The 57,671-nt window shown below is 66.3% G+C and carries 39 protein-coding genes and 1 pseudogene (1 of these 40 running past the window's edge); 10 read left to right on the top strand and 30 right to left on the bottom strand.

What is annotated here, in order from left to right:
* Positions 1 to 394, top strand: the 3' portion of a protein-coding gene (locus ACWAT3_RS06480; RefSeq protein ID WP_460796856.1) for an ABC transporter ATP-binding protein. 1,403 nt of this gene lie to the left of the window's left edge; 394 of the gene's 1,797 nt are visible here — the last part of the coding sequence; its start codon lies off the left edge, out of view; it ends in the stop codon at positions 392 to 394.
* Positions 391 to 717 carry a DUF3500 domain-containing protein gene (locus ACWAT3_RS06475; RefSeq protein ID WP_460797719.1) on the top strand — a complete coding sequence of 109 codons (327 nt, stop codon included), beginning with the start codon at positions 391 to 393 and terminating at the stop codon, positions 715 to 717. Before ACWAT3_RS06480 ends, ACWAT3_RS06475 begins: the two co-directional genes overlap by 4 nt.
* A 92-nt stretch (positions 718 to 809) precedes the next feature.
* On the opposite strand, the gene ACWAT3_RS06470 is transcribed toward ACWAT3_RS06475, so the two are convergent.
* Positions 810 to 1,640 carry a LuxR C-terminal-related transcriptional regulator gene (locus ACWAT3_RS06470; RefSeq protein ID WP_460796854.1) on the bottom strand — a complete coding sequence of 277 codons (831 nt, stop codon included), beginning with the start codon at positions 1,638 to 1,640 and terminating at the stop codon, positions 810 to 812.
* Between the two features lie 93 nt (positions 1,641 to 1,733).
* Here ACWAT3_RS06470 and hxlB point away from each other — a divergent pair, with 93 nt between their 5' ends.
* Both hxlB and hxlA read left to right on the top strand, forming a co-directional pair.
* Positions 1,734 to 2,312 (top strand): 6-phospho-3-hexuloisomerase, encoded by a 579-nt coding sequence (gene hxlB, locus ACWAT3_RS06465; protein ID WP_460796852.1) that lies wholly within the window; start codon positions 1,734 to 1,736, stop codon positions 2,310 to 2,312.
* A 43-nt stretch (positions 2,313 to 2,355) separates the two neighbouring features.
* Positions 2,356 to 2,979: a 3-hexulose-6-phosphate synthase gene (gene hxlA / locus ACWAT3_RS06460; protein ID WP_460796851.1), complete on the top strand. Its 624-nt coding sequence runs from the start codon at positions 2,356 to 2,358 to the stop codon at positions 2,977 to 2,979.
* A gap of 73 nt (positions 2,980 to 3,052) precedes the next feature.
* Here hxlA and ACWAT3_RS06455 read toward each other — a convergent pair whose 3' ends face one another.
* Together ACWAT3_RS06455 and ACWAT3_RS06450 are read right to left on the bottom strand one after the other, a co-directional pair.
* Complete coding sequence (locus ACWAT3_RS06455) at positions 3,053 to 3,244, bottom strand: twin-arginine translocase TatA/TatE family subunit (RefSeq protein WP_460796850.1); 192 nt, start codon at positions 3,242 to 3,244, stop codon at positions 3,053 to 3,055.
* A gap of 8 nt (positions 3,245 to 3,252) precedes the next feature.
* Positions 3,253 to 5,994, bottom strand: a complete 2,742-nt coding sequence (locus ACWAT3_RS06450) for an exo-rhamnogalacturonan lyase family protein (RefSeq protein WP_460796848.1) — start codon at positions 5,992 to 5,994, stop codon at positions 3,253 to 3,255.
* A gap of 220 nt (positions 5,995 to 6,214) precedes the next feature.
* Here ACWAT3_RS06450 and ACWAT3_RS06445 point away from each other — a divergent pair, with 220 nt between their 5' ends.
* Positions 6,215 to 7,270 (top strand): rhamnogalacturonan acetylesterase, encoded by a 1,056-nt coding sequence (locus tag ACWAT3_RS06445; protein ID WP_460796846.1) that lies wholly within the window; start codon positions 6,215 to 6,217, stop codon positions 7,268 to 7,270.
* A 42-nt stretch (positions 7,271 to 7,312) separates the two neighbouring features.
* On the opposite strand, the gene ACWAT3_RS06440 is transcribed toward ACWAT3_RS06445, so the two are convergent.
* The 6 genes from ACWAT3_RS06440 to ACWAT3_RS06415 all read right to left on the bottom strand — a co-directional run bounded on the left by ACWAT3_RS06440 (position 7,313) and on the right by ACWAT3_RS06415 (position 14,310).
* Positions 7,313 to 9,172 (bottom strand): rhamnogalacturonan lyase family protein, encoded by a 1,860-nt coding sequence (locus tag ACWAT3_RS06440; protein WP_460796845.1) that lies wholly within the window; start codon positions 9,170 to 9,172, stop codon positions 7,313 to 7,315.
* Between the two features lie 142 nt (positions 9,173 to 9,314).
* On the bottom strand, positions 9,315 to 9,923 hold the full coding sequence (locus ACWAT3_RS06435) for a hypothetical protein (protein ID WP_460796843.1): 609 nt from the start codon (positions 9,921 to 9,923) through the stop codon (positions 9,315 to 9,317).
* 2 nt (positions 9,924 to 9,925) lie between these two features.
* Positions 9,926 to 10,846, bottom strand: a complete 921-nt coding sequence (locus ACWAT3_RS06430) for a carbohydrate ABC transporter permease (protein ID WP_460796842.1) — start codon at positions 10,844 to 10,846, stop codon at positions 9,926 to 9,928.
* Positions 10,843 to 11,811: a carbohydrate ABC transporter permease gene (locus ACWAT3_RS06425; protein ID WP_460796841.1), complete on the bottom strand. Its 969-nt coding sequence runs from the start codon at positions 11,809 to 11,811 to the stop codon at positions 10,843 to 10,845. The genes ACWAT3_RS06430 and ACWAT3_RS06425 overlap by 4 nt, the downstream gene beginning before the upstream one ends.
* A gap of 26 nt (positions 11,812 to 11,837) precedes the next feature.
* Positions 11,838 to 13,127, bottom strand: a complete 1,290-nt coding sequence (locus ACWAT3_RS06420; RefSeq protein WP_460796839.1) for an ABC transporter substrate-binding protein — start codon at positions 13,125 to 13,127, stop codon at positions 11,838 to 11,840.
* Between the two features lie 94 nt (positions 13,128 to 13,221).
* Complete coding sequence (locus ACWAT3_RS06415; protein ID WP_460796838.1) at positions 13,222 to 14,310, bottom strand: LacI family DNA-binding transcriptional regulator; 1,089 nt, start codon at positions 14,308 to 14,310, stop codon at positions 13,222 to 13,224.
* An 85-nt stretch (positions 14,311 to 14,395) separates the two neighbouring features.
* Here ACWAT3_RS06415 and ACWAT3_RS06410 point away from each other — a divergent pair, with 85 nt between their 5' ends.
* Together ACWAT3_RS06410 and ACWAT3_RS06405 are read left to right on the top strand one after the other, a co-directional pair.
* The gene (locus ACWAT3_RS06410; protein WP_460796837.1) at positions 14,396 to 16,384 is read left to right on the top strand and encodes a DUF2264 domain-containing protein; all 1,989 of its coding nucleotides are present in this window, start codon (positions 14,396 to 14,398) and stop codon (positions 16,382 to 16,384) included.
* Positions 16,381 to 17,382, top strand: a complete 1,002-nt coding sequence (locus tag ACWAT3_RS06405; protein WP_460796835.1) for a hydroxyacid dehydrogenase — start codon at positions 16,381 to 16,383, stop codon at positions 17,380 to 17,382. Before ACWAT3_RS06410 ends, ACWAT3_RS06405 begins: the two co-directional genes overlap by 4 nt.
* A gap of 137 nt (positions 17,383 to 17,519) precedes the next feature.
* On the opposite strand, the gene ACWAT3_RS06400 is transcribed toward ACWAT3_RS06405, so the two are convergent.
* The 8 genes from ACWAT3_RS06400 to ACWAT3_RS06365 all read right to left on the bottom strand — a co-directional run bounded on the left by ACWAT3_RS06400 (position 17,520) and on the right by ACWAT3_RS06365 (position 31,659).
* Complete coding sequence (locus ACWAT3_RS06400) at positions 17,520 to 18,584, bottom strand: rhamnogalacturonan acetylesterase (protein ID WP_460796834.1); 1,065 nt, start codon at positions 18,582 to 18,584, stop codon at positions 17,520 to 17,522.
* 110 nt (positions 18,585 to 18,694) lie between these two features.
* Positions 18,695 to 21,757 carry a family 43 glycosylhydrolase gene (locus tag ACWAT3_RS06395; RefSeq protein WP_460796832.1) on the bottom strand — a complete coding sequence of 1,021 codons (3,063 nt, stop codon included), beginning with the start codon at positions 21,755 to 21,757 and terminating at the stop codon, positions 18,695 to 18,697.
* 277 nt (positions 21,758 to 22,034) lie between these two features.
* The gene (locus ACWAT3_RS06390; protein ID WP_460796831.1) at positions 22,035 to 24,977 is read right to left on the bottom strand and encodes a DUF5107 domain-containing protein; all 2,943 of its coding nucleotides are present in this window, start codon (positions 24,975 to 24,977) and stop codon (positions 22,035 to 22,037) included.
* Between the two features lie 190 nt (positions 24,978 to 25,167).
* Entirely contained in the window at positions 25,168 to 26,115 is a 948-nt protein-coding gene (locus tag ACWAT3_RS06385) for an aldose 1-epimerase family protein (RefSeq protein WP_460796829.1), read from the bottom strand.
* Positions 26,116 to 26,118: 3 nt separating this feature from the next.
* A complete protein-coding gene (locus ACWAT3_RS06380; RefSeq protein ID WP_460796827.1) occupies positions 26,119 to 28,392 on the bottom strand; it encodes a beta-galactosidase in 2,274 nt (757 codons plus the stop codon).
* A 38-nt stretch (positions 28,393 to 28,430) separates the two neighbouring features.
* Positions 28,431 to 29,369, bottom strand: coding sequence for a carbohydrate ABC transporter permease (locus ACWAT3_RS06375; protein WP_460796825.1), 939 nt, complete (start codon positions 29,367 to 29,369; stop codon positions 28,431 to 28,433).
* Positions 29,370 to 29,374: 5 nt separating this feature from the next.
* Positions 29,375 to 30,349, bottom strand: a complete 975-nt coding sequence (locus tag ACWAT3_RS06370; protein WP_460796824.1) for a carbohydrate ABC transporter permease — start codon at positions 30,347 to 30,349, stop codon at positions 29,375 to 29,377.
* Positions 30,346 to 31,659 carry an extracellular solute-binding protein gene (locus ACWAT3_RS06365; protein ID WP_460796822.1) on the bottom strand — a complete coding sequence of 438 codons (1,314 nt, stop codon included), beginning with the start codon at positions 31,657 to 31,659 and terminating at the stop codon, positions 30,346 to 30,348. Before ACWAT3_RS06365 ends, ACWAT3_RS06370 begins: the two co-directional genes overlap by 4 nt.
* Positions 31,660 to 31,904: 245 nt before the next feature.
* On the opposite strand from ACWAT3_RS06365, the gene ACWAT3_RS06360 reads away from it, so the two are divergent.
* Entirely contained in the window at positions 31,905 to 32,795 is an 891-nt protein-coding gene (locus ACWAT3_RS06360; protein WP_460796820.1) for a helix-turn-helix domain-containing protein, read from the top strand.
* Positions 32,796 to 32,813: 18 nt separating this feature from the next.
* On the opposite strand, the gene ACWAT3_RS06355 is transcribed toward ACWAT3_RS06360, so the two are convergent.
* The 3 genes from ACWAT3_RS06355 to ACWAT3_RS06345 all read right to left on the bottom strand — a co-directional run bounded on the left by ACWAT3_RS06355 (position 32,814) and on the right by ACWAT3_RS06345 (position 38,441).
* Positions 32,814 to 34,121 (bottom strand): cellulase-like family protein, encoded by a 1,308-nt coding sequence (locus tag ACWAT3_RS06355; protein WP_460796818.1) that lies wholly within the window; start codon positions 34,119 to 34,121, stop codon positions 32,814 to 32,816.
* A gap of 155 nt (positions 34,122 to 34,276) precedes the next feature.
* Complete coding sequence (locus tag ACWAT3_RS06350) at positions 34,277 to 34,945, bottom strand: hypothetical protein (RefSeq protein WP_460796817.1); 669 nt, start codon at positions 34,943 to 34,945, stop codon at positions 34,277 to 34,279.
* Positions 34,946 to 35,030: 85 nt separating this feature from the next.
* Positions 35,031 to 38,441, bottom strand: a complete 3,411-nt coding sequence (locus ACWAT3_RS06345; RefSeq protein WP_460796815.1) for a rhamnogalacturonan lyase family protein — start codon at positions 38,439 to 38,441, stop codon at positions 35,031 to 35,033.
* Positions 38,442 to 38,738: 297 nt separating this feature from the next.
* On the opposite strand from ACWAT3_RS06345, the gene ACWAT3_RS06340 reads away from it, so the two are divergent.
* Complete coding sequence (locus tag ACWAT3_RS06340) at positions 38,739 to 40,754, top strand: beta-galactosidase (RefSeq protein WP_460796813.1); 2,016 nt, start codon at positions 38,739 to 38,741, stop codon at positions 40,752 to 40,754.
* On the opposite strand, the gene ACWAT3_RS06335 is transcribed toward ACWAT3_RS06340, so the two are convergent.
* From ACWAT3_RS06335 to ACWAT3_RS06305, 7 genes are all read right to left on the bottom strand, one after another.
* Entirely contained in the window at positions 40,751 to 41,269 is a 519-nt protein-coding gene (locus ACWAT3_RS06335) for a substrate-binding domain-containing protein (protein ID WP_460796812.1), read from the bottom strand. The genes ACWAT3_RS06340 and ACWAT3_RS06335 overlap by 4 nt on opposite strands.
* A gap of 116 nt (positions 41,270 to 41,385) precedes the next feature.
* Entirely contained in the window at positions 41,386 to 43,932 is a 2,547-nt protein-coding gene (locus tag ACWAT3_RS06330) for a rhamnogalacturonan lyase (protein WP_460796810.1), read from the bottom strand.
* 45 nt (positions 43,933 to 43,977) lie between these two features.
* The gene (locus ACWAT3_RS06325) at positions 43,978 to 44,886 is read right to left on the bottom strand and encodes a family 43 glycosylhydrolase (RefSeq protein WP_460796809.1); all 909 of its coding nucleotides are present in this window, start codon (positions 44,884 to 44,886) and stop codon (positions 43,978 to 43,980) included.
* A gap of 3 nt (positions 44,887 to 44,889) precedes the next feature.
* Complete coding sequence (locus ACWAT3_RS06320) at positions 44,890 to 45,825, bottom strand: carbohydrate ABC transporter permease (RefSeq protein ID WP_460796807.1); 936 nt, start codon at positions 45,823 to 45,825, stop codon at positions 44,890 to 44,892.
* Complete coding sequence (locus tag ACWAT3_RS06315) at positions 45,822 to 46,811, bottom strand: carbohydrate ABC transporter permease (RefSeq protein WP_460796805.1); 990 nt, start codon at positions 46,809 to 46,811, stop codon at positions 45,822 to 45,824. The genes ACWAT3_RS06320 and ACWAT3_RS06315 overlap by 4 nt, the downstream gene beginning before the upstream one ends.
* Positions 46,812 to 46,881: 70 nt before the next feature.
* Positions 46,882 to 48,174, bottom strand: a complete 1,293-nt coding sequence (locus ACWAT3_RS06310) for an ABC transporter substrate-binding protein (RefSeq protein ID WP_460796803.1) — start codon at positions 48,172 to 48,174, stop codon at positions 46,882 to 46,884.
* A 267-nt stretch (positions 48,175 to 48,441) separates the two neighbouring features.
* Positions 48,442 to 50,322 carry a substrate-binding domain-containing protein gene (locus tag ACWAT3_RS06305; protein ID WP_460796801.1) on the bottom strand — a complete coding sequence of 627 codons (1,881 nt, stop codon included), beginning with the start codon at positions 50,320 to 50,322 and terminating at the stop codon, positions 48,442 to 48,444.
* A 90-nt stretch (positions 50,323 to 50,412) separates the two neighbouring features.
* Between ACWAT3_RS06305 and ACWAT3_RS06300 the strand changes: the two genes are divergently transcribed.
* Positions 50,413 to 51,411, top strand: coding sequence for a LacI family DNA-binding transcriptional regulator (locus ACWAT3_RS06300; RefSeq protein ID WP_460797717.1), 999 nt, complete (start codon positions 50,413 to 50,415; stop codon positions 51,409 to 51,411).
* 32 nt (positions 51,412 to 51,443) lie between these two features.
* On the opposite strand, the gene ACWAT3_RS06295 is transcribed toward ACWAT3_RS06300, so the two are convergent.
* From ACWAT3_RS06295 to ACWAT3_RS06285, 3 genes and pseudogenes are all read right to left on the bottom strand, one after another.
* Complete coding sequence (locus tag ACWAT3_RS06295) at positions 51,444 to 54,680, bottom strand: polysaccharide lyase family protein (protein ID WP_460796799.1); 3,237 nt, start codon at positions 54,678 to 54,680, stop codon at positions 51,444 to 51,446.
* 302 nt (positions 54,681 to 54,982) lie between these two features.
* Positions 54,983 to 57,112 carry a glycosyl hydrolase gene (locus ACWAT3_RS06290; protein WP_460797715.1) on the bottom strand — a complete coding sequence of 710 codons (2,130 nt, stop codon included), beginning with the start codon at positions 57,110 to 57,112 and terminating at the stop codon, positions 54,983 to 54,985.
* Positions 57,113 to 57,235: 123 nt separating this feature from the next.
* Positions 57,236 to 57,598 (bottom strand): annotated as a pseudogene (locus ACWAT3_RS06285) (glycosyl hydrolase); the annotation flags it as partial.
* Between the last annotated feature and the right edge of the window lie 73 nt (positions 57,599 to 57,671).

Raw genomic sequence — 57,671 nt, 5'->3', positions numbered from 1 at the left:
CTCGAACGCCGCCGAGTTCGTCGACCGGCTCCCCGACGGCTGGGACACGATCGTCGGCGAGCGAGGATCGCGGCTCTCGGGTGGGCAGCGTCAGCGGCTCGCGATCGCGCGGGCCCTCGTCCGCGACCCCCGCATCCTGCTGCTGGATGAGGCGACCTCCGCGCTCGATCCCGAGTCGGAGGGGCTCGTGAAGGAGGCGCTGTCGCGACTGATGAGGGGACGCACCACACTCGTCGTCGCGCACCGGCTGTCGACGATCCGGGAGGCGGATCGGATCGTCGTGCTCGAGCACGGCCGCGTCGTGGAGCAGGGCGATCATGCGACGCTGCTCGAGCAGCGCGGGCGGTACGCACAGCTGCATGCGACGCAGAACGGCGCTGATCGACCTTCATAGGATTCGCACTGAGCTCGCATTGCGAATCCCGCGCGTGGTCGGGTGAGACGACGTACGACATGACCAGCGGCGACGGGATCTCGTTCTCGATCTCCGGACCGAACGTCTACATCGCGCTCCAGGCGCAGCAGGGCTCCGCCGGCGCGGATGTCGACGGCGTCACGACCTTCGGTTGGGGTCACGTGCACAGCATCTACCGCGACCCGACCAACGACTACGCGAACTCCGTCGAGCAGCAGGCATCGACGGGAATGAGCGGAGGTCCCGGCGGGGGCGGAGCGCCGGGTGACGGTGGAGCGCCGGGTGAGGCACCTGCGAACTGACTTGCGGAACGGAACGCCGAGACCCCGCCCCTCCGGCCGGGTGGGCGTCCCCCGTTCTTTCGAACGGCATCCCCTCCCCGCGCCGTGCGCACTCAGGCGCGCGCGATGGCCGCCAGTTCGGCACGGGATGTCGCCCCGGACTTGCGCAGCAGATTCGACACGTGGAACTTCACGGTGTTCTCGCTCACCCCGAGCTCGTCGGCGATGCCGCGATTGCGGCGTCCGGCCGCGATCAGTCGCAGGACATCGCGCTCGCGAGGGCTCGCGTCGATCGCGTTCGGCAGGCCGTCCGGCTCGGCCGGTGGATCCAGCGGCAGGCGGATGCTGATCTCCGACCCCCATCCTGGGGTCGACGACACGGACAGGTCGCCGGTCAGAGCCGACACCTGCTCGGCGATCGGCCGCAGTGCGTCGTCGTGGGTGGAGAGATCGCCGCGCCCGTCGTCCCGGATCGCGATGAGCAGATTGAGCCCGTCGCAGTCCCACTGGATGCGCACCCGCCGCGTCTCACCCCGATCCACGATGGCCAGCACGGTGCTGCGCACGATCGCCCGTGCGGAATGCGCGATCTCACCAGGCAGCGCGCGCCCGTTGGCCGGCGGCTCGACGAACTGCACGTCGAGTTCGCTGAACCGCACGAGCGGACGGAGATCCGTCTGCAAACGTTCGAACGCTCCGGTCACCGGCTCGAGGCCCGGTCCCTGCTCATCGTTCAGCGTCCGCAGGCCGACAAGCGCCCCCGCGGCGACGTCGACCGCGATCGTGCGCGCCGCACGATCGTCGAGGCGAGCGGAGCGCAGCGTCGCCAGCAGCGACTCGAGGGTGAGCGCGTAGCGGTCGCGCTGCTCGGCGAGCGCACGAGCGTGGTCCGCGGCCTGCCGCCTGGGGGTGACGGGGGCGGCGTGGGGATCGTTCGGGCTCATAGCGCCCTACTCTAAGCCGCCCATCCTTTCGGGTGGGCGGAACGCTCCGGTTGCAGGAGCCCCTGATCAGGTCGACGGGGTGAGAGTGGAGGAATGACCACCGCCACCATCTCCACGGGAGCCGCGACCTCGTTGGTCGCGAGCGAGATCCTGCGCGCCGCCGAGCGCACGAGCGTCGCCAGCGCCGGCCGCCTCGATCAGCTCGCTGACCTGATCGAGGGCGCGGAACGCGTGTTCGTGATCGGAGCCGGCCGCTCCGGCATCGCCCTGCGGATGACAGCCATGCGGTTGATGCACCTCGGTCTCGCCGTGCACGTCGTCGGCGATGCCACGGCCCCCGCGATCGGTCGGGGCGACGTCCTGCTCACCGCGAGCGGCTCCGGCACCACCGAATCCATCGTCCGCGCGGCGCAGCGTGCGTCGGCCGCCGGCGCTCGAGTGGGACTCATCACCGCCGTCGAGGAGTCGCCGCTGTCGGACATCGCCGATGTCAGCGTCTTCGTGCCCGCCGCGCAGAAGCTCGATCGCAGCGCCGCGGCATCCGCTCAGTACGCGGCCAGCCTGTTCGAGCAGATCGTCGTCGTGATCGGCGACGGGGTGTTCCACGCGCTGTGGGAGCGCCAGGGCACGACCGCCGACGAGATCTGGCCCCGTCATTCGAACCTCGAGTGACCCGAACCCTTCCACCCACCACCCCTCAACACGAAGGACCGAAATGAAGCTGCAGTTCGCCATCGACACCCTGAGCACCGAGAAGGCACTCGAGCTCGCCGCCGCGGCGGCGCCGCACGTCGACATCCTCGAGCTCGGGACGCCGCTCATCAAGAGCGAAGGCCTCTCCGCCATCACGGCGCTCAAGGACGCGCACCCGGACAAGGTGATCTTCGCCGACCTCAAGACGATGGATGCCGGAGAGCTCGAGGCCGACATCGCCTTTGGCGCCGGCGCCGACCTGGTCACCGTCCTCGGAGCCGCGGACGACAGCACCATCGCCGGTGCTGTGAAGGCTGCGACGAAGCACGGCAAGGGCATCGTCGTCGACCTCATCGGCGTGGCCGACAAGCAGACCAGGGCGCAGCAGGTCATCGGCCTCGGTGCTGAGTTCGTCGAGATGCACGCGGGTCTCGACGAGCAGGCGCAGGAGGGGTACTCCCTCGACAGCCTGCTGAGCGACGGCTCCGCCGCCGGCGTCCCGTTCTCGGTCGCGGGTGGCGTCAACGCCGCGAGCATCGCCGCCGTCCAGGCATCCGGCGCGACGATCGCGGTCGCTGGAAGCGCGATCTACAGCGCCGACAACGTCGGCGAAGCCGCCGCCGCGCTGCGCGCCGCGATCGCCTGACCTCGGCAGACCGAAGGGGCTGGCGGACGCATGCGGCGTTCGCCAGCCTCTTTTTGTGCGGTGAGGTGATCGATCAGAGCGGGCTGGCGTCCGGCCTGCTCTCGGACACCCCCTCGGCCGGGTCGTCTTCACGCGTCTCCCGCCGCAGGATCCGCACGGACTGCCCGACGCCCTTGGCGAGTGCGGGCAGTCGTGCGGCGCCGAACAGCACGATCACGACGACGAGCAGCAGGATGAGATGCCAGCCGTTGATGTTCGCGAGCATGGTCGGCCTCAGATCTGGTCGCCGACGAGCGCGAGGCACTGGAAGGCGGCAAGGCCGTATTGGGCACTCGCGTTCGTGCTGAACGGAGCCTCATCGACGGGGTTGAGCACGGCGGGCCCTTCGATCCGTGTCGCGGCGAAAGCCAGTGTCTCCGGGTAACCGGCGTGACCGGTGCGGAACTCCTTCCACGCTCGCGCGCCGAGCGCCGGGTCGCCGAGCTGGGATGCCGCGTATGCCGTAGCCCGGGAGTACGCCTGGCGCAGGTTCTGCGATCCCCAGCGCATGCCGGTCGCGGCGATCTGTTCGTCCGAGGTGCCGTTGTACAGCCGGCAGTACGTCACCCACTGCTCGCGCACGTGATCGTCATCGATCAGATCGATGAGTTCGGTCATGAGCTCGAAGAGGCCGAAGACGCTGTCGAGGGAACCGACCTCGACGCTCTGTGTGTCCGGCCCGGAGAACTTTCCGTCAGCCATGTCGTAGCGCACTTCGCCGCCCTGTGCCCACCCATTCGGCAGCGCAGCGATGGTCTTCGCGCCGTTGACGAGCTTCGTCTGCGCGATCTTGTCGCCGTTGCGCTCCCATTCGGCGAGCCAGGCCAACCCGAGCGCACCCCAGTCAGTTGTCGTCGAGACGCCGAGCGCGTTCGGCTGCGGATTGTATTCCTCTTCGCGGATCTTGCGCGCCGGGTCGAGCACGAGGAAGGTCTTGTCGGCGTCGACGAGGTCGCGCATGAGGTCGCCGACGCGCTCGTCTGCGGTGAGGAAGTAGTAGAAACGCCGGTACCCCGCGTTGCTGATCCGCTGCTGCTTGGCGCTGTCACCCCAATGCATGATGCCGTGGCGGGTGCCGAGGTCGGCGTACTCGCCGAGGTGATAAACGTCGACTTCGCCGGTGTGTCGGGTCATCGCCTCCGCGAAGCGGAATGCCGATGCTTCGCCGGTACGCAGATAGTGGTACCAGAGCCACATGTCTGTGCTGAGCTCGGAGTTATCCCACGCATAGCCGCCGATGTCGTATCTCCACACGTGACGATCGCGGTCGTAGTCATGCATCACGTCCCCGTAGTCCCAGAATCCGTACCAGGATCGCTGATCGACCTGCTGCACGTAGTGCGCGTGCATGAAGGCGAGCTTGTCCTCGACCGCGATCTTCTTGAGGTTGGAGCGATCCACGGGCGCCCAGGTTCCGAACACTCCGGCCGCATGATTGTGCTCCGGCGGGCTGACCAGCAGCGGCGGTGTCGCGTTCGCATCGGCGAGCGCACTGAAGTCGGCGGCGGTCGGTGTGGCCCCCAACGCCCAGAAGCTGAACTCGGTCGTCCGGGCTGTGCCGTAGGGCGATCCGAAACCGGGTTCGTAGTCCTCATACGTGATCTCGAGCGCGTCCAACTGCTCCGGGTACGTGTCCTGGCCCATGCCGTCGTGGTAGAAACGCAGATCCATGGCCTGCGCCTGCGGAGACCACATCCATGCGGTGGCGGTTGCCTTGTCACTCGCGGCGCCGGTGATTTCCAGTTCGGTCGGATGCAGTTGCCAGAAGTTGCGCATACCGAAAGCCAGCCCACCGCCGGGCGTGCCGACATAGGCGAGGCCGCGAGCGCGCGCGCCGGAGTCGACGCGGATCCAGGACGAGCCCTTCGCGGTGCGTTTACGAATCTCGAATCCGCGCGCGTTCAGCTGCGCCAGACTGTAGTCACCCCAGGCAGGAATCCATTGCAACCGGGAAGTCACGCGCTGATCCCACGTGGCGGGGTCGGGTGTCCACTGTCCGGCGATCTGCGCGACCCTCGCCTCTGCCCCCGGATCGCGGCGCAGCCCGGTGATGCCCCGCACCGCCTCAGCGAGCACACCGGATCCGTCCCCCGCGAAGCGGATGTGCCGGTCGTGCGGCTGCGCCGCCAGCGGTACCGAGAACCGGAAGCCGAGTCCTGTGATGAAGTCCTTGTCAGCGTCACCGTCGAACACGAAACTGTGCACCACTCGCACGCCGTCAGAGCCCGCGTACAGATAGAAGCGCACGTCGAACGGCAGCCACTCGCGCTTGCCCTTCTTGTGAATGCCTTTCACCCGCACGACTGCACGCACCGGGCCGTTCTGCTCCACCTCTGCGCTCGACACCTTGCTCTGAAACCACTCCTGATCGATCCGCTCCTCGCGGTCGGTGTCGGCCACGCCCTGGCGGGAGGCGACCAGGCGACCGGCTTCGGCGATCACGGTGTCGCCGCGCCGGATGCTGGAGACGAGGTGCTCTCCCTTCTTCGGGAACTCGATCACGATCGCGCCGGTGTCCACGCGCACGCGACCCGGGTTGTCATGCACGGCGATGGCCGTCGTCGGCGCGGCCGGTGCGCCCGGCCGGAGCGCATAGCCCTCGGCGCGCGGGGCCGCACCGCTGACTGCGTGCGCCGTCCACTTGACCGAGCCGTCCGGCCACCAGCCGGTCGGCCAACTCTGCACCGGGATCGATGCTCCCCCGTCGGCGACGAGCTCGAAGCTCTGGTCGGGCGCGAGAGACCCCTTCGGCCACGGCACACCCCAGGTCGTTCCGGCCGTCAACTGCGCCGGGACTCCGCCTTCGAGCCAGCGCAGCCCGGTGCCGTCGTGCCCGGTCAGCGCGGCAGCGACCTTCTGGCCGAAGGCGCCGACGGCGCCGGGAACGGATGCGGACGCAGGGCCCGAGCTCAGGAATGCGGCGGCGAAGCCGGCGGCCATTCCGCTCTGCAAGAGGGCGCGGCGGCTGATCTGCATGGGTGACTCCTCATCGAATCGGGAAGACGCCGATCGGGGAAGCAGCGTCGCACCGAAGATAGGGGCGGGGAGTGCGCGCCTGGCCGGGAATGGACAAAAACGACCAGCATCCGTGCGGTGCTGGCGTCGGGCTGCACGTTCTTGTCCGGTTGTCGTCGCGCAGCGCCGCGGGAGGCCATCCTGTTGCATCAGCATTCCCCCTGGAAAGGACGATGACGTCATGCTCCTCACTCCCCCTGCGAAACCCCGCCGGTTCGCCATCGCCGCCGTGAGCGGTCTGGTCGCGGCATCCGCTCTGCTCGCCGCCGCTCCGGCGTCGGCCGCACCCACCGCGTACGGCCCCGGCCTTCGGCAGTGCGAAGGCACTGCGCCGATCGTGTGCACGTATCCGGATCTCGCGCCCGGGTCCTACGACGTGACGGTGCGCATCGATGCGGGCACCGAGGTGTATGCCGAAGCGCGTCGACTGCTGCGCGCGGCGGACGCGGACGGCGGACGTTCGTCGTTCACCGTGAACGTCCGCACCCCCGAAGGCCAGCAGAACAACTTCAGCGGAGCCCCGGGAACCCCGGGACTCACCTTGACGTTCACGGGCGAGGCGCCTTCTGTCGACAGCATCCGCATCACTCCGGCGAACCGGGCGACCGTTCGTCTGGCGCTGCTGGGCGATTCGACCGTGACCGACCAGGAGAACCCGCCCTACACCGGCTGGGGTCAACGTCTCCCGGATCACTTCGGCCGCGGCGTCAGCGTGATCAACCACTCCGGGTCGGGTGAGAGCACCGTCTCAATGCTCTCGAAGCCCGAGATGTTCGACGCTCTGCTGCCGCAGTTGCGGCGCGGCGATGTGGCGCTGATCCAACTCGCGCACAACGACAAGGAGACGACGGCCGAGCAGTACCGGGCGAACCTCACCGAGATGGTGACGAGGATCCGGCAGACAGGCGCGGAACCGGTGCTCGTCACCCCGATCGTGCGGCATCGCTTCTCCGGCGCGGAGCTGAACTCGACCGGACTCATCGTGACCGGCCTCGCGGATCTGCCCGCCGAGATGCGCACGGTCGCCGCAGATCTCGAGGTGCCGCTGATCGATCTCACGGCCGAGACGGAGGCGCTCGTCGAAGGTCTGGGACCGGTGGATGCTGAGCCGCTGTACCTCATCAGGATCAACGGCGACCGCACGCACACCTCGGAGTACGGCGCGACCGTGTACGCCGGCATCGTCGCCGAGAAACTGCACGGGCTGGGACTCATCCCCGAACGCCTCTGGCGCTGACCTGACGGTGGGGGCGCCGCGACGGCGCCCCCACCACCCTGTTCAGCCGGTCACATAGTCGATCCCCGGGCGCGGTGGCACCGCCATGTCGAACCCGAGGTAGTAATCCACGTAATGGGTCTGCAGGTATCCCTTGACCGTCATGTCATTGCGATACGCGGGGTTGTGCGCCAGGGTGTACAACCGCGTGTCGGTCGGTGCGTCCGTGGTGAAGACGATCAGTTCGTCGAAGGTCGAGTTCGTCATCACCACCTCCTCACGCCAGTCGCCGAGAATGTCGCCGATGAAGTTCGGGTACTGGGTGCCGGCGTTGATGGCACCGTGCGTCCACGTCGACACGAGGCGGGAGACGCTCCCATCGCTGGGGTTCCAGTTCTCGATCCTGCCGTCGTTGTACAGCTCCATGCCGGTGTCGCCGTCCCAGAGGACTCCCAGATGAGGCCAGGGCTCGGACTCCTGCGTCAGTAGATTGCGGCGTGCGTTGTAGACGCCGTCAAACGCCCAGACCTCCAGGCCCGAATAGCGATCGTCGATGTCACCTGCCATCCCTCGTCCGACATCCGCGATTCCCGTTTCGACGTGCTGCCACAGCACGTTTCCGTTCTTCGCGCCGTAGTAGTAGTCGCGCAGGCCGCTCGCGTTGTTCTGCTGCACGCCGTACCCCTCGAGTCCGGCGCGGGACGCGTCCATGTCGGTGATCGCGAATCGGTCTCCGTGCACGATCCCCTCGTCCGCGAGGCTGTACAGCAGCGTTCCGTCGCCGTCGAGCGCGAATCCGATCTCGGCGATCTCGTCATCGCCGTCCTGATCCAGGTCGATGATGCGTGTGTTGTGGCCGTCGGGCGCGGGTGTGCTCCCGCGGTGCCACTCCCATTGCGGGGTCAGCGCCGCTCCATCGAAGGTCCATGCCGAGTACACGAGGTTGAAGTCGCCGGAGCCGATGCGGTTCTTCATGAAACCGACGACACTCGGCGTCACGCCGTCCAGATACCCGACTCCCAGACGTGCGGCCAGGGGACCGTCCGACAGGTACTCGGTCGGCAACGGCGCGGATGCTTCGAGAACACCCGTGAGCCCGTCGACGACGGCGAGCGACTGATGCACGTCGTCGTCGTACTCGTCGAAGACCGAGCCGTCGCCGAACGTGACCCCGTCCGAGATGCGGACGGCAACCTCCGCCGTCCCGTCGAGGTCGAGATCACGAACTGTGAGCCCGTCCCAGTGCCCCACGTCGATCGTCGAAGAGCCCGGCTCGATGTTGTCACGATCCGCACTGTTCGGGCCCAGATCCATGGACCACAGGAACGCCCCGTCCGATGTGTACGCTTCCACCGACTGGGTGGATGCACCGTGCCGGTCGACCACGTAGTCGTAGCTTCCGTCCCCGTCGAGGTCGCCGACCCAGACGTACTTGATCGGCGCGCCCGCGCGCAGCGGCACCCGCACCGCGGGTTCAATCGCGTGGTCGGCGCTGAGCAGGAATGATCGACTCGCCGCCTGCCAGACCCCGTCGAAGATGGGTCGGACGTAGTAGCTGTTGCGTCGTGTCAGGTCCGCCGTGGCATCCGTGTAGTTGGTGCCGCCTGTCAATGGCGTGTCATTCAGCTTGACGGCGGCACCGCCCGCGGTGGATCGGTACACGTTGAACGTGGTGTTCACGGGATCGAGACCGAGCGATCTCCAGGAGACGAGCACCTCCGTCTCGCTCGCGCGCACCGCGACGACGCCGCGGTCGAGGGACTCCATGGGACGGGTGGTCGCGGCGGCCGCGGCCTGGGACTGCGTCCATCCGGGGATGGTCGGCGCGATCTGCGGTGCGATGGCGACCGCGAGGGCGAGTGCGCTGATCCCTGCGCATATTCGGATGCGGTGTCGGCGGGCTCGTGTTCGTGTTCGGGGCATGACGTCGTCCTCTCCACTGGTCGACGCGACTCTGCGTCGACGACGGTGCCGCAGTACCGGCACGTCGTCGCGCCGGCGGCTCCGCCAGTGTGCCCGTCCGCCGCTGACCGCAGTGGAGAAGCGGACAGAAGCGTTCAGGCCGTCACGCCTCCGACAGATTCTGGAGTCGGACGTCCACGCCGTAGGCGGCGAGACACAGGATGCCGCCGGCGAGCAGGACGAAGGCCGGGAACATCCAGACCAGGATGCCGGCGCCGAAGCCTGCGAGGAGCAGCAGCGCCGACCCCCCGAGGTCCAGCCGCGACTCCGTGACGGCGCGTCGCCACTGCACCGCTGCGCCGGCATCCGGAGTCCAGCTGCCGACGAAGCGGAGCAGGAGCACGACGACCACCGTCACCCCGATCGCGAGCGCCACGCGCACAGCCGTCTCGTTCGGCACCTCCACCACAGTGAGGACCCAGCAGTCGAAGACGACGAAGGCGAGCCCGGCGGCGAGCGCGAGACCGCCGAGCCAGAGCCGACGGACAGCGCCTGCGAAGTCGGCGATGAGGTCGCGCACGCGATCGCTCTCGCCCGTCGCGTGCCTGCGCAGGTGCCTGGCCCCCGCGACGAGCGCGGGCAGCAGGGTCACGAGCGGAACGCTCAGCACGAGCACGGCGATCCCCACGAGCAGCGTCTCACCGAACAGCGCGAACCGCGGGGCCCGACGGTCCCGCAGTCGCGCCTGTCGACGTCGGACACGGTCCGCCATCGTCACCCTTTCAGCCCCGACGTGGCGATGCCTCCGACGATGTACCGCTGGAAGATGAGGAAGAACAGCAGCACGGGGAGCAGCGACAGGACCGCCATCGCCATCTGCGCGCCGAAGTTGGATGTGGAGGTCGAATCCACATACAGCCGCAGCGCCATCGGCATCGTGTAGAGCCCCGGGGTCTTCAGGTAGAGCAACGGCCCGAAGAAGTCGTTCCAGCTGCCCAAGAAGGCGAAGATCGAGCACGTCACCAGCGCCGGACGCATGAGCGGGAGCATGATCTGCACGAAGATCCGCGCGTGGCCTGCGCCGTCGATGCGGGCGGCCTCGTCGAGTTCGCGTGGGACGCCGCGCATGAACTGCACGAGCAGGAACACGAAGAACGCCTCGGTGGCGAGGAACTTCCCCAGCAGCAGCGGCGTGAACGTGTTCACCATCCCCAGCTGATTGAAGACGATGTACTGCGGGATGATCACCACGTGGAACGGCAGCAGCAGGGTGCCGATCATGAGCGCGAACCAGAATCCGCGCGCCCGGAACTGGATGCGCGCGAAGGCGTATGCCGAGACCGCGGAGGACAGGGCGACGCCGACGACGGACAGCACGGCGAGCAGGAGCGAGTTGCCGAAGAACGTCCAGAACGAGGTCCCCGCAATGCCGCCGAGCACGTCGGCGAAGTTCTGCAGCGTCACCTCCTCCGGCCACAAGTTCACGTTCCCGACGATGTCGCTGGACGGCTTGAACGCCGAAAGCAGCATCCAGGCCGCCGGATACAGGATCACGATCACGAGTGCGATCGAGAGCAAATGGAACACGAGCGAGCCGAGCGCTCGTCGTCCGGTTCCGCCGCGGCGGCGCTGGGGGATGCGTGCCCGCAGCCCCTCATCCGGCACGACGACTGCGCGAGTTGCGAGTCCGGTCATCGGGAGTCACCTCCGTAGTGCACCCACATCTTCGAGCTGCGGAAGAACAGCGCTGTCACGATCCCGATGACGATGAGCAGCACCCAGGCGAGCGCGGACGCGTAGCCGAGTCGCATGTCTTCGAACCCGCGCTGGTAGAGATAGAGCGTGTAGAAGAGGGTCGAGCCGGCCGGCCCACCAGAGCCGTCGGAGATGATGAACGCCGACGCGAACACCTGGAACGCGCCGATCATCTCGAGCAGCAGATTGAAGAACAGCACCGGCGAGAGCATCGGCAGGGTGATGCTGCCGAACTTGCGCCAGGCACCGGCCCCGTCGACTTCAGCCGCCTCGTACAGCTCGGCAGGGACGTCCTTGAGCCCGGCGAGGAAGATCACCATCGGCGCACCGAACTGCCAGGTCGCCAGGAGGATGAACATCGGCATGGTCTTGGCTGGGTCTCCGACCCACCCGCCCCAGTCGATCCCGAAGGTCTGACCGATCCGATCGACGATGCCGTCGTCGATGAACATCGCCCGCCACACGATCGCGATCGAGACGGATGCCCCGACCAGCGACGGGATGTAGAAGGCCGAGCGGTAGAAGCCCTGACCTCGGCGGCGGTTGTTCAGCAGGAGAGCGACGCCGAGGGCCGCCGCGAGCTTGATCGGCGTGCCGATGAGCACGTAGATGAGCGTGACCTTCGCGGACTGATAGAACCGCGGGTCCTGGAACATGTACGCATAGTTCTCCAGGCCGATCCACTGCGGGGGCTGGAAGAGGTTGTACTCGGTGAACGACAGGTACAGGGACGCGATCATGGGCCCGGCGGTCAGACCGATGAATCCCAGCATCCACGGCAGCAGGAAGGTGTACCCCGCCCTGTTCTCCTGCCCGTAGACCTGTCGACGTTTCCGGCCGGGGCCGGGACGACGGACAGCGGTGATGCCGTCCGTCGTCCCGGCCTCGCGCGTTGTTTCGGTCATGACGCTCATGACGATCCCGAGCGGGCTCAGAGCCCGGCTTCAGTCCACCATTGGTCCGCGAACTCCTGCGGCGTGATGTTCCCGTAGCTCAGCTCGGCGTTCAGGCGCAGCCACTCGGCCTCGTAAGACGAGAAGTTCTCCGGGGTGAGCGGAGCGGATTCGGTCGCGTACGGAGTGATCTCCTCCTCGTACGCGATCACGGTCGCATCTCCCGTGCCCTCCTTCGGCACGAATCCGGCGAGCGTCTCGCTGTCGACGTTGATGCCTCGGTCTGTTCCGAAGATCTCCGCCACCCGGGGGTCCGTCGCGAGGAACCCGGCAAGCGCAGTCGCCTGCTCCGGAGACTTCGTGTTCGCTCCGATGCCGTAGTTGGACACCTGGAACCACATGTCCTTCTCGCCGTCGTCACCCGAGGGAACAGGCAGGATCTCGATGTTCTCGGCCCCGACCTCCGGCGCATAGCGGGCGAAGTAGTTGTCGTAGACGAATGCCGTCGCAGCCTCGCCCATCGCGAACCCGTCGAGCGGGGCGACCTGCGTCGCCCGTTCGATCGGATAGTACGCGTCCGCCGCCATGGCATCGCTCTCGAGGCTCAGGAACTCGACGATGTCGTCCTTCGTGAATCCGGGCTGCCCTTCGGCATCCCACGGCTCGATGCCCTGCTGGTAGAGCCACTGATAGAAGACGTTCGTCGACACGCCGTGGTCGAGTCCGCCGTAGATCGCCTGCCCCTCGTCGTTAGTCGCTCCCGCCGCCGTGATCTCCATGATCCAGTCGTTGAGCTCGTCCCACGTGTAGTCGTCATCGATCATCTCGACGCCGGCCTTCTCCACGAGCGCCGTGTTCACGTAGACCGCCAGGGTGCTCGTTCCCATCGGAACCCCGTACTGCTTGCCATCGACCTGCGCGCTCTTCACGACGTTCTCGTTCACGTTCGAGAAGTCCAGCGTGTCGCCGACGTACTCATCCAGTTCGAGCAGCAGCCCGTTGCGCGCGTACTTGGTCAGGTTCGGGTCGAACTGCATCACGTCGGGCAGCGTGCGCGCCGCAGCCTCCGTGGTGCGCGACGTCCAGTACGACTTGTAGTCGCTCGGCACCCCGGTGATCTCGACGCCGGGGTGCTCGTCCTCGAAGATCTCGAAGGCCTCTTCGTACATGGCGATGCGGGCCTCGCTCCCCCACCAGGTGACGGTCAGCTCGGCGGATTCATCCCCACCGTCATCCGCCGCTGGCTCGGTGCTCGCTGTGCACCCTGCGAGTGCTCCGACGGCGATGCCGACAGCCGCGAATGCGGCGATGGTCCGGGAATAACGCATGGTGAGCCTCCTTGCTCCGATGTTCGACGTCGTCACGGTAGCCCGCACCCGGAGGCGATCTCGGACAATCGGACAATAACGATCAGAACGACGATCAGAAGACTGGTCGTGCACCGCACGACCGACGCACGACCAGGCGCGGGACCAGCTGAATGTGTCGAGGCGACGCGGGTTCGTCCTCGGTCGCCCGGATGCGTTCGAACAGCATCTGCATGGCGAGGCGCCCCAGCTCCCGCCCCGGCGGAGACACTGCCGTCAGCGGAACGATGGCGAGGTCGGCATGCTCGTCGTCATAGGCGACGATCGCGAGGTCCTCGGGGATGCGGATGCCGCGGTCCATCGCGATCTCCACGAGCCGCGACGCGTGGAAGTCCGTGTGCACGAGCACCGCACGCGCGCCCTCCGTGATGCACGCATCGAGGAAAGCGCTCAGCGCCCCGTCCGCGGCATCCGCCTCGCCGTCCTTCGGCAGAGGCTGGATCGGAGCGGGTCGCAGGCCGAGCTGCTCCACTGCCTTGGCATGCCCTTCGCGGATCGATGGAGCCGTCGGCGTCCGGTCCAGCAGCGCGAGTCCGACGCTGCCGTGGCCGAGCGCGGCGAGATGCTCGACGGCCAGCCTCGCCCCGTGCGCGTGGTCCGTGCGCACCCAGTCGTAGCGCGCCAGGCGCGAGGCGTCCTCGAGCCGGCGCTCGATCAGCACGACGGGGACCGGAACGTCTGCGAGGGAGGCCGCGAGCTCGTCGATGGACTGATCGCGCAGCGTCGGGGCGATCATGATGCCCTCCACGCCCAGAGCGACGAGGCGCTCGACGTGCTTGCGTTCGACGGCCGCGCGGTAGTGCGACGAGGCGAGCACGACCCTGGCGCGCAGCGCCGGCGAGGCCGCCTCTGCACCGCGCACGACGTCGGGGAAATGAGACCCGGTGCTGGGGAGCACGAGTCCGGCGAGCGCCGTCGCGGGTTGCGGCGCGCCGCCGGATGTCAGCGACAGCGCGCCGCCATGGACTCGGACCAGTCGTCCGACGCGTTCGAGGTCGATGATGTCGCGACGGATTGTCACCTCGGCCACGCCGATCTGCGCGGCGATCGCGGCCGCGCGCACGCTGCCGCGCAGTTCGAGCTCTCGCAGGATGTGCTCGTGGCGGGCACGCGGCAGTCGTCTCGGAACGGTCGCGTCGGTCATCGACTCCCTCGTCTTCTCGCGCACGTTTGCACGTTTTTGTCCGTTCGTCAGGTCGAACGGTCAATAGTCGTGCAATGTAGCAGGTGTGACGACGAAGCCGCATCCCCTCGCTGACGCCGACGGCACCGAGCAGCGGCAGGCGTTGTTGACGCTCGCCGATCGTCTGGTGGGCGCCGCCTGGAGGCACGCATCCCCCTCCGGATCGCTGATCCGCGTTCCCGGACCGCAGAGCGGATCCGGCGCATGGAGCGACGGCCTCGAGGGCTTCGCCAGAACCTTCCTCGCCGCGGCCTTCCGGGTGCGCGGTGCGGACGGCGACGACCCGCACGGTCACCTCGAGCGCTATGCCGCAGGTCTCGCCGCGGGTGTGGACCCCGCCGGCGACGAGCGGTGGCCGCGCATCACCGAGCGCCGGCAGGCGGTGCCCGAGGCGGCATCGATCGCGATCTGCCTCGCCGAGACGCGTCCGTGGCTGTGGGACCGGCTGCCCGATCGCACACGTCAGCAGGTCATCGAGTGGATGAGCGGCATCCTCGGAATGACAGGCTTCCGAAGCAATTGGCTGTGGTTCCAGAACGTGATCGAGGCGTTCCTCGTCTCGGTGGGTTCCGACGCAGATCCGGACGACCTCGCCCGCAACGAGGCATTCGCCGAGAGCCTGTACGTCGGTGACGGCTGGTATTCGGATAGCTTCGGACGCGACGGCGAACGGCAGAGCTTCGATTGGTACGCCGGTTGGGCGTGGCACGTCTACCCGCTGTTCGAGTCACGGATCCGTGGCGAGCAGCTTGCTGACGTGCACCGGGATCGCTTGCGAGCGTTTCTCGACCAGGCGCGGCACCTCATCGGCTCTGCCGGCGCACCCGTGCTGATCGGGCGCTCGGCGGGTTACCGGTTCGCGACGCTCGCACCGTTCTGGGCCGGTGTGCTGGCCGACGCGACGCCGCTGGCGACGGGACGGACTCGAGAGATCGCGGCGCGGAGCATCGGCCACTTCCTGGATGCCGGGGCGATCGATGAGGCAGGCCTCCTCTCGATCGGCTGGCACCGGGAGTTCACCCCGATCCGACAGTTCTACTCCGGCTCGTCGTCGCCGTACTGGGCCAGCAAGGGGTTGATGGGTCTGCTGCTGCCCGCCGAGCACGAGGAGTGGGCGACTCAGGTCCCCGCTCCGGTCGAGCGCGGCGAGCGGACGACCGCACTGGCAGTGCCCGGATGGCTCGTCGTCGAAACCCCGGAGGACGGCATCGTGCGCGTGCTCAACCATGGCTCGGACCGCATGCACGAAGCGCGCATCGCCGTGCGTGCGGACGACCCGTTCTATCGGCGCATCGGATATTCGAATGCGACGTCCCCGCAGTTGGGTGCGGATGCCGTGGCGGCCCCGCGCGAGTCGAATGCGACGCTGCTGGACGCCCAGGGGCTCCCCGCGCACCGCGACGGCATCGAACGCATCCACTTCGGCGAGCGGGTCGCGGTCTCGCGGTCGCGGGTGCACTGGTTGGACACCCCGGGCAGCATCCATCCGTCGGCGGACGCGGGGTGGGCCGGGCTCCGGCGCGGTCCTGTGCTGACCGTCGCCTCCGTCGTCAACAAGGCGACGGAGCTGCGCGTGGCGTGGTGGAGCGCGGTCGCCAGGTCCACCGGTCAGGCCTGCTCGGCCGCCGAAGCGGATGCGGAGGCCCTCTGGCCTGTCGACGCCGGGCCGTGGCGGATGTCTTTCGGGGGTTGGCCGCTCGCGTCCGCCGACGTGACCGGGGAAGCCGTTCTCGCGGAGGCTCGGGTCACCACGGGGTCCCGCCACTCGGTCGTACGCGGGTTGGGACCTGATGCCGCGGGACGCATCATTCGGCGAGAAGGGACCGATCCGTTCGCATCGGTATCGCTCACGCCCGTCGTCGAGACGCTCGGCCCGGTACCGGAGCGCACCCTGACGGCCGCGCTCATCTCGTTTGCGTCCGAGCCCTGCCACCTTCACGAGCCGGCCGTCCTGATCTCAGGAGGCGGAATCGAGATCCGTTGGCCCGACGGTCAGATGGATCTCGTGCCGACGCGGGAGAAGGTGACCTGGTGACGCGGCTCAAGGTCGTGCTGGCGATGCGCGACACGGCGCTTGCCGATCAACTGATGACCAGTGACGCGCGTGAACGCCTGGCGGCATTCGCGGATCTGAGCTGGCGCGTCCTCTGCGACCCGCTGGACGCGTCCTTCGGCGCCGAGCTCGCCGAAGCCGATGCCCTGCTGACCGGCTGGGGTGCGCCTGCCGTGGATCATGCCCTCCTCGAGCGCGCGCCCGGCTTGCGCGCGGTGGCGCACGCGGCCGGTTCGCTGAAGCGGATCGTCACGCCCGCCGCGTGGGAACGCGGCATCCGGTTCTCCACTGCCGCCGCCGAGAACGGACTCCCCGTCGCCGAGTACACGCTGTCGATGATCCTGCTCTCCGGTAAGCGTGTGTTCGATGCCTCGGAGCACGTCAGGGCCCACCGGACACTGACATGGACGCCCTCCTCCGCCTTCGGCAACGCCGGCGCGGTGGTCGGGATCGTCGGCGCGTCACGCATCGGCCGACGCGTGCTCGAGCTGTTGGAACCCTTCGACCTCACCGTCCTGCTGTCGGATCCGACCGTCTCGGAGCTCGACGCTGCGGCGCTCGGGGCCACCCTTCTGCCGCTTGACCAGTTGCTGCGGCGTTCGTCGGTCGTGTCCCTGCATGCTCCGCTGCTTCCGGAGACCACCGGGTTGATCGGATCTCGGGAACTGGCCCTGATGCCGGACGGAGCGACCCTCGTCAACACAGCTCGCGGTGCGATCGTCGACACCGACGCGCTGGTCGCCGAACTGACCGCCGGTCGCCTGCGAGCGATCCTCGATGTCACCGATCCCGAACCCCTGCCGCAGAACCACGCCCTGTACACCACTCCGGGCACGATACTCACGCCGCATGTGGCCGGCGCGCTCGGCAATGAGCTGACTCGGTTGGGCGCGCACGCCGTCGCCGAGCTCGAGCGGTTCGCCGCGACCGGGTCGTTCGCGGACGAGGTGCTGTCGGCTTCGCTCGCCGCTATCGCGTGAGGCGGACGCTGGGCCAGTAAGTGGCCGAGATGCGAGCGGGACCGGCGTGTTGCCGCTCCGTCTCAAATCCGCGCTGGTCGACCCCGCGAGGTGGGCGGCACGCTCGCAACGATCGCGCCGCCCACCTCGATAACGGGTCAGTTGGCTGAGTTCCAGTAGCGTTCGGGCACCAGCCCGAGGTCATGGAGGGCACCTGCGACCAGCTCCGCATACACCGTGGCGCCGTATTCCGACGTGTGGGTGCGGTCGCCGTTCTGGCGGATCATGTAGATCGGCTCGGAATCGACCGGGCCGAGCCGTTCGACCAGCTCTTCGCTCATGGCGGTGAGATCGATGAGAGGGACTCCGAGGTCGGCGGCCACGTTGCGCATCTCGGCGGGCAGGTCCGCCTCGCCCGTGACGATCAGACCGATGGAGTTGAGCTGGCCATCCTCGAACCTGTGCCGCACGATGGGCGTGACAAGCACAGGCGTCGCACCGGCCGCGCGGGCGCGCGTGACCATCTCAGTGAGGTTGGCTCGGTAGTTCTCCGCGGTCGTCGTCTTGTCGTTGTGCGCAAGCTGGACGAGCATCACGTCGCCAGGCCGCAGTTGCGGCTCCAGCGAATCGAACATCACGTACTTGGCGAGGACCGACGTCGTACTCTCCCCCGAGCCGGAGTGGTTTATCACGCTGATACCGCGTCCGAAGTACGCCGGAAGCTGCTGTCCCCAGCCGGCATACGGAACCCAGCTCTGATCGGTGACGGTGGAGTCGCCGACAAGAGCGATCCTGGTCGTCCGTTCGGAGGCCTCCTGAATGCCGATGGCTGAGACGCGCGGAGCGTCGCCGGCGAACGTGAGCGTGAGACCGGGGTTGCCTTCGCCGTCCCTCCCGTTCTGCTGCGCTTCGGGATTGCGCACGTTGACGGTGAATGTACGCCGCTCCAGCTCGCCGGCGTCAGTTGCGACGGTGTCGACCATGAGGCGGCGGGTCTCGGCCTGTACCAGCGTGCTGGCGGCCTCGCGCCTGTCCCCGAGCATGACCGTGACGTCGTAGTGGCCAGGCGGCAGATCGGGGTAGGTGCAGACGATGCTCCCGCTGTCTGTGGTGGCGCACTGTTCGAGCAGGACACGGTCCGGGCGCGGGGCGTTCTGCCCTCCGGCGTGCGCGGATGCTGCTGGCGCGACGGCGATCGACGCTGCGACGGCGACGGTGCACACCACCGCCGAGAGTGCTCGCCGTCCCGGTCTGACACGCGTCGGATTTCTGAATGTCATTGAGTCATCTTCCTTTCCTCGATGGGCCCGGGCATCGTCGCCCCGGCCCATGGTCATTCACCGTCCTGATCCGGACTCAGGGTCCAGGGCCCGTTCGCATCTCCCGGCTGCTGATCACGGGTCCGCCGCCCGGCCGTGTAGTACTGACCTTCGTGAAGGACGACGTCGCCCCTCATGAAGATCCGCGACGGTGTCCATAAGACGTCCCCGTCGGGCAAGGCGACGTGCTCCTGCCACGGCCCGGTCGTATCGCCGGGCGCCTGGTCGAGCGTCCGCCAGCCGGCCACCCACTTGGTGCCCTCGTGGATGACTTCGTCGCCCCTCTTGTACACGTCCGTCGGCGACCAGGCGCGGAGCGTCGAGATGCTCACGGACTCGGACGGCAGCTCGGCCCCGACTGCGGCGAGATCCTCGGCGACGGCGAACTGTACGTCGACCGTTCCGACCTCACCAGTGGAGAATCCGCTCACGACATACTGCGATACCGGAAGTTCTGCCGAAGTGCCGTCGTCGCGGACCACTGTGACGACCGTCTTCTCGTCGTCGAACGCGGCGCCCACGGCGTACAGCGTCGGTGTCTCGATATCGGTGATCGCGACGACGGCGCTCTCCAACGAATCTGCGGCGGCCGACAGCGACTCTCGGGCCGCGTCGATCTCCGATTGCGATGCCTTCGAGTCCGCCAGCACCGTCGTCGCCGAGCCGAGCGCGGCGTCGAACGCGTTCCACGACGCTGCCGTGAACTTCTCAACATCTCGCCCGGTGTTCTGATCGACCAGCGATTGAAGCTCCGTCCTGTCGACCGTCTGCTTCCGCAACGACAGCGCGTCGACGCTGATCCCGGTGCCGCCGGCCCCACGGGCCTGGATGCTCACGGTCGCCGTGCCGCCGGTGAGCTCGAGGCCGGCGATCGACGATGTCTCCCAGCCATCGGTCGTCCGGTTCAGGTCGAGCTCGTATTCCTGTCCCTCAGCTCCGGTGATCAGGGCGCGCGCGTGCTCGAGTCCGGCGGCCGTCTTCACCGAGAGGCTGAACTCGTAAACGCCGTCGGGGATCTCAACCGTCTGACTCGCTGATCCGGAGTACGCCTCCGCAGCGCCGAGGTGCAGCCCGAAGCGCGTGTCGCCGGCACCGGGCGACTCGTTGCCGATGAAGGTCGAGCTCACGGAGCCGTCGTCGATGTGGTTCGTCCAGCCCGTGAGAGTCCCCACGGAGATGCGGTCCGCGGCGAACTCCGGATTGAGGACGTAGTTGTTGTCCGGCCCGACGCGCCACTCACCGGTCGTCGCGTTGAACTCCCAGTCGCTGACGGAGTGGAATCTCAGATCGTCGCCCTCTTCGGTGATCGGGACCCACTGGTTGTACCCCAGGCCGTTCCACGCGAAGTCCGCCCAACGGTCGCCCGCGTACAGCACCGTGTCCTGCTTCGTCCCCTCGACGGTGACGAAGAATCCCGTCTGCGTGACGTGGCTGTAATCCTCCGCCGTCCCGTCGAGAACGAACTCCGTCGAATACTCGCCCTGGATGTCGTCGGTGAGCGACTCGATCACATAGTTCGGTGAGGTGTTCCACCCGTGGAGCGCAGAAGCGGCCATGTAATAGGTGTCGTCGAGCTTGAACATCGCGTTGCCCTCACGGCCCTCGGGGTTGGACCCGATCTGCGTCGCAGGCTCGATGGTCAGCGAGTCCGAGTCCGACAGCTTGCTGACGAACGCCTTTGCGCGGCCGTTCTTGTTCGAGAAGACGAGATAGTCGTTCCCGTCGTCGTCGGTGAACACCGTCTGATCGCCGGTCGCCTGCGTCGGGGAGTTCTCGACTTGGCGCTGGATGTTGCCGAACGCGAAGTCGTCAGTCGGGGAATCGCCCTGAAGCAGGAGCACGCCGGATTGGCCGTCGGGGTCGGGGAACTTGCTCTGGCCGACCTGGATCGGCAGCACGTACTTTCCCGTGTTCTCGTTGTACGCGACGCCCAGGCGTCCGAGCCAGCTCGCGTCGGCCAGCGTCTCCATCTGGGAGAAGCCGACCCCCTTCTCGACGGGGATGTGCAGGCGCGTGTCCTTCGTCGCCACCTCGTTCTCGAACGTCCAGTTGACGAGATCCTTCGAGGAGTAGACCGGAATGGACTCGAACGTGTCGTCCTGATCGAACTTCCGCGTCGGGTCCGCGTGATACAGCTCGGCACCGGTGTAGCGCACTCCATACCAGTAGTAGGTGTCGCCGAAGCGGAAGATCCCGCCACCCTGCGAATAGATCGGGTTGCCGTCGGTGTCGGTCCAGAAGGTGTTGTTGGTGATGCGCTCGAAGCTTCCGTCCGACAGGGGCAGGAGCGCCGAGGCAGTGGCCTGCAGTGCGTTCTTCGTTGCGACGATGTCTCCCGAGGTGGCTCCTGCGTCCTCGAGCACCGCTCCCGCTGCGTCGAGCGCCTGCGCGAACGGACCCCACGAGTCCGCGCTGAAGTCGACGGGGACACGAGTCCGATAGCCGGCGACGATGTCGCGCAGTCCGCGGATCATCACCAGATCGTCGCTCGCCTGCTGCAGCACGGCGCGAGCGGCCTCGCGCTCCTCCGGCGTCCCCTCACCGCTCACGAGCAACGCCGATGCCGCTGCCCTCGCGTCGGCGAATGCGGGCCAACTCGACGCCGTATAGTCTTCTTCGACTTTGTCCTCCATGGCGGCGTAAAGCCGCTGAAGCGGATCGATCGGCTCCGCCGCTCCGCTCTTGAAGAGGGCGGATGCGTGATCGACCCCCGCTCCCACGACCACGACCCGCAGGGTGTGGTCCGTGTCAGTCAGCCCTCCGTGGGTGAAGAGGCGTCGCACCGTGCCGTTCGTCGACGCGCCGTAGTCGATGGTTCCCACCAGGACGTCGTCCACGTAGACCTCGCCGACCCCGTGTCCGCTGCGCGTGTTGCCGTACAGCTCCAGCGTGTGGCCGGCGAACGCGATCTCGAACGCGCAGCCGTCCGGCGCCCAGCTGACGGCGCTGTAGTGATCCCACTCCTCCCCTTCCGGGCATTCGTAGTAGGTCAGGTTCGGTGTGCCGCGCTCGGAGGTGATCTGCTTGTGCGTGACCGTGACGAGTGTCTCAGCGGCAGCGGCCGGTGTCGACGACACGGATATCGACAATCCTGCTGCGACCAGCAGAACTACCACGAGGCCTGCCAGCCTCTGGACCACGATGGACGACGATGCGTGCGACATGATTCCCTGTTCTGCGGACACCGGACACCCATGGCCTGGTCCGCACCTCATTGGACGAAGCGCTGCGGTACGGCTTCGCCTACGTCGTTGTAGCTCACCCGATTGGGCGACTGTCCCCACTCTCGTGAACTTCCATAGGTCTCGAACAGGACGAATCTGTTCGAGACCTATGGAGGAACCCGCGGTTCGGTCAGCTCCGGGAGAAGAGGAGAAGGTCCGGCAGACTGGTGGCGAAGTAGTCGACCTCGCCGTCGTCGTGTCGCGCAACCGGCGGCGTGTATGCGGGCCGGCCTTCACCCAGGCTGAGCGGCGGCTCCGCCAGCGACAGCCCGAGCGCCTCACGCGCCCGATCCCACACCCCGAGTACCTGACCTTCGCCGCCTTCCCATGGCTGGAAGGTCCGACTCTCGATGAGCGCGAGCGCCTGCTCGGGGGCACCGGTCCTGATCAGCAGATCTGCGTAGGCGACGATGAGGTCGTCCCTCGTCGCGACGACGTCGAATCGGGCGGACAGCCGAGCGAATCGGATGGCGTCAGCCTCCCCCAGCCGTACCGCGAGCTGGTCGCGCTCGAAGAGCAGACGTGCGTCGCCCGGATCCAGACGAACAGCATGCTCGTAGTGCTGCACAGCGCGCTCATCGTTGTGCGCGACGTTGTAGCTCGCGAGCCCGGCATTGCGATGCAGGATCGGATCCTCTGAGCCGTCGGCGATCGCCCGCTCCCACAGTTCGAGGGCCTCATCCCGGCGGCCGGCATCGTAGAGCAGCATTCCGAGCAGGGATGCCGCGACCGGATCGTCCTCGGCCGTCAGCGCTGCCGAGAGGGCGTCCTGATCATCCAGGCCGGCAGGGAAGCACCAGCGACGATCGGCTGAGCGCGCCGCGGCGCGCTCAGCGCTCGCCTCCTCACTGCGACCGAGACGCTGCAGCAGAGCCGCACGGTGGTAGTGGGCCAGTGGCCCGGCGTTCCCGGAGGCGCTCGGCGTCGTCCTGGTCGCCTCGTCCAGGACGTTCAGGGCCTCGTCCGTCTCGCCCGCCTGGGCGAGTTCGACGGCCATGTCAAGCAACGTGCGACCGTCGCCGGGGAACACCCCCGAGTCGAGGTAGGCGAGCAACGGGTCGAGCGGATCCTGTTCTCGAAGTGCCTCAAGAACCCGGGCTGCTTCGACGTGTCGCGCCAGGCGCCGCAGGACGACGACGCGCAGCGCTCCTCGTCGACGATCGTCCGCGGCAACGACGTCGAGCTCCTCCAGATCGCGGAGCGCGGCGTTCGGATCTCCGGCGCGCGCCGACTGCCGCGCCATCTCCAAGCCGGCGGACGCGACGAAGGCGGCGTCCCAGAACGCCTTCGCGAAGGCGCGCCGGGCGGCGGCCTCATCGCCGCGTCGCTGCTCGACCAGTCCGAGCAGATAGAGAGCGTCCGCATGACGCGGGTTGGCGTTGCGCGCGTTGAGCCGAACGAGCGCCCGTCCGAGCAGGTCCTTGGCGCGCTCGTACGAGCCGGCGCGATACGAGAGTTCGGCGAGCCCGGTCAGCACCCGGGCGTCTGCGGGGTCGCGGCGCAGCGCCTCCTCCCAATACGGCAGCGGCGAACGGCTGGGGTGCCGGTACTGCACGAGATGCAGCCCGATCAGGTACAGCTCGTCGTTGCTCGACACGTCTGCGGGTGCCGGCGGTGCCGATGCCGTCCACGGTTCTTCGCCGTCGCTCGGCTCGGGCGCACGCCATGCGACCAGCGTGTCGCCTTCCGCTGAAAGCAGCGCCACGGACAAACCGGGGGCGTAGGCGACGTCGGTCTCGACCTGCCAGGCGACACCGGGGGCGAGGTCCGCCGTGTGGGCCGCCAGGACTGTTCCGGCAGCATCCCGAATCTCGAGCTGCGCATCCGGTCGAGGCGAGGTGACCGCCGCCCTCACCTCCAGGCGTCCGTCACGATCGACATGGATGGCAGCATCCGGCGTCGCCTGGTGAGCGACTCCGATCCGAGGAATCGGGTACCAGTACTGGCTGAATCGCTTGGTCTCCCCAGGAGCGAGCCAGGTGAAGTCCGGCTGGTTGTCGGTGTACACGCCCGCCATCAGTTCGACGTACGGTCCGTCGGCGTCGGTGAGAAGCCGGTCCCAGGCATGCCCGAACGGCGAGTTCCCCCAGGTCCACTGCTTCTTCCCCGGCGCGACCCGCCGGTCGGCCCAGTGCACGAAGCCCGCTCCCGCGTCGTGATCGTAGCCTCCGAAGAACTCGTGCTCCGTGTCCACGATCATGTATGAGGTCGGTACCGGGATGTTCCGGTACCAGTCGATGCGATCGGCACCCGGGTCCTGGCGGGCGCGCTCCTGGTAGTCGACACCGTAGTACGGCCGATCCGCCCGGGGAAAGGACGTGAGGGCCCGCCGCGCATGATCGGCGACGTGCCGGACGTCCTCGGGGAAGAACGATTGGTATTCGTCGTGCACGCGCGCCGCGACGTTCGCCCACCACAGGAATGTCTGACTGAGGCTCGTCCGGTTGTGAAGACGCACATCCACACGCACGGTCGAGCTGTCCCCCCCGACATGGATGCCGTGCGTACCGCGCATGCGGGCGAACGGGTCGTGGTCGCTGCACCAGACGGTGACGCTGCCATCTTCGTGACGCTCGATGGTGGACTCGACGGGGAGGAAGGTCGCTGGTCTGTGGTGCTGCGGCCAGTTGAACTCGACGCCGCCGCTCATCCACGGGCCCGTGAGGCCAACAAGAGCGGGCTTGATGACGTTGTTGCGGTAGAAGAAGTCGTACCCGGTGGTCTTGTCGTACCCGATGTGGATGCGTCCGCCGAGCTCGGGCAGGATCATCAGGCGGATGTACTGATTCTCGATGTGCACCGCGTTCCAGCGGCGCACCACGGGTGTGGCGGAGATGCGCTCCACGAACGGCAGCGGATACACCCGCCCGCTCGATCCCTGGTAGACCCTCTGATCGAGATACATCGGGTACGTCGAGGGGTCATTCGGCTCATAGGTGGCGATGTCCACGGCCTCGTACCAGGCCACCGCACGGCCGGCATCGAGATCCGCCTGGAGCGCAGCGGGGACTTCGGGCAGGACGAGTTCCGCGGTCGCGTGATCGACGGGACGCATTGTGGTGTCGGTGGACATGATCTCCTCAAGGAAAGGCCGCCGCGCATCCATGTGCGGCGGTGAGCACATGTCATGACACTATGACGGCGCTCCCGCGCTCAGTGAGAACGATCTGCGCTCCCAATATGGACGAATCAGCGACCCGAGAAATTGCGCCTTCTTGGACAGCGCTTACGCACATCGATGCTGCATGGATGTTTCCGCCGCGCTAGGAGACCGTGGATCGGATCCGACGAATGGCCGACGCCGCCTGCACCGCGGCCCCCGCCTCGAGCGCCAGCAGATCGATGCCCGAGTTCAACGCGTCCGGCGGACACGTCATCGGCTCGACGGCGATCGCCGCCCGGTGGTCGCCGCCGACGGCTTCATCCGCGGTATAGATCTGCACCCATCGATACGCCGCGTCGCAGGCGAGTTCGACCCCGTTCCCCTGTGCGTCGGTCACCCGTATCCTCACCCAGCCGTCATCATCGCGGCGCAGCGCACCGAACGCATGGTTGATGACCGCCGCCCCGATCGGACGGCGCTCGCGGAAGTCGACTCCCGCGAGCTCGACCCTCTCCCGTTCGATCGGAAGCAACCGGTCATCAGAAATCCGCAGCACGTCGTCCGCGGGGAGTTGGAGGCTCCAGCCGTCGATCGCCGAGGGCCATGCGGGGCCCGCCTGCAGGTACGGGTGCACTCCTATGCCGAGCGGCGCGATCTGGTCGCTGAGGTTCGTCGCGCGCACGATCTGCTCGAGGCCCGTCGCGCTCAACTGGAACGTCACGTCGAAGCGCACGCGCCACGGGTAGCCTGCGCCATGCTCGAGAACGCGGGAGAGCGTGATCCGATCATGCGTCTGCTGCGAGAGCGCGAAGTCGAGCTCGGAGACGAGCCCATGGGAGGCATTGCGCCGTTCGGGCTCGTTGATCGACAGCTGATGGGTCCTTCCGCGGAACGTGTATCGCCCGCCATCGGTCCGATTCGGCCAGGGCGCCAGGAGCGCTCCACGCATCGACGGACGTTCCTCATCGGCGTGGAACGGTGCGATCAGGTCCCCTTCGATGTCGCGGAGCACGCGGAGGGAGGCGCCGACCGAGGCGACGACCGCCTCGTAGCCTCCGGCCCGCAGCCGGTACTGCGCGCCGGAGCGCGGGCGCCTCCCTGAGTTCACGTCTCAGGCCGCAGAGATCCAGCGGGCGGAGACCACCCGCTCGACGCGGATCACCGCGCCGAGGCGACCGGCAGCGTCGACTCGGGCTCTGACTTCGGCATCGAGATCGACCACGCTGTGAGCCGCGATCGGAGTCACGTGGAGGGTCAGGTCCGTACCGGGATCCAGCTCGGTGACGTCGATGCGCCAGGGGAGGCCATCCCAGAACCGGTCCCGGATGACGACCCCGTCGGCGCGCAACTGAGCGACGTCGCCCTCCCAGTCGACCACGATCTCGACGAGATCTCCGTTCGCGGGCGGCGCCGCCTGCGGCAGGTCGAGCCGCCAAATACCCGCGACCTCTTCGAACTGCACGGTATCGGGGGCAGCGGAACGCCCCATCGACTCGCCATAGCGCGCCGGCGGTTCACCGACCGGGCGCAGCTCCTGCGTTGCGACCCGCGTCGATGCGGGCCGTCCGTCGGTGCGCAACGGAACCGGGACGAACCGTCCGCCGCGCCAGACGCGGACGGCAGGATCCAACCCGGCGCGCGCGACCACCCCTTCCGGCTCGCGCCAGAGGGCATCAGCAGACTCGAAGAGCTCGGAACCGAGGTACCACAGCCGGTCCGCCTGCTCCTCGTCGACAACGAGAATCTGCAAGGCTGCATCGACGTCGAGCACATCACCCGGCACGAGATCGACGGGAGCCGCAGCATCCACCCGCTCCCCTGCATGCGTGACGTGAGCGCCGTCCTCGAAACGCACCTGGGCCGGGATGCCCTCATGGGCACGCAGTACCAGAGTCGACGCGGCGCCGCGCACGACCCCCGAGACCGACGCCGTCGCCCACTCGATCCGCACGCCGGCGACATCCTGCCGCAGCGGCCAGCGGCCGATGACGCCGGTAGGGATGTCGATGGGACGATCGGGGACGATCAGGTCGCCGTCGGCGAACGGGATCCGGAACTGCACGTCGGGCACCGCGGACAGCGGCTCGTAGGGCTGATGCGTATTGAGGAAGAGGAATCCGCTCCTGTCGTCGCCGCGAACCGCCCACCGGAGGGCATCCCGGTCGTGCACATCGACGGGCGCGTCCTCGGGAAGCGAGCTGAAGCTGTCTGCGAGACGCGGACCGAACGCCGCCAGAAACGCGTTGTGATCGCGCAGCGGCCCGAGGCTCGGCCCGGGGCGCCCCGTCGCACCGAACGCCGCCTGAAAGTCGTAGTCGAACCGCGGCAGATCATTCGGATACCCCGTAGCCAGGCTCTCCTGCAGATGATCGGCCGGGTTCACGCCCCCGGCATACATGTAGAAGCCCTGCCACGCCGAACCATTCCCGATCTTCACATTCGCGACGGCGGCGATATCTCGTCCTCGGGCGATCGGGCGTCGGTGGTAGGCCGTGGCCATCCCGCCGCCGAGCTCGCAGGTGGATGGCGGGAACTCGGGATCGACAGGGCGTACGACGATCTCGGCCCCTTCCTCGCGGAAGTCTCCGCCCACGCCAGGGTCGTCCCAGACATGGGTGAAGCGGAAGTGGTCGCGGAAACTGTCGTCCCACGTCGACCCCTGCCCGGCCCAGAACCCGTCGGCGTAGCCGCTGTACAGGGGGAAGACGTCGTGCAGGGGCAGGATCGCACCGCCCCAGCCGGTCGCCGTCCACAGCGGTGCGCTGAGCCCCGCCTCGCGGGCGATCGTCTTCAACGTGGCGATGTGGCCCGGCTGGTCGTACAGCTCGTTTTCGAGCTGGATGCCGACGATCGGCCTGTCCGGACCGCAGAACGGCTTCACCTGGTCGGCGATCGCGCCGTACCAGCGCCGAACCAGATCCAGGTACTCGGGGTCATCGGTGCGCGCTCGGTCGCCGACGGCGGATACCACCCAATCCGGATGCCCGCCGTTGCGGACCTCACCGTGGCACCAGGGTCCGATTCGGAGGATCACGTCGACGCCGACGCGCTCCGCCGTCTCGAGGAAGCCGGCGACGTCGAGGTCGCCGTCGAATCGGACCTGTCCCTGCTCGCGCTCGTGATGGATCCAGAAGACGTAGGTCGACACGGACGTCAGCCCCGACGCCACCATCAGGCGCAATTGCTCCTCCCACCGTCGACGGGGGATGCGGCTGAAATGCAGCTCCCCGGTCACCGGGATCGTCGGCGTCCCGCCCACCTCGATCCAGCGACTGGTCAGGCGCATCCGCTCGTGCGGATCCTCCGTGTTGCTCATCGCCGGGACGATGAGCGGCGGTCGCGCATCCCGAAGACGGATGCTGGTCGGCGTGGTGGTGAGGGACATGCTTCTCCTCGTGGCGGATCGAACAGGGGAACGGACAGTCAGCCCTTGACAGCGGAGCCGAGGCCGGAGCTCATGAAGTACTTCTGCGTGAAGAGGAAGACGACGACGACCGGCAGCAGATACAGGATGGAGCCTGCGGCCTGCAAGGTGACGATCGCCTCGCCTCGCGGATCGACATAACCCGCCGCCATTGCGACCGCGAGTGTCGTGTTCTTGAGATTGAGCAGGAGCGCCGGGGCGAGATAGTCTCCCCACGACCAGGTGAAAGTGAGGATCAGTGACGTCAGCAGCGCCGGACGGGCGAGCGGCAGGAAGATGAACACGTAGGTGCGCAACCAGCCTGCCCCGTCGATGACGGCGGCCTCCTCCAGCTCCATCGGGATGGAGCTGAAGAACTGTCGGAACAGGAAGATGAGATACGGCGCACCCGACAGGCCCCACAGGACCCATGGCCAGTAGGTGTTCACCAGCCCGATCCTGGCGAACAGGATGTAGGTGGGGATCAGCGTTGCGACGGCCGGAATCATCATCGAGCCGATCACGACGGTGAACAGCACGTTCTTGCCCTTCGCTCGCAGTCGCGCGAACGCGAACCCGACCGTCGCGCTGCTGAGCGTCGTGAGGACGGAGCTGATCACGCTGAGGAACAACGTATTCATCGTGTAGGCGGCGAAGTCGATCCTGGTCAGCGCCTCCCAGTAGTTCGACCACTCCGGCGAACTCAGATCGAGCAGACCGAGCGCCCCTTCGGAGAGCTGGAGCTGGTCGGCGAGGGAGGTCAGCACGATCCACACGAAGGGGATGCCGAAGATGGCGACGGCGATGACGACGAGAATGTAGATCCAGGCCGAGGCCTTCTGTCCCTGCGCGGTGGCGCGTGCCACTCGCCGACGCTGTGCGCGCGGGCTTCCCGTACCCGGCGCGATGAGCGCCGCGGTGGAGTCGGGCACGTCCGTGGAGAGAGTGTTCTGAAGCATGGTGCTCACCGTTCGTTGGATTCGCCGTTGTCGACCTGATAGAAGACGACGCGGCTGCTGACGCGCTGGATCACCAGGGTCAACGCGAGGATGGCGATGAAGAAGATCCACAGCATCGCGGACCCGTAACCGAACCGGCTGTTGGTGAAGAATTCTTGGTACACCTGAACCATGTAGAGCGTGGAGCTCTCGGGGACGAGGCTCGCTTGAGCGATCTTGTTGGATTCCACCAGGAGCAGCGGCTGCACCATGATCTGGAGCGCACCGATGATCCCGGTGACGACCTGGAAGTACAGCACCGGAGATATCAGCGGGACCGTGATGTGCCAGATGATCCGCAGTGGCCCGGCGCCGTCCAGCCGCGCCGCCTCCTCGAGCTCAGCGGGAACGTCCTGCAGCGCGGCGAGGATGATGATCATCCCCCCGCCCAGCCCCCACAACGTCATCACGATCAGGGCGTAGAACGACAGCGGGTCCGCGAGCCAGACCTGGCCGGTGCCGCCGAACAACTCGATGATTCCGTTGAGGAGACCGGACTCGCGGTTGAAGATGAGGCGCCACATGATCGCGACGGCGACGATGGGGACCACAGAAGGCACGAAGAAGATCGCACGGACGAGTCCGCGCGCACGGATGCGGCGGTTGACCAGAATGGCGAGGAACAGACCGCCGGCCACACTCAACGGGACGACGATCGCCGCGTACGCGATCGTGCGGACCAGCGACTCCCAGACCTCGGCGTCCCGGAAGATCTCCACATAGTTGCGGAAACCGATGAAGCGCCAGATCGGCGAGTATCCGTCGAAGTTCGTGAAGCTGACGCCCAGCGCATACAGCACGGGTGCCAGAGTCAGGAAGATGAAACCGAGGATCCACGGGGACGCGAAGAGGTAGAAGGTGCGCGCCCGGTACCGACGCCATCCGCGGCCGCGGGTGGGAACCCCCGCGGCCGCGACTGGTGCGCTCAAGGTGCTCGTCATCCGAGCTGGTCCTTGCCCTGGGCGATCAGCTTGTTGCCCTCCGCCTCGATCGCGGCGAGCGCTTCTTGGACGGACTGCTCCGCCTTGATGACCGAGAGCAGCTCCGCCTCGAATGCGGCCTCGAACGACTTGGGGTTGAGGTACTTGGACTCCGAGATCGGCCCCAGGTACTGGACCTCTTCTTGCGCGAGCTCGAAGGCCTGCTCCTGGAACGGCTGCTCGGTGGGGATGTTCTCCCACAGCGACTCGAGAGCCGGCAGGCCCCACCCGCTCGAAGCGCGCTCGACCGCGGGAGTTCCTGCGAAGAAGTACTCCATGACGCGCCAGGCCTCATCCTTGGCGTCCGACCCGTCCGGAATATAGCCGCCGATGCCACCGAGCACAGGGCTGATCCGCTCGTCGAACGTCGGTGCGGGCACCAGCGACGCCGTCTCCGCTACCGTCGCCCCCTCCTCGGTGTTGAGGTTCCCGCCGAACCAGAACCCATCCTTCGTCGCAGCCATGCGTCCTGCGAGGAAGACGGGAGCGTCCTGCGCCTCGGCGAGCGGGTTGAGAGCGCTCGGGCCGAGCTCCTCCTTGGCGAAGTCGACGAGCCACTGCAGCGCCCGTTCTCCTTCCGGAGTATTGACCGTGATCTCCGTGCCATCGCTGTTATAGATCTCGTGGCCCTGCTGGGCGATCATCGTCAGGAAGGTGCTGGCCACACCCCACTGCCACTCGATGCCCAACGGGTACTCGACGCCCGCGGCCTTGAGCTGCCGGCCCTTCTCGAGGAGATCGTCCCAGTTCGTCGGCTCCGTCGTACTGAGGGGCTCGACACCCGCCTGCTCGAAGATCGCCTCGTTCTGCCAGAAAGTGACGTCAGGGCTGAAGTCCTTGACGAGGCCCATCTGCTCGCCCTGGCCGCGGTGCTCGCCGTCCCACTGCCAGAGCTTGTTGACGTCGAGCAGGTCATCCTCAGTGATGACGTCGCTCGCGGCGATGTAGTCATCGAGAGGCGTGGCCAGGCCGCGGGCGAAGAGGTTCGCCGTGGGACCGGCGCGCACGAAGTCAGGCGGATCGCCGGCGGCGACCATCGCGTTGAGCCGGTTCTCGTCGTACTCGATGAACTCGATCGTGATATCGGGGTTGTCGGCTTCGAACTCGGCGATGTGGTCGGCCGTGAATTCGTTGCTCGCGTACATGACGGTGACGGTGGTGTCGCCATCGCCACCGGTTGCTCCGCCACCGGCGGTGCAACCGGTGAGCAGGACGGCCCCTGTGACTGTGAAAGCACCGATTGCGAGTCGGGTGCGAGGGTGGTTGGACATCGATGTCCCCTTCCGCTGAGTGTAGGTATGCAGGCGTGATGCGGTGGATACAGAGGTGACTTTATGTGCTCACGCCCGTGATGAAGCAGAACGATTCCTCGCCTTCACATGGACGAAACGACGTTGGCTGCATCATGGATCGCTGAAAACACCATCATCTGCATGCAGAAACACCGCATTCTGTCGACTGGCGCTAAATTGTCGATAGACGAACCTATGAAGCTTCGGAACGGAGACCGCTCACCATGTACATGCATGAGGGCTTCCTCGGACAGCGTCTGCGCGTGCTCCCCCGCCCGGTCGTGCGTGAGGCGCAGACACAACCCATCGTGCGACGGATGCTCGTCACTGACGCCGGCTACTTCCCCCACGCCGCGCAGCACGGCCGCGCTCGCATCAGCGGCGCAGCCCAGACAATCGTCATCCTCTGCACCGACGGCTCGGGTTGGGTCGAGATCGGCGATGCCGGCCCACTCCGCGTCGAGCGCGGTTCCGTGGCGATCCTTCCGCCGGGGACGCGGCACCGCTACCGCGCCGACAGCGCCGACCCGTGGACAATCTGGTGGGCGCACGTGACCGGATCAGACGTCGACGATTTCCTCACGGCCATTTTCGCGGACGGTCGCGGTCCGATCGTCGAACTGCACGACGTGTACTCCGCTGTGCAATCGCTGGAGGAAGCTGTCGCGGCGCTCGAGGAGGACGAGACGATGCCGATGCTGTTCGCCGCCGCTGGCGCGCTGTGGAGACTGCTCGCACAGATCACTTCGAGCGCGATGCGCGGCACCGCGGTCACGCACGATCGCATCCGGCATGTGCAGGACTACCTGCGCAACAACCTGGACACCGCGTTCTCCGTGCCAGAGCTCGCCGCGATGGCGGGACTGAGCACGTCGCATTTCTCGGCGCTGTTCCGCAGCTCCGCCGGCACGTCGGTGAAGGACTACCTGAAGCGCCTGCGCAGCGCGAGAGCTCGGGAGCTTCTCCTCACCACCGAGATGACGATCTCCGAGATCGCTATGTCGGTCGGGTACGACGACGCGCTCTACTTCTCTCGTCAGTTCCGAGCCATCAACGGCGTCAGCCCGTCGGAGTTCCGACGGCAGGCGGACTTCGTACTCGTCGCTCCAGCGTAGGGCCGATGTCCAGCGACGTCAGCCGTCGGTGAAACGTGCAGTGCACTCCACTTGGAGCGGGACATCCGACCACATGGCGTGCTGCGGGGCTGCGTTCGAGCAGACGACCGTCCCCCAAGCGCCGACGCGGGCGGACTCCTCAATCGCCAGTCGGCAGAACGCCGCGCCGATCGGCCCCTCTTCGAATGTGCCGCGCAGCGGCGTGTACCCGATCCAGCCTTCTCCGAACACTGTTGGGATGCCGCGTTCAGCGGCACGGTCGGCGGCGACATCGAGCCAGGTCCGGAGAATCCGCACCATCTCATGATGGTGACTCTGATACCGCTCGTAGAGGAACCGATCGAATGCGGTCGCATCGACCCAGTCCATGAAGAAGATCTCCGGCTTGCCGACGATCGTGGCCTTCATCTTCCAGGCAACGTCCTCGGGAAGTACCCACTCGACGGGATCGGGGGCGTCCGAACGTAGCAGACCTGCCGCGCGGACCGACTGCACGGGGAACGAGGCGAGGTCCCCGCGGAGATCAAACGCGGCCGTGACCTCGTCCAGTACGCCGTAGACGTATGGGTGGGTCACGAGCACATCGATCTGCTTCGGGAGAGCCCGCATGGCCGCTACCGGCACGTGCGCGTAGTTGACAGTCACCGGACGATCCGGCTGCCGCCGATGGAATTCAGCCAAGCCGCGTTCCAAACGCGGTTCGAGTGCACGAATCGTCGCGATCTCGTCTGCGGGAATCACGTCCAGCCCCTCGACGAGATGACCGTACTGGACCTCGTTGTGCAGTTCTGTGAAGGCGATCCTGTCATCCAGATCGCGCTCGGCCAGGAAATCGATGAGGTCCGCGAGCGACTCGGCCAGCCGCACCGCTCGATCATCCGGCTCGACGGCGCGCAGGGCATCCCACCAGTCGCTCGTCGTCGCGAAGGCCGAGGACTGCTGATACTCCCACGACGAGAGGATCGCGTACATGTCGTGGCGTTTCAGCGTCTCAAACAGTCGGACGAGGTGGGCTCGGCCATCGAGACGCGTAGGCGAGGCGACGTCATACCACCTCACCTGCTGCGCGTATGGTCCACCGAGGCGGTCGAGGTGCAGGGCCGTGGTATCCAATCCCGACCCGAACAGCAGGAACGGCATGGCGCAGATGCGCACAGTGTTGTACCCACGCGCCACTGCCTCCTCGACAACCCGATCAAGGTCCTCGAACGGCTCTCCGGGTCCCGTCCGTACGTACCAGGAGAAGTCCCACAGCGTGATCGTGAGCTTCCGCGGGAGGTGCGGCGGAATCGCAACGGGCAGATAGCGGCCGTGCTCGACGTTCATATCAGTCCTTCACCGCTCTTGCGGATCGACGCTGTCGGTAATCCGCCACGCGGAAGACACCTCCTGTAGCGCTCCGTTCACGCTAGATGCCGCCCGCCATGTTGACGATGGTCGAAACGATGTCGTGCATGGATGAATCGACCCCACCTTGATGCTCAGGCCGAAGTGCGGCGCGGACGGCGCGGCACTGCCATGATCGCGAGCGCCGCACATCCGACGGCGGGTATGAACAGCGGAACGAGCGCCCAGGTCACTGCGACCACGAAGACACCGGTCGCAAGGAGATACAGGGCTCCGACGGGATCTTCGCGGAGCACAATCGGGAGAGAACGCAGCGCCTGCCTCCACCCGCCGTCCGGCTCCCACTCTCCGGTCACGGCGAGCACTGCGGTCGCTGTCGCAGCGAGACCCAGCCACCCGACGACCGCTACGACGGGGCCGCCGGGCAGAGCACCGGATCTGGCCAGATCGATGTCGAGCAGGAACAGCGCGATGAGGATTGCGCCGACCAGACCGACGACCGCGCCGCCCGGCAGCGCGCGCACGACGTCTCGCCAGAACAGCGTCAGCCGGGAATCCTCGGCACGTACGAAACGGCGCAGATGACGAATGCCGGCAGCCAGACCGGCCGGCAGGGAGATGATCGCCAGTCCGACCACCGTCACGAGCAGACCGACGAGAAGCACCTCGCCCAGCAGAGCGAACCAGTTCCGAGCCCCCACGGATTCGCCGTCAGGCGATTCCGCAGATGCCGGACCGCTGCCGTCGCGTTCGCGGCGCAGCCGCACCCGACGTTCTCGCGCTGATTCATCGCGTTCACTCATGGCTGCTCCTCGACTCCATTCTCTGCCCGAACGCCCGTCTCCGCCTCCGCAGACCACGGAGGCGCAGACGGCCGCTCGCTTTCGGCTAGTTCAGAACGAATGTCGTCGTCTGCGTGTTGCCCGCGATGTCGTACACGACCAGCGTGTTCTCGCCCCTCACGGCGCCGAACTTTCCGGGCTTGATGTGATTCACATCGGACCAGGTGTTGTCCGTGAGGTCCTTGACTGTCCCGTTGATCTCGACCCTGTCGATCTTCCCGGCATCGTAGAGCTTGAAACTGACCTGCTCGTAAGTTCCACCATCGCCCACCGTGAACTTGCGACCTTCCTTGAGCGTCACCTGGGGTGCGGTGGCGTCGATCGTGACACTGAACGTCTTCGTCTTCGAGATGTTCCCCGCGGCATCCTGCGCGTTGTACTTCACCGTGTACGCGCCGTCCGGCAGAGGGACGGAAGCCTCGTGCGCACCGGAGGTGCCGCTGACCCGGGTCTGCGTGCTCTTCACGAGTGTGTCTCCCTGATAGATGTTGGCCACGATGCGCTGAAGTCCACGATCGTCGGTCGCCGCGACGGCGAGGTCGAGGGTAGTGAACGGTCCACTGGACGAGGGCGTCGAGAGGTCGACCTGCGGCCGTTCAGTGTCCTGCTCCGGTGCGTTCACGTAGCGGATGTGGGCGGCAGGCGGCTCCTGCATGTCATGCCCGATGAAATAGCTCGGCCGCGGCGGCTGGTTGTATGCCGTGTTCTCCCACGCCACAGACTGCCGATACTGGGAGTCGTGCATCAGCGTGGGGATTCTCAGCTCGGTCGGATCGACCGTCGTGATGATCCGCAGCGCGGTGCCGTCCGCATGCCGGAGCACCAGCTCCTCGCGCCAGTCGCCGAACAGGTCGGCCTGGAGCAGGGGCTGCGCCTGGGTGCCGTTGGTCAGGGTGCCATCCGCCTGATAGATCACGGACTGCGTGCTGGTCCCCGGATCCCACTTGGAGATCTGTCCGACGCCGGCACGGAGCACGGGATCATACGGGTGGGTGACCAGTTCGCGCAGCGGATCGCCGTCCCAATACGCCGTGAACGTCGCATCCGGAATGACGTCGGAGAGCAATTCGCCCTCCGACGTCTTGAGCCACCCGTCGACGCTCTGGATCTGGGCCTTGTCCGGGTGCCACGCTTCCGCGCCGGGGTGGTTCGGATCGATGTCAGCGATGGAGCCGCGGCCGGTGTCGTACGGCCCCTCGGTCTTCCACAGAACCTCGCCGGTCTCGGCGTCACGCATCGCGGCCATGACATTGCCGTTCTTGGACTGGTTCTCGAATGTGCTGAAGATCTCGAGTCCTGGGCGATCGATCACGTGATCACCCACGTGCAGCACGTCACCGTGCCGAAGGTTCGAGTTGTACAGCGGGGTGCCGTCGTCGTCGATGGTCATCGCGCCGTAGACGACCTCGTCGACTCCGTCGCGGTCGACATCCGTGATGGTGAGGTTGTGATTGCCCTGCTCTTCGTACTGGTCGCCCCACTCATCGGAGTCGAAGACCCAGCGCTGCGTGAGCTCGCCGTCGCGGAAGTCCCATGCGCCGAGTACGGCGCGGGTGTAGTACCCGCGGCTGAACATCAGGCTCGGGTGCTCTCCGTCAAAGTAACCGACGCCTGCGAGGAAGCGGTCGACGCGGTTGCCGTAGGTGTCGCCCCACGCCGCCACCTCTCCACGTTCCGGCACGAAGTCGACCGTGTCCAGCGCGGCCCCAGACAGCCCGTCGAACACTGTCAGGAATTCGGGTCCTTCGAGTACGTAGCCGGTCGAGTTGCGGTGATCTGCGTGCGCGTCTCCGATGACCGTCCCCTGACCGTCGGTCGTACCGTCGGCCGTCTTGAAGGCGACTTCGGCGCGGCCATCACCGTCCAGATCGAACACCTGGAACTGCGTGTAGTGCGCGCCGGCACGGATGTTGACACCGAGATCCATGCGCCACAGCCGCGTGCCGTCGAGCTCGTAGGCATCGAGGTAGACGTTGCCGGTGTATCCCGCCTGCGAGTTGTCCTTGGAATTGCTCGGATTCCAGAGCAGGACGATCTCGTAATCGCCGTCCCCATCGAGGTCACCGACACTCGAATCTCCTGCATAGTACGAGTACGCCTCGCCCGCAGGCGTCACGCCGTCGGCCGGCTTCTGCAAGGGAACATCGAGATGCTGCTCCGACCAGACGCCGAACGTCTCGGTCACACGCTGCTCGCGACCGTCGATCATCGCCGTGATCTCGTACTGCGACTCCGGGGTGCCGGCGGTGTCGACGAAGTTCGTCGCGCCCGTTACGGGCGTCGTGTTGATCTTGCGGCCATCGCGGTAGACGTCGAAGGCGAGGTCGCGCGAATCCAGCCCGAGGAGTCTCCACCCGACGTAGACGCCCTGTTCCACCGCCACAGCCACCGGGGCGCGATCGAGGTACTCGACGTCGCGAACGAGCGTCGTCGTGACATCGGTCGTGAGCGTCTCGGACGGCGCGGAGTAGCCGCCGGCGTTTCCGGCGACGACCTGATACAGGTACGGGCGCGTGGTCAGGACGTCTTCGTCCGTCCACGCCGGTTCGGTGGTCGTGGCGACGAGGGAGAACGGAATGTCTGCACGCGTGGTGCGATACACCTTCCATTGCTGCACGTCCGCGTCGCTCCACTCCAGCGCGATTGCGCGCTCCTCCGTGGAGGTCGCCGTGAGTCCCGAGGGCGCCCCCGGTGCGGAGACATCGGAGTCGATGACCGCGACCTCGATCTTCGAGCTCAGCTCGGAGGTGCGGTCGCCCTGCACGGCACGGACGGCGTATCCGAATGTCTCGCTGAGGGCGACGTCCGAATCGATGAACTCCGCGGAATCGACCTCGGCGATGAGTTCGAGTTCCGTCGTCTCGCTGGAGCGGTACACCTCGTAGCCGGTCGCGTCGGCGACGGCATCCCAGGTGAGAGCTACGGTCGGATCGTCGGCGACCACCACTTCGGCCGCGAGCGCGGAGGGGATCGACAGCGGCGAGCGAACCACGATGCCATTGATGCGCCCGTCCCGCGCACCGCGCACGTTCAGTCGCCCGTCCGTGACCTCGACCACGGTGAGCCGCTCATCGGCGACACCGGCGGAGCCCCGACTGTTGTAGGTTGTACCCTCCACGGTGAGGTCCGTCGTGTTTCCGGCGGTGAGGTCGCCACTCCACGTCGTGACTTCGTACGTCCCATCCGGGAGGTCCACGACGAATTCCCACGCGCCATTGACGAAATCCCGGAGCATCAGGTCGCCGTCCCCGGCGCCGGTGCGGTCACGGAAGGTCGTCCCTCCGGAAACGAACCCGTACCCGAGGTCGGCCGAGTACGCACTCCCTGCGGCGATCCCGGTCCACCCGTCCGCCACCGGGGATGAGGGACCACCGAAGTCGAATCGGAACTCCGTCTCCGCTGCGACGGCGGCCGAGGAGGAAATCAGGCACCCTGCGACGAGCGCCAATCCCGTCACGGCCGCCCCTGTGGCTCGGCACAACGCCGACTGTCGTTTCCTGTTCATCTGATCTTCCTTGATCCTTCCGGGCAGGGGCTTCGATGCGCCTTCGGTGACTGCGAGAAGTGGGAAACCGTTGATCCCACGGGCAGGATAAGGCTTACCCTTCAGGCAGCTTGTCCTGCTCGAAGTCGACTGTCAATCACTCTTTTCAAGAGGACAGCGCTTGCAATCCGCTACGCTGGTCCTCCGAGTAGGTGACAGCGATCGTCACGCCAGCCCTCTGAAGCCGTTCCCGACGCGAAAGTCCCACCGATGTCGCATCCGCACACTGCCACCCCCTTCGACGGCACGCTCTACGTCGGCGCCAACTATCACCCTCACGATCTGTCCCGCGAGGAATGGGTCCGCGACCTCGACCTGATGGCCGCCGCGGGCTTTCGCGTGCTCCGAGCCGGACACCTCGCCTGGGACAGCTACGAGCCTCGCGACGGTGAGTTCGCCTTCGCCTGGTTCGACGACTTCATGGACCTGGCCGCAGACCGCGGCATCGGGGTCATCCTGGACGTCGCCGTCCGCCCCGCACCGCTCTGGCTGCATCGCAAGCACCCCACGATCGATATCGTGAACATTCACGGCACGCGCGAGCATGCCAACACCCGCTACATGGAGGACGTCGGGGACCCGGCATACCTTCAGTACGCCCTGCGCTTCGCCGATGCCCTGTCCGCGCACTATGCCGACCATTCCGCGCTTCTGGCATTCGGGATCGACAACGAACCGGGGTCGGGGCCGTACTCCTATTCGGAGACCGTGCGGGCCCGATTCATCGACTGGCTGCGGGCCAAGTACACGACGCCGGAAGGGCTGAGCGCCGCGTGGGCCGGTCAGCGATGGTCGCGCCGGATCAGCAACTTCGATGAGGTCGACCTGCCACGATCCGGATTCCACGACGCTCCTACCGAGCGCATGATCGACTTCCGCACCTTCGTCTCCGATGAGATCACCGCAAGCCACGCCGCGATCATCGATCAGGTGTCGGCGAACGCTCCGACCACGCTGCTCACGGGCAACCAGTGGTACTTCGTGGAGGGAGACGAGGGGCGGTACTTCGACTACGCTCCGATCGCTCACTCCGGACGCATCCACCGCGGCGGCGGCGGATTCTACCCGCACAACTCGCAGAGCGATCGGGGCACATTCTACAACGCGCTCGGGGTGATTCCGCGCATCCAATTCGAGAGTTCCACTCCTTACTGGGCGACGGAGTTCACGACGGAGACCGCTGTGGTCGGGGCCGTGCGCAAGGGCGCCTTCGCTTCCCTGCTCTACGGCAACCAGCTGGTGTGCGGGTGGACATGGCAATCGCATCACGCCGGTGAGGAGCGTTTCCTGCAGGGACAACTCGACTGGGACGGCGTGCCGAACCGGAAATACGACGAGTATCGTCAGGTGGCCTCCGAATTCGCCAGGATCGAGAAGTTCGGCTTCCCGTATCTGCCTCGGGCAGAGGTCGCTCTCGGTTTCTCGTTCCCCAGCGAGCTCGCCAGCGCCGCGTTCCCCGAGCCGCATGAACGACAGCTGGAGACGACGTTCGGGGCTCTCGTAGAGCAGAACATCGACGCGCGCGTCGTCGACCTGCGCTTCAGCGCTCTCGATTACAGAGTGCTCATCCTGGCGGGCGCCGCGGTCATCGACGCCGAGATGGCTGAGCGCATCCGTGCCTTCGTCGCCGACGGCGGCACGGTGATCCTCACGGCATACTCCTGCTGGTTCGACGAACACGGCCAGATCACCCGCGCGACGCGACCGAGCGGGCTCGATGATGTCTTCGGAATCCGCCTCGGATCCTTCCAGGAACCTCATATCCTCAACGAGGCGACAGACGGCGCTCGAGTCGGTGACGAGGTCAGGATCGACTTCGGTGACGAGGTCATCAGCGTCGCGGCCCCGCGTATCGATGAGGTCCACCTGCGCGGCGCGCGGGCCGTCGCGACGATCACCGGCGTCGATCAGCCGTACCCTGCCGTCACCGTCAACGAGTTCGGCCAGGGCCGTGCCGTGTACGTCGCGCTTCCCGCGCGCCACGCGCTCATCGATCGGGTGATCGCCGACGAACTCGCGCATCTCGGCATCCGACCCTCCATCGAGGTGCCGAGGGGCGTGCTCGCTCGCCGTACGGATTCTGCGCATGCTCTGCTGGTGAACGTGTCGGACGAGGTGCAGAGCATTGAACTCCCCTCGCCGGCGACCGGCATGCTCTCCGAACGCGAACTCGGCACCCGCTTCGAGTTGGCACCGTCCGAAGTCGAGTTCGTCGAGTTCTCCTAGGAGGAGTGCCGCCGCGGCATCCGGCTCTCACGCCGGGGAGTGGTGTCGCGTATGAGCACCGCTGGTCGGGCTCGTCGTTGATCGAGAGTGTAAGCGTTCTCTGTGACCTCGTGAAAGGCAGGCTGGTCGAGCTCGCGTGCTGGCACCCGCACCGTCGTGAGTCCGATCCTCGCCTCACGAACCGCAGGAATGTCACCGAATCCGCAGATCGCCACATCCGCGCCGACTTCGCGGCCGGCGCCGTTGATCACCGACATCGCCGCCAATGCGACGATGTCGTCGACGGCGACGACGACAGTGCCCGCTTCGATTCCTTCGGCCAGCGCCTGCCGCGCCATCTCGATCCCTGAGTCCCAGCTGATCTCTCCCCGATAACACCGGGCGATCTCACCACCGGCCCTCTCGAACGCATCACGGAAGCCCTCGATCCGGCGATCGAAGGGCGAGATACCACGGCGTGCGGCGAGCACGATCGATGTCCGGTAGCCGCGAAGGCCCAGGACCTCTCCGAGCATGCGAGCACCGGCGTGGTCGTCTGTCTCGATCGAGCTGGTGCTTGCGGCGCCAGCCGCGGTCGGGGCGGATCCGATTGCATCGGACCCGCCCCGACTCCGGGCCTCCATATGGCGAGCTACTCGGCCATCTTCAACACGGCCTGCGCACGTGCGGTGAGAACCGCCCGCGCCTCCGCCGTGACCGTATCCGGCCGCTTGGTCTGCTCCAGGAACTGGATGAACCGGCCCATCGTCTTCCTCACCGCGACGAAGTCCGACCGTTCGACGGCGGTCTGCGCCTGCCTGAGCGCCACCGTCAGCTGTTTCGCCACAGGCCCGGCAACCTCCCCACCGCTGATGAAGTCCTCGAGGCCGGCCTGCAGGTTCGCGACGACCCCCGGTGTCCACGCATCCGGCACGGGAACGTCGCGGAAGTCCATGTCCGAGGCCAGATAGTAACTCGTGTACGACGGCTGGTTGTACGTGGTGTTCTGACGCGCCACCTCCGCGCGGTACTGCGGGTCGTGCAGCAGCGTCGCGAGCTTGTGCTCGGTCACCTCCGTGCTGAAGTACGCGCGGATCGCCGAGCTGTCGACGGTGCGCACGAACAGTTCTTCGCGCCAGTCACCGAACACGTCGGCGACCAGGTTGGGGTTCTTGTGCCCTGTCGGGCGGAGAGTTCCCTCCGCGGTCAGCAATCGGCCGCGCTCCCAGTCGTCGATCGTCGGCGTCTCATTGCCGGAACCGTTGACGAGCTGCGTGGTCATGTCCGCAGCCCACTTGATGTTCATGTTCGTTCCCGGCATCTTCGCATCCACGATCTCACCCGTAGCGCTGAGCAGCCCCGAAGCGCTGGTGCCGACCGGCATGCTCGACCAGACCTCGATGCCCGGAACATCGGAACGAACGTCTCCGATGATGCCCCTGCCCGTGTCTCGGCCGGAGTAGGCACCGAACAGCACATCGCCGGTCTCAGCGTCACGCATCACCGCGCCATAGGGTGCGTTGCGCGCGGCCTCATGGACTGTGAAGATCTCTTGTCCCGGCCGACTCGGGTCGATATCGGTGACGTGCAGCTGGTCGCCGTGGCCGAGCTTGACGGTCGCTCCCGGGTTCGCGCTGCCGTCGGGTAGCGTTCCGACCGAGCTGTAGCGGAGCGAGCCGTCGTCGTCGATGGTCGCCGACCCGTAGACGATCTCGTGCCTGCCGTCGCCATCGACGTCAGCGGCGGTGAGGGAATGGAAGCCCTGGCCGGAGAAGGCGCCGAACTCCGCAGAAGTGCCATCCCCACCGTGCGGCGCATCGTTGAACGGGTTGCTCATGGGGACGTGCCCGCTGTCCACGTACCAGACCTTGGAAAGCTTCTCGCCGTCCCAGTTGTACGCAGCGATGGTCGAGCGGGTGTAGTAGCCGCGAGCGAAGATCGCCGAAGGACGCTGACCGTCCAGGTAGGCCACCCCGGCCAGGAATCGGTCCACCCGGTTTCCCGGCTCGATGCGCCCATAGGCGTAGTCGCCCCACATCAAGCCGTCGTCGCCGCGCGATGGCTCATACGCAACGGTCTGCAGTTCAGCGCCGGTGGCGCCATCGAAAACCGTGAGGTACTCGGGACCGTCGAGGATGAATCCTTCGAACTCCCGCAGCTTGTTGTTCACGCTTCTCGACGGCGCGTACTCATCCACGAAGTAGTCGGCCAGAGCACGTGCGTCCGAGTCCGACAGCGGGTATGCGTAGCGCTGATCGATGCCGAACGCTTCCTCCAATGTGGCTGGCCATCGACCAGCAACGACCTCCGGGTGCTCCTGCCAGGCGCGGAAGGTGTCCACGAGGTGCTCGTGGTATTCCTCAGCACTCAGGCGGTAGTCGTCATCGTTGGTGTAACCCGCCGCGACGTCCTCTTCCCGCAGGGAGATGAAGCGCTCGTCGACGACGCCACCGCCCTCGTCGTAAGAGATGGTCTTGGTGCCCGGGGCGGTCTTCATCATCATCTCCGAGCGACCGTCGCCGTCGAAGTCGTAGACCATGAATTGCGTGTAGTGCTCCCCGGAGCGGATGTTCACACCCAGGTCGATACGATGCAGCAGGCGTCCGCCCATCGTGTAGGTGTCGATGTACGTGTTGCCGGTGTAGCCGCGCTGCGAGACGTCCTTCGCGTTGGTCGGTTCCCACCGCACCACGTACTCGAACTCACCGTCTCCGTCCATGTCGCCGATGCTCATGTCGCCGGCGTCGTAGGAGTAGGGCTGTCCGGCCGGAGTCACCCCTGCAGCGGGTTTGGACAGCGGGATCTCGACATAGTTCTCCGTCCGCGGCCCCACCTCCTCGCTGCGGTCCGTCTCCTGCCCACCGACCAGCGCTGCGACAGCGTAGCGCGCACCGGCATCGCCGTCCTCGTCGAGGAAATTGGTGCTGTCCGTGACATCGGCGATCCTCTCGCCGTTCCGGTAGACCGCGAAGTCGGTCCCTGTCTGACCGCTCTGAGTGGCTCCCGTCACCTCGGTGGCCAGCAAGCGCCAGCTCAGGAAGACGCCCTCCGATGTCTCGGCGGCCACCAGTCCGCGGTCGAGGTGTTCGAGTTGGATGCCCGGTGGGTTGACCTGCGGGGCGGCTGCATGTGCAGGAACGCTGACACAGCAGGCCATAACCGCCGCACCCACCGCGAGAGCAGTAGTCCTCTTCTTCATATGTATCTCCTTTGATAACTGAGCCGACCGGAAGTCAGTCCCGGGTCATGCCTTCAATTCGTCGATGCGCCATTCGTCCCGCCATCCGAGATCGACGCGGTTCCCTTCGATTCGCAACGGGAGCATGACCGTCGGCGAGGACTCGAGGTCCTCCGGAGTCCACCGATCTCCCACGTACACATATCCCTCCCCCACCGGAACGACGACGCTCACCTGGGACTCGTACGTGTTCGTACCGGCCGGTGCGATGTTCTGCCAGGACGACCATGGGCCTGACAGAGAGTCCGCGACGGCGTACTTGTTGTCATTCATGAACCAGAACGTGAGGTCCGAGCCGAACAGGTAGTACCGTCCGGAGTGCTTCACGAGCGTGGGCGACTCGTAGCCGAACTCGGGGCGATCCTGCTGGCGAAGAGTGACGAGGAGCTCTTCCGCTGCGAGGTAGTCGTCCCGCAGCCGATAGATCTGCAGACCTTTCTGTCTGTCTTCGGACAGCAGGTAGGCGGACTCCCCCTCCTGGTACACCCCGATGTCGCGCGACTCGTTGCCGAGGGGACGCTCGCTGTGCAAGAAGCGGTAGGGTCCGACGGGGTTGTCCGCAATGGCGTAGCCTACCCGCGCGGTGTCGTACCCCGGTGTGTCCAGATGGACGAGCATGATCCAGGATCCGTCCGGCCGTGGCAGCACCTTCGGCCGCTCGACGATGCGGTCCGGGGCGAGTTCGCCGGTGCTTGCGACCAGGGAATCGCCTTCGTACCGCCAGGTCGCGAAGTCGCCGGTCGAATAGCACGCGATTGCCGTGAATCGGTCGCCCGCTGCTTTATCTTCCCCCCAGGCGTACCAGCGATCGCCGATCTGCTGCACACCGATGCCGTGCAGCTGGGCGATGCGCCCGCGGTCGTCGAGGACGACCTCTCCTGGCACGATAACCGAAGAGATGAGAGACGATGACATGGATCAGCCTTTCAGGCCCTGCGTGGCGACGCCGTTCACGAGGAAGCGCTGGAACACGAGGAAGAACAAGAGAACGGGAATAAGGGCGATGAAGGATGCGGTGACGGTGGCGCCGTAGTCGCTGGAGGAGGTCTGGTCGTTGTAGAGCCGGAGCGCGATGGGTAGCGGGTAGTTCTCGGGGCTGGTGAGGTACAGCAGCGGGCCGAGGAAGTCGTTCCACGCCCAGATGAACGCGAAGATCGAGCAGGTGATGAGTGCGGGCTTGATCAGCGGCAGGATGATCGCCCAGAAGATGCGGATGTGACCGGCGCCGTCGATGCGGGCGGCTTCGTCCATGTCGCGGGGCATCTGGCGCATGAACTGGACGAGCAGGAACACGAAGAAGGCCTCGGTGGCGAGGAACTTCGGCAGCAGCAGCGGCCAGAACGTGTCGACGAGGTCGAGCTCGTTGAAGATGATGTACTGCGGGATGATCACGACGTGGAACGGCAGCAGCAGGGTGCCGATCATCGCGGCGAACAGGATGCCGAGGCCCTTGAACTGGATGCGGGCGAACGCGTAGGCGGCGAGGGCGCTGGAGAGCACGGTGCCGATCACGGCGCCGGCGGCGAGGATGAACGAGTTCAGGAAGAACCGCCACATCGGAACGCCGGCGATGCCCTCCATGACCTTCGCATAGTTCTCGATCGTGGGCGCGTTCGGGAGCAGACCCATGTTGGAGCCGAACTCGCTGTTGGGCTTGAACGTCGAGAACAGCAGCCAGACCAGCGGGTAGAGCACGATCGCGGTGAGGGCGATCAGCACGACCAACCAGATGACCGTCTGCCACGTCTTGCGCGCGACCTTGCGGCGCGGGGGAGCCGCCGGGGCGGCCTGCTGCTGGGCGAACACGGGGGTCGAGGCGGCGCCCGACGTCGTTGCGGCGTTGGAAGTGCTCATCGGTTGTCTCCGGCGTAGTGGACCCAGCTGCGCTGAGTGCGGAAGAGGATGAAGGCGATGACGGCGACCACGATCAGCAGCACCCAGGCGATCGCTGCGGCGTAGCCCATCTGGCCATCGGAGAATCCGCGCTTGTACAGGTACAGGGTGATGAAGTTCGTCATGCCGGCGGGGCCGCCCGAGCCGTTGGAGATGATGTACGCCGACGCGAACACCTGGAACGCGCCGATCAGACCCAGCAGCAGGTTGAAGAACACCACCGGCGACAGCATCGGAACCGTCACCGCACGGAACCGGTGCCACGGACCGGCGCCGTCCATCTCTGCCGCCTCGTACAGCTCCTTCGGGATCTGCTTGAGTCCGGCGAGGAAGATGACCATCGTCGACCCGAACTGCCAGATAGCGAGAAGGATCATCGCGGGCAGGACCAGGCTCGGGTTTCCGATCCACCCGCCCAGATCGATGCCGAACAACGACAGCGAGTTGTCGACCGGCCCATCGTCAGCGAACATCGCCCGCCACACGATCGCGACCGACACCGACCCGCCGATCAGCGACGGCGCGTAGAACGCGGAGCGGAAGAACCCGGCACCCTTGTCGCGATAGTTCAGCAGCATCGCGACCGCCAGCGCCGCAGCCAACGTGATCGGCGTCCCGACGAGCACGTAGATCAGGGTGATCTGCGCCGACTGCATGAACGCGGGATCGCTGGTGAACATCCGCACGTAGTTGTCGAAGCCGATCCACTTCGGCGGGGAGAAGATGTTGTAACTCGTGAACGACAGGTACAGCGAGTACGCCATCGGGATCAGCGTCAGCCCGAAGAACCCGACCAGCCACGGCACGAGGAACCCGTACCCCGCGACCGTCTCCCGCCTGGCGGCCCGCCTGACTCCCGGGCGGACATCGGGTCTGCGCCTGCCGCTTCGAGAGGAGCGGGAGGAGGATCCCTCGGTGACGATGGCCCGTGTTGCGTTGCTGTTCATGTCGATGCACCTGCTGATCGCGTCGCGGGGAAGGGCCCGGCACGTGGCGCGGGCCCTTCCCGAGGATTGACTACTGGTTGAGGACGACGTCCATCTCGGCGAAGAACTGCGTGACAGCCTCGTCCACCGTGATCGTCCCGAACCCGAGTTCGACGCCGAGCTGGCGGAACTTCTCCTCGAGGCTTCCGGCACCGATGATCGGGACCGGCGGTGCGTCGCCGAGGCGGTCGGCGATCGAAGCTTCGTAGTCCTTGATCTGCTGGCTGATCGGGTCGAGGGCTGCGGCCTCGAGCGCCGTCTCCGACGCCGGCAGTCCGCGGTTTGTGCCGAAGATCTCACCCGACTGAGGAGAGTTGATCAGGAAGTCGACCAGTGTCGCCGCAGCCTCAGGGTGCTCGGTGTTCGCGGAGATCGCATGCAACATGGACGGCTTGAGGTACAGGTCCTTCGCACCGTCTTCCGTCACCGGCGGGGCGACCAGTCCGAGCTCCGTGTAGTCCGCGCCAAGGCCCGCCAGGTAGCCCGCGCCGAAGTTGTCCCAGGAGAGCTCGCTGGCCGTCTGGCCGGTCTCGAAGCCGCCCTTCGGGAAGACTTCTTCCAGTTGCTGCTGCGGAACGGTGACCCCGTCGCGCATCGCAGCGCCCGACTCCCAGAACTCGGTCAGGCGTTCCTCGTCGAAGCCTGGCTCACCATCCTCACTGAATAGATACGAGCCTTCGGCGCGCAGCTGGATCTCGAAGTTCTGAATGCGGCCGGTGTAGTCCGTACCGCCCCAGAATGCGCCACCGCCGGCTTGGGTGACGTCGCCCATCCAGTCGACGTAGTCTTCCCAATCGCCTCCCGCGAACTCCTCCACACCGGCCTTTTCGAGGAACACGGGGTTCGTGAACAGGCCCCAGGCGTTGGTCGAGGTGGGGATGGCTGTAGTGACACCACCGACGACACCGATGTCGAGAATGTTCTGCGGCAATGCCTCGGTGTCGATGACGCTGCCCAGGTAGGGCTCCAGGTCGAGGAGGAGGCCGTTCTCGGAATACTGGCGCAGATACGAGTAGTCGAACTGCATGACATCCGGCAGGTTCTTGCCTGCCGCCTCGGTCTGACGCTTCTCCCAGAAGCTCGGGAAGTCCAGGAACGAGGCGTTCACCGTGATGTTCGGATACTCCTCATTGAAGGCCGCGATCGCCTCGTTGTACAACTCGGCGCGCACGTCGTTGCCCCAGAACGCCAGGGTAAGCGTGACCTTCTCGTCGGGGTCGTAGGTGGCTCCGGCCTCGGGCTCGCTGCTGGAGCAGCCTGCCAGCGCTATGGCTGCACCGGTTGCCATCGCGACAGTCGCGATGACTCGCTTCTTGTTGAACATCGTTGTCCTCTCTGGGAACGTCGCCGCCCCACGCCTCTACTGCTGTGTATGCGATCACGCCAACTTCCTTGGAAGGCGGCTGCTCGAAAGGCTACTACGGAGATGTGCGAACTGCAAAGTTTTCTGAAACCGTTGTCCGGCACTAATACAGAGTTTCCATTAGGTTCCTCACACTCACTCGCGAACCCTCGGGAAGCCTTGTCCCCAACGCATGCGCGGCGATGCACAGCGATGCGATCAGGCTGCATCGCTCCGCAGAGTGGCGTCTCAGATGCTCGACGCAGCCCCTGTGCTGGCACGCACGATCAGTTTCGCGCCGCGTGAGTGCGACTCACCGGCGGCCATGTCCGCGGAGAGGAGACGCCACGCTGCCCTTGCGACTGCCGCGAGGTCCACGCTCACGGTGGTCAGGGCCGGGGCGGTGACCTCGCCGATCGGGCTACCGCCGAACCCGGCAATGCTCACGTCTTCCGGAACCCGCATCCCCGCGTCCAGGAGAGCCACAAGGGTGCGCGCGGCCGCCAAGTCGTCGTGACCGACCACCGCTGTGACCCGTTGCTCTCGCACTCTGTCGACCAGGTCGGGTCCAGACGGTTGGGCTCGATCGTCGACGAGCACGAGATCGACGTCGCCGTGCGTGGCCAGGAAGAGGTCGATCCCCCATCGTTTCTGCCGTTCGCTGGGGTCGGCCTCATCACCGACGACGTAGACGATTCGCGTATGTCCCTGGTCGTGCAGATGCTCCAGGAGGGACTGCATCCCTTCGGCCACTTCCAGCGAGAGCTGCGCGGGTCCGACGGAACGGGGTACGTCCACGGACACGCAGGGCACGCCCGTGGCCTCGATCCTGTCGATCAGAGCGGGAGGCACCGCACCCCAGACCAGCAGCGCCGCGTAACCGGCGAGCGCTGATACCTCGACACCGTCTCCGATCAGCGCACTCTCGCTCACGAACTCGCAGAGCTGGCCGTCGCGTCGTGCCTGATCCATTAGCTCGCGCACGACGAGCCCGGTGCCCTCGGGCGGGAGGGTACCGAGGACGACGCCGATCGGACGACGGTCGGGCGATGCGGTGCTCCCGCGTTCGGCCTCGCTGATGCGAGGAGGCTCCGTGCGCCACGGTGTACTCGCACGCATGCGGAGGTCGCAGGAGAGCGCGAGATGTGCCCCATCGGTGTCTGAGAGTGCGTGCTCGAGGGCGAGCTCGCCGGCCCGCCTCAGCGGGAACAGGACAGTGGTGAGGTGCGGGCGAAGCGCATCCGCGATCCCGTACTGCCCGAAGGCGGTCACCCCGACATCAGCGCCGACGCGGAGGCCGCGCGAGCGGATGTGCCGATAGACGGCGGGCAGGAGCGCGCCTTCCACGCACAGGACGACGTCTGACTGCCCCAGTTCGAGCAACTCCTCGTGCGGGAGCGCGGCCGACACACCCGTCGGGATCTCGCTGAGTGAGATCGCATCTCGCGGCAACCCTGCCCTGGCGAATGCGGAGATGATCGCCGTCGTGCGTGCAACGAGGTCCGGTCGCTCGGACGAGGAATTGAAGATCAGTGGGCGCCGATATCCCATCGCCACGAGCTGGGTGGCGAGGGCGTCCGCTGCCGTCTCCTCGTCGAACGCGCAGCTCGCGAACGGCAGGTCTATCCCGTCGACGATGGCGACGGACCCGCCGGCCTCGCGGTAGGCGTCGAGATCACGGACGAGACTCTCGCGGATTGCCGGGTCCTGCACGCGTCCCGTTGCGAGCACCAGCGATCGGGGGCGCAGCGCCCTCGCGCTCGCGATCATCTCGAGCAGGTCGCCGGGGTGGGTCTCGGTTCCTGTCACGTTGACGACGAGACCGTGTCTGGATGCTGCATCCACGACGCCCCTGGTGATCTCTACGCCGAACGGGCTTCGCAGATAGTCCACGATGAGCGCGACGGTCCGAGTCGTGCCGCGCGCCACGGCTTGAGCGGCGAGGTCCGGTAGGTAGCCGAGCAACTCGGCCGCCCGCTCGACCCGTTCCCGCAGGTGCGGTCGCACCGACGTGCCGCTGAGCGCGCGCGAGGCAGTGGCGAGCGACACGTCGGCCTCGCGTGCCACCGCTTCCAAGCTCACCCGCTGCGCCCGGGAGGCCGACGGCAGCGGCCCATCGGAGGGGGTCATTCCGTTATCCTGGCACACAGCCGTACCCACCCCGCGCAGGAGGCCGCCCTGAAGTCCCGAACGCCGCGCTCGACCGTGACCTTGAGCGACGTGGCCCGCGCCGCCGGGGTTTCCGCGTCGACGGCATCCCGCGTGCTGAACGGCGGTAAGCCGGTAAGCGAGGATCTGGATGCCAGAGTGCGCCAGGCCGCCGCGGACGTCGGCTATGTCTCGAACGCCGTGGCGAGTGCGATGCGGGGACGACGAGGATTGCTGGCGATTCTGACGGACGAACTCGGTGTCGAAGCATTGGCGGAGCTGTCGATCGCTGCGGGAGAAGCCGCGACTGCTGCTGGCTTGACGACGACGGTCTCATCGGCGGGCACGGAACCGCAGCAGCAGATCTTCGCACTCCAGGTGCTGCGCTCGTTGCGCCCACGCGCCATCGTGCTCACCGGGGCGTGGGTATCGGAGCCGTCGATCAGAGCCGAACTCGAGAGCGAACTGGATGCGTTCGTGCAGCACGAGAACGGCACCGTGGTCGTGCTGGGCCCCGCTGTGCTGCCCTATCCATCGGTGAGCTTCGACGACTACGAAGACGGGCGGATGGTCGCGCACCATGTCGCGACGGGCGGTGGGCGGTCCGCCCTGATCCTGGCGGGGCCTGCGACGAACGAGAGCGGCCGGTTACGCGCCGAGGGGATCGAAGCGGGGCTCCGTGAAGCGGGGATCAACGACATCCACACGCTGCACTCCCGGAACGAGAGCGGCGACGCAGAGGCCGTCGTCTCGTCCTATGTCCTGAGCGCTGCGCCAGACATGATCCTGTGCGTGAACGACCGTCTCGCCCTCGGCGCCTATGCCGCCATCGACGGACTGGGGCTGCAGCTCCCGCAGGACGTGTCGCTGAGCGGGATCGACGATCTCCCGGTCGCACACGACCTGGAGCCTCCACTGACGACAGTCGCGCATCCGCTGCGCGAAGCCGGCGAGCTCGTCGTTCAGCTCGCCCTTCAAGGAGGGACGGCGTCCGAGCACCGCGAACTCTTGCCCGGCCGACTCATCATCCGAGGGAGCACCCAACGCACTCCATTCCCCGCTGAGTCTTGAGCAAGTCTCACCAAAGTGGGCGCGCGACCTGGTTACTCGGTGGTCACACGAACCGTCACCGGCGCGCCGGCTGTCTCGCCCGCCGCGTTGATGAAGAAGACCTGCGCGACATGGTCGCCCTTCCGGATGCCCTGGAGGGCAACGGTCGCCCGCTGAGCACCGGGGCTGCGAGCGGTCAGGTCGCCCTGCCCGACGACCACGCCGTCGAGTTCGAAACGATACTGATTCGCGTTGGTCCCCCACCAGAGGTCCGCCGTCAGCGTGAAGGAACCATCGCCGTCCCAGTCATCGTGGCTGAGCACCGGCGCTCCTGGCTTCGCCGCGTTCACCGTCACCGTGATCGAACTCGTCTTCGTCGCTCCCTGCAGGTTGATGAGCTCGGCTGTATAGACATAGTCGCCGTCAGCACGGCCCACCACGGGAATGTTTGCGGACTGGGACCGCGTGGTCGGCTCGAGCGCCTGCGTGACGAGCAACTCACCGTTCTCGTACACTCTCAGAATGCTACCGGTCGTCCCCCACCAGAGGTTCATCTCGACCGTGAAGTTCCCGTCGTGAAGCCCCCACGCGCGGCCGCTGGTGCTGGATAGCACACCGACGCCGGGTGCTTGTGTGGCCCCGTCGTCGCGCACGACAAGGAAGCTGCTCTCCGCCGTCGCAGAAAGCCCGGCGGCGTTGACCGCAGTCACGACGATATGGTGCTCCCCCAGCAGGCCGTTGAGGATGATCGGCGCGCCGGACTCAATGGTCTCTCCATCCAGTTCGATTGTGACGCGCTGCACGTCCGACTCCTCATCCGCTGCGAAGTCAGCCGTGTCGAGGACAAGCGAGTCCGCCACCGTCCCGGACGGAAGTCCCGAGATGACGGGCGGAGTCTCATCGGCGTCGCCGTTCCAGGCGAGCTGGACGAAGTCGTACATGACGTTCGCGAACACGGATGTCCAGGTCCCCGATTCCGGTTCCGACACTGGTGTGAGCGTGACACTATTGCTCCCCTCGCGGAGGAGCTCCGCGGGGATCTCGACCTCGAGCTCTCGCGCCTGCCCGCGATCCGAATGGCGGTACAGCGCGTTGTCGCCCTCGGGACCGGGGATCGGATCCCACGCGGCGACACGCTCGCCATTGACCTGGACTGCAAGATTCGCGAAGACAGCACTCGCGATGCCCACGGTCAGCGTCGCATCCCGCGGCGGACCGTCCACGTCGAAGAGGATCTCCCTCTCCGTCAGCGTCGGATCGTACGGGACGAGTAGCTCCTCCGGGTTTCCCGGCGTCTTGATCATTGGTTGGAAGTACGGCCAGTCGATGGCCGGATCATCAACATCTACGTGGAAACTCACGTCCTCCGGAAAGTCCACGGCGTACTGCAGCCACGTGCCGTATTCACGCCATGGCGCCAGACCATTCACCGGCGAGGCCACGCCCTCAGGCACCACGAACTCCGCAGCCGATCGATCCGGAGTGCCAATACGCCATGCGATTCGCGTGGCAGGAGTCACTTCCCACACGAGATTGCCGACATCCCGCGCGCGATCTGACGACACAACGATCCCGTCCTGAGCGAACGCGCCGGTTTGGCCATCCGCGATTGCATGCAACGTGTACTCACCCGGGCGGACAGCTGGAATGGTGAATGTTCCGTCGCTCTCGGCCTGCGCAGTGTAAACATACGAACCGTTTCCGCCCTGCCAGTCGGCACCGGGGTCCGTCAGCAGGACCCAAGCACCCTTCGCGCTCGATCCGTCGGAGATCGTCAGTCGGCCTGTGACATCAGATCGCGTTTCAGCCGCGTACAGCGGATCCGAGATCCAGTTGTACGGCCATTTCTCCGCCTCTGCAGACAGGCGAGCTTTGGCGTCGTCCCACATAGCATCGAGCGAGTCGCCCTCCTGGATGTACAGGAAGAACGGACCGAAGACCTTCTCCCATCCTGGTTCCGGAACCAGGTCCGTCGCTCCGTAGTGTCGGGAGTTTTCGTGCCACAGCAGGATCTGTCCACCGGCTACAGTGTGCGTGGTCAGTTCCTGCCGCGTGGGTCCGCCCGGCATCCAGTCCTTGTTGGGTTGGACGAGCGACAGCCCCACCCCATCCCCATAGACTCCGAAGACGCTCTGAGAGCCCTCGTCGTCACTGATCTGCTGGTACTTGGAGTAAATCGAGCCGTCCGGCAGACGATAGGTCGCATCTTGGACTTCCTCGTCCAGGAACTCCGTCTCCAGCGGCGCGACTCCTCGTCGCTCATCGTCAATCGCATACTCGGTGAAGAGCGTCGCATCGGTCTTGAACGCGTAACGCAGCTGTTGGATCGTCAAGCCTGTCGGCATCCCCGCGGGGTAGCGGTAGATCGTGTAGTAATACAGGCCCTGCGAGTCGACGTCGAGGGCGATGTGGACTTCCAATTCGAAGGGCAGCACGGCTGGGTCGTTCTGAGTGAGCACGATCTCGATGCGCTCGTCGTCATCTTGGACCACCTCGTACGTCGCGGACTTGATCGTCTGCTGCTTAGCAACGCCATCAATGCTCCAGTTCGCGAGGTAGGCTCCACTGCCGTTACGCAGGTAGTTGAGGAGAGGGTTGCTCCGATTGAGATGGAGTGCCGTGATTTCGGCCGTCTTCGTCGTGACACGCAGTGATACGTGGGAGTTCTGGAGCACGATCGAGCCGCTGCCGTCATCGATGAGCTTCAGCCCGGGCTCCCATTCGAAGGGGGTGATGATCAGAGCATTCATGCGCGCTGGAGTGGATGCAAGCGTGATCGAGAGCTGTCCGTCCGCGACTCGCGTGTTGAACGAACGATCGACATACGCCCCTGCAGCAGCGCCCACTCCGGAGATCATGGTCTCCCCTTCGGCGGACGCCGTGATCCGGCCTTGCGTCGCCGTTGCGTCTCCGGCGATGACTCGGACCGTATAGTCTCCGTTCGGAAGATCGACGGCGAAATCCAACGCATTTCCGAAACAGAAGTCCGTGAGCAGTGGGTCCGCGATGCCCCTATCCTTCGCCTCGACACCGACGGTGGAGGTGAATCCAAAACCCGTTTCGGGCGAGTACCCGGCCGTGCACTCCACGGTCGTGTAGCCGTCGGCCGCCGCACCGGAGCCGAAATCGAACGAGAAGCTGGTCGTAGGCTTGTCCGCCGCCGCTGATGCAGTGGAAGGCGCCGTTCCCAGCAGCGCGGCAATCATGCACAGCGCGGCGCAGATCGCAACGGCTGTTCTGCGCTTGGCAGTGGAAACGAGTCCCGTCGACGTGCGGGAGATGACGCTCATCGTGCCTCCTTCGGCGCGATCGAAGTGAACCACCGCTCCGAATGCAGGATGGCGCGGAACTCGACACGCTCGATCAGATGGTTTGCGTCCCGCTTCAATGCGGGACGGTGTCTGGACACGATCGTATCCACCCTGCAGCACCAACGCAAGGCAAGACTGAAAGCGTCGTCCTCGTCCTTATCTATAGACTGCCTATCATCCAGTCATCGCTGAGCACCCATCAACCATTCAAACGAAAGCATTGTCCTGATCGATCGCATACCGTTCCGCTGAAGGCGATCGCTACCTGATTCGTGAGGAGATCATCCCGCCGCTGCGCCCCGTGCTCCCGGGGCGGCGAGCAGGAGCGTCGGCACGACCAGCAGACCGTTATCCGTCGGCCGATCTACTTCGGCAAGGTCCTGCATGTCGAACCGGGCACCGAACCGCTCTCGCGCGCGACGGAAGATCTCACTCCACTCCACGGAGCGCATCGCGGGGAGCGAGACTCCTCTTACGTGGATTTCGATCGAGTTCTCGCCTTCTCTCAGCAGCCCTTGCACCGGCAGGACATAGGGGTGGTCCCAGACGATCCCCGCGGAAACGCCGTTCACTCGCACCTCTGCAACCGCGCCGAGAGGCACAGCCGCGTGCGCTTGAAACGACTGCGGCTGCGTCGCGGTCCTGTGTGGAACCGCAAGCTGATGAGACGCCATGATCAACGTGGCGTCAGTATCAGCTTCGAGCACGACGGTCGTCGAGTAGACCGCCGCGGTGGTGCTCGTCGGTACTTGTGGGTCCTCGTCCCACTTGTGCGGAGCATGCACGCGACGAGTCGGCGAGTCCTTGACCGAGACATCCCAACCGATCAGACGCACCTCTGGCCCGAGATCCGCGACGCGGAGGTGAGTCGGCATGGCCGGGCTCTCGGATGGGAGGGGCTCTCCGTCGACCGCTCTGGTTACGATCACCGAGGAGCCGTACGGGGCGAGTTCGATGCGCATAGCGCCCGTGCGCAGCACCCGTGACCCGTCGTGGGCGTCCCATTCCTCCCACAGCGGAGATCCATCGCGAGGAAAGAGCGTCACCGAGCGCGGATCGGGGCCGGTATTGGCGATGAAATACAGCTCCGAGTCAGCAAGCCGACGGTGAACGAAGCCGACAGCAATATTCGCGCCCGTCTCAGTGGAGACGTCCTCGACAATCATGTCGGGGGCGACGACCTGGCCGACTGCGGAGATGAGGTCATCGGTCGTCACCTGCACCGCCCTTTCAAAACGGCCTTCTGTTTGAGCCCCCACTTGAATCAGGTGGATGCCGGCGTCCGCGAACTCGTGCAGCCGACCCTCGACCTCCGCCGTGAGCCGCTCGATATCCGGGAGCAGAACTACCCGATGCCGCGCCTTCACCGAAGCGGTCGGAACCAGTTCATCGATCAAGTCGTAGTCATAGCCGGCACGTCGGAGAGCGACCGGAACGGCGGCATCGATCAGATCGGTGCTGCGCTTCCAGAGGTTCAGCTCCTCTTCCGCGCGGAAGGATGCATACGCATCGTCGTACGGCAACCAAATCGCGACATCCGCAACATGGTCGCCGTGCCGCATCACCGCACAGAGTCTCTGCAGGTAACGGAACAGCTCCGGCGCCGCGATCCACCACGCGTTGCGATCATTGATCGCCCCCGAGGCATAGAAGGCCCACCCCGGGTCGGGTGCCGAGGCCGGCGAGTACGGCCAGCCGTGACCGATGAACTGGTTGACTCCGGCGAGAAGATGCTCGTGCGCCTCACCCTTAAGATCGATCGGCCGCGCCCGGAAGGAGGGAGAGTTGACCCATGTCCAGGTTTCGGACGAGACGACGCTCACGCCTAGATGGTGGGCGGCGGATGATGCCCACTTGGTCTGCGGGATGCCCAGCCACCCCCACCCCTCGCCTTCGATCAGGTCAGCGTGTCGGTAGCCGCTGACGCGCACGGGGGGCTGCCCGTAATTCTGCACACGGAAGAGGACGTCGTGTGATGACGCCCAGCGGTGCACCACGTCGAGGAAGTTCTCCTCCGCGAGCTCCGAGAGCGTGCGATGGTAGTCGGCCCTGAAAGTCGCACCTGCGGACCCCGACAGCCGCAGGTGGAACAGGCTCGAGCGTGGGTCATATCCTCGCCGCGCTTCGAACTCTTCCACCAGCGCAGGGGTCCAGTCGGCGTCATACACTTCGAGGCTGTCGCAGAAGACCGCATGGACGAAGTCCGCACCCCCCGCAGCCCGAAGGAGCGTTTCGCCCATCGTTCGCAGATGGTGTTCGACCGCCTCGCGGGAGTAGTGGTCCAGGACAGGACCTTCTGCTCCATCGGCGGCGCGCTTCACGAGCTGTCCAGTCGGTCCTGCCGTGGCAACGACCAGGGTACGTGGGCCCGCCCCTTTGGGGAGAAGCACCTCATTGCCGTCGATCGTCACCGGTAGGAAGTCCTCGTGTTTCTCTCCAATGACTCCGGTCCGTACGAACGCGGCGACGAGCTCATCACCGGGCCACCGCCCTGGCAAGGCGATGCGATGCGGGTGCTGGCCGACGGTTCGCTCTTCCCACCGGAGGCGCTGCGCCGCGAGGCGCGACGGAATATGGGAACCGCCGTAGGACCATCCGCTGCCGAGAGTCAAGTCGAACCTCATGCCCAGTTCGCGTGCGCTCCGCGCCGCGTGACCGAGCGCCGCGTGGAAGCCGTCGGATGCCGCACCGCCGACTCTGCCTTCCTCGAGCGGATACACGATGGACACCTCCACCCCGCCGATTCCTGCGGAGTGCATGGCTGCCAACTGCGTGTCCAGCTCGGCTTCAGATACGCCGCTGCCGAACCACCACCAGCGGACCATCGGACGCGCGTTGTCCGGAGGACTCTCGAAGTCTCTTGCGACGGCATCGTCCACGAGACACACGGTATTCATCCCTTCACCGACCCGATCAGCATCCCCTTCGCGAAGTGCTTCTGCAGGAACGGGTAGAACAGGATGATCGGCA

The sequence above is a fragment of the Microbacterium sp. GXF0217 genome, assembly GCF_054798195.1.
Note: the sequence above shows the minus strand (reverse complement) of the source record. Positions and strands in the feature narration are given on the sequence as shown.

What these genes read in the sequence shown, in the direction of transcription:
- ACWAT3_RS06470 (WP_460796854.1), bottom strand. Translation starts at nt 1,640, where the DNA reads ATGAGCCCGAACGATCCCCACGCCGCCCCCGTCACCCCCAGGCGGCAG.
- hxlB (WP_460796852.1), top strand. Translation starts at nt 1,734, where the DNA reads ATGACCACCGCCACCATCTCCACGGGAGCCGCGACCTCGTTGGTCGCG.
- hxlA (WP_460796851.1), top strand. Translation starts at nt 2,356, where the DNA reads ATGAAGCTGCAGTTCGCCATCGACACCCTGAGCACCGAGAAGGCACTC.
- ACWAT3_RS06455 (WP_460796850.1), bottom strand. Translation starts at nt 3,244, where the DNA reads ATGCTCGCGAACATCAACGGCTGGCATCTCATCCTGCTGCTCGTCGTC.
- ACWAT3_RS06450 (WP_460796848.1), bottom strand. Translation starts at nt 5,994, where the DNA reads ATGCAGATCAGCCGCCGCGCCCTCTTGCAGAGCGGAATGGCCGCCGGC.
- ACWAT3_RS06445 (WP_460796846.1), top strand. Translation starts at nt 6,215, where the DNA reads ATGCTCCTCACTCCCCCTGCGAAACCCCGCCGGTTCGCCATCGCCGCC.
- ACWAT3_RS06440 (WP_460796845.1), bottom strand. Translation starts at nt 9,172, where the DNA reads ATGCCCCGAACACGAACACGAGCCCGCCGACACCGCATCCGAATATGC.
- ACWAT3_RS06435 (WP_460796843.1), bottom strand. Translation starts at nt 9,923, where the DNA reads ATGGCGGACCGTGTCCGACGTCGACAGGCGCGACTGCGGGACCGTCGG.
- ACWAT3_RS06430 (WP_460796842.1), bottom strand. Translation starts at nt 10,846, where the DNA reads ATGACCGGACTCGCAACTCGCGCAGTCGTCGTGCCGGATGAGGGGCTG.
- ACWAT3_RS06425 (WP_460796841.1), bottom strand. Translation starts at nt 11,811, where the DNA reads ATGACCGAAACAACGCGCGAGGCCGGGACGACGGACGGCATCACCGCT.
- ACWAT3_RS06420 (WP_460796839.1), bottom strand. Translation starts at nt 13,127, where the DNA reads ATGCGTTATTCCCGGACCATCGCCGCATTCGCGGCTGTCGGCATCGCC.
- ACWAT3_RS06415 (WP_460796838.1), bottom strand. Translation starts at nt 14,310, where the DNA reads ATGACCGACGCGACCGTTCCGAGACGACTGCCGCGTGCCCGCCACGAG.
- ACWAT3_RS06390 (WP_460796831.1), bottom strand. Translation starts at nt 24,977, where the DNA reads ATGTCCACCGACACCACAATGCGTCCCGTCGATCACGCGACCGCGGAA.
- ACWAT3_RS06380 (WP_460796827.1), bottom strand. Translation starts at nt 28,392, where the DNA reads ATGTCCCTCACCACCACGCCGACCAGCATCCGTCTTCGGGATGCGCGA.
- ACWAT3_RS06375 (WP_460796825.1), bottom strand. Translation starts at nt 29,369, where the DNA reads ATGCTTCAGAACACTCTCTCCACGGACGTGCCCGACTCCACCGCGGCG.
- ACWAT3_RS06370 (WP_460796824.1), bottom strand. Translation starts at nt 30,349, where the DNA reads ATGACGAGCACCTTGAGCGCACCAGTCGCGGCCGCGGGGGTTCCCACC.
- ACWAT3_RS06365 (WP_460796822.1), bottom strand. Translation starts at nt 31,659, where the DNA reads ATGTCCAACCACCCTCGCACCCGACTCGCAATCGGTGCTTTCACAGTC.
- ACWAT3_RS06360 (WP_460796820.1), top strand. Translation starts at nt 31,905, where the DNA reads ATGTACATGCATGAGGGCTTCCTCGGACAGCGTCTGCGCGTGCTCCCC.
- ACWAT3_RS06355 (WP_460796818.1), bottom strand. Translation starts at nt 34,121, where the DNA reads ATGAACGTCGAGCACGGCCGCTATCTGCCCGTTGCGATTCCGCCGCAC.
- ACWAT3_RS06350 (WP_460796817.1), bottom strand. Translation starts at nt 34,945, where the DNA reads ATGAGTGAACGCGATGAATCAGCGCGAGAACGTCGGGTGCGGCTGCGC.
- ACWAT3_RS06340 (WP_460796813.1), top strand. Translation starts at nt 38,739, where the DNA reads ATGTCGCATCCGCACACTGCCACCCCCTTCGACGGCACGCTCTACGTC.
- ACWAT3_RS06335 (WP_460796812.1), bottom strand. Translation starts at nt 41,269, where the DNA reads ATGCTCGGAGAGGTCCTGGGCCTTCGCGGCTACCGGACATCGATCGTG.
- ACWAT3_RS06330 (WP_460796810.1), bottom strand. Translation starts at nt 43,932, where the DNA reads ATGAAGAAGAGGACTACTGCTCTCGCGGTGGGTGCGGCGGTTATGGCC.
- ACWAT3_RS06325 (WP_460796809.1), bottom strand. Translation starts at nt 44,886, where the DNA reads ATGTCATCGTCTCTCATCTCTTCGGTTATCGTGCCAGGAGAGGTCGTC.
- ACWAT3_RS06320 (WP_460796807.1), bottom strand. Translation starts at nt 45,825, where the DNA reads ATGAGCACTTCCAACGCCGCAACGACGTCGGGCGCCGCCTCGACCCCC.
- ACWAT3_RS06315 (WP_460796805.1), bottom strand. Translation starts at nt 46,811, where the DNA reads ATGAACAGCAACGCAACACGGGCCATCGTCACCGAGGGATCCTCCTCC.
- ACWAT3_RS06310 (WP_460796803.1), bottom strand. Translation starts at nt 48,174, where the DNA reads ATGTTCAACAAGAAGCGAGTCATCGCGACTGTCGCGATGGCAACCGGT.
- ACWAT3_RS06305 (WP_460796801.1), bottom strand. Translation starts at nt 50,322, where the DNA reads ATGACCCCCTCCGATGGGCCGCTGCCGTCGGCCTCCCGGGCGCAGCGG.
- ACWAT3_RS06295 (WP_460796799.1), bottom strand. Translation starts at nt 54,680, where the DNA reads ATGAGCGTCATCTCCCGCACGTCGACGGGACTCGTTTCCACTGCCAAG.